The following is a 54,094-nucleotide window of genomic DNA, read 5'->3' as shown; positions in this document are numbered from 1 at the left end:
TGGCGGAGATCAAGGCCAAGGTGCCCGGCGCGGACGCCCTGGTGGTGGACGACGGCTCCACCGACACCACCGCCAAAGTCGCCGCCGAGGCGGGGGTCACCGTCGCCCGGCTGCCCTACAACCTGGGCGTCGGCGGCGCCATGCGGCTCGGCTACCGCTACGCCTACGAGCACGACTACGACGTGGCGATCCAGATCGACGCCGACGGCCAGCACGACCCCGGCTACGTCTCGGCCCTGCTGCAGGGCCTGGAGACCGCGGACCTGGTCATCGGCGCCCGGTTCGCCGGCGAGGGCAACTACACCGTCCGCGGTCCGCGCAAGTGGGCGATGAGCCTGCTCTCCGGCATCCTGTCCCGGATGGCGAAGACCAGGCTCACCGACACCACCTCGGGCTTCAAGGCCTGCAACAAGCAGCTGATCGCCTTCTTCGCGCACTGGTACCCGGTGGAGTACCTGGGCGACACCATCGAGAGCATGGTCGGCGCGATGCGCCTCGGCTTCGTGGTCCGGCAGGTCCCGGTCGACATGCGCGAGCGCACCACCGGTACCCCGAGCGCCTCCCCCTGGAAGGCGATGGTCTACCTCGGCCGGGCCGGCTTCGTGCTGATGCTGGCGATGATCCGGCGGATGCCGGAGGGCGCGGTCGCCATAGCCGCCGAGCCCCGCCCGGTGGGGGCCGTCGCCCGGTGACCCGCTTCGACATCATGCTGCCGTACTACGGCGACGTGGCGCAGATGCAGGACGCGGTGCGCAGCGTGCTCGCCCAGGACGGCGACGACTGGCGGCTCACCGTCGTGGACGACGGTGCCGAGCCCGACGTCCCCGGCTGGTTCGAGGCGCTGGCCGACCCCCGGGTGCGCTACTTCCGCAACCCGGAGAACCTCGGCGTCACCGGCAACTTCAACCGCTGCCTGGAGCTGGCCGAGTACGACCGGGTCGTGCTGATGGGCTGCGACGACCTGCTGCACTCCAACTACCTCAGGGTGGTCAGGGCCGCGCTGGCCGAGCACCCGGGCGCGGCGATGGTGCAGCCCGGCGTGGTGGTCATCGACGGCGAGGGCCGGCCCACCGACACCCTGGGCGACGTGGTCAAGCGCCGGCTGTACGCCCCCAAGGAGCGCGGTTCCGCGCTGCTCGGCGGCGAGGAGCTGGCCGGCAGCCTGCTCCGGGGCAACTGGCTCTACTTCCCGTCGATCTGCTGGCGCACCGACGCGGTCGCCCCGGTCGGCTTCCGCGCGGACCTGGGCGTGATCCAGGACCTGGCGCTGGTGATGGACCTGCTGGTGGCGGGGGAGCAGTTGGCGCTGGCCCCGGAGCTCTGCTTCAGCTACCGGCGGCACGCGGTCAGCGAGTCCTCGGCCAAGGCGTTCACCGGCGACCGCTTCACCGAGGCCCGCCGCTTCTTCCTGGAGACCGCGGACCGGCTGGACGCGCTGGGCTGGCGCCGGGCCGCGCTGGCCGCCCGGCGGCACCGCTCCACCCGGCTGCACGCGCTGACGCTGCTGCCCGGCGCGCTGCGCAGCGGCCAGACCGCGGGCGCCCGGAGCCTGACCCGGTTCGCGCTCTCACCCGTCCGTAGCAGCGGCGGCGACCGCCAGGTTTGACAGTCCAGCCGCCTTGGGTACCCTCATCGGCCCCGATTGGCGTGCGCTGTGTCCGGTATGGCACACTGGCCAGGTTGCTCGGTTGAGCGTTGATGCTGCGCGCCTCCCCTCGGGAGGACCGGAAGCAAGTCCCACGGTACTCGTCGTACCCGTGATGGCCGTTGCCTAGTTGAAGTCTGACGAAGCGCGGCAGCTGCGGCACGGACGTACGGGAATCTTCCGGGAAGTGCAGACAGGCGCTCGATCCGGCGTTTCGCCCCGGTGTGAACCTCACGGTTCCGCCACCGCGGGCCGAAGGTTCGACCAAGGCTTTCTTATGGCGGGCAGCGCGACACGCCCGACCGCGTGGGTCGAACGGAACGCCACTGGGGCCTCCACCCGGAGGGCCCGGCCGTAGAAGCAGCAAGACGACACGAAGGACTACAGGAAGCCATGGCGGGACAGAAGATCCGCATCCGGCTCAAGGCCTACGACCACGAGGTCATCGACTCCTCGGCGAAGAAGATCGTCGAGACGGTGACGCGTACTGGTGCGCAGGTCGCGGGCCCGGTGCCGCTGCCCACTGAGAAGAACGTCTACTGCGTCATCCGCTCGCCGCACAAGTACAAGGACTCGCGCGAGCACTTCGAGATGCGCACGCACAAGCGTCTGATCGACATCCTCGACCCGACCCCCAAGACCGTTGACTCTCTGATGCGACTCGACCTCCCGGCCGGCGTCGACATCGAGATCAAGCTCTGAAGGGGCTGAACGAAGATGGCTAAGCAGATGAAGGGGATCCTGGGCGAGAAGCTCGGCATGACCCAGGTCTGGGACGAGAACAACCGGATCGTTCCGGTGACCGTCGTCAAGGCCGGGCCGAATGTCGTGACCCAGGTCCACACCGCTGACGGCACCGGCTACGACGCCGTGCAGATCGGCTTCGGCGAGATCGACCCGCGCAAGGTGAACAAGCCCCTCGCGGGCCACTTCGCCAAGGCTGGCGTGACCCCGCGTCGCCACCTCGTCGAGCTGCGCACCAGCGACGCCGGCGAGTACACCCTGGGCCAGGAGATCACCGCTGAGGTGTTCGAGGCCGGTATCAAGGTCGACGTGACCGGTACCAGCAAGGGCAAGGGCTTCGCCGGTGTCATGAAGCGCCACAACTTCCACGGTCTGGGCGCCGGCCACGGTGTGCAGCGCAAGCACCGTTCGCCCGGCTCGATCGGTGGCTGCGCCACCCCGGGTCGCGTGTTCAAGGGCATGAAGATGGCCGGTCGCATGGGTCACGAGCGTGTGACCACCCAGAACCTGACCATCCACGCCGTTGACGCGGAGAAGGGCCTGCTCCTGATCAAGGGAGCGATCCCGGGTCCGAACGGCGGCCTCATCCTGGTCCGCACTGCGGCAAAGGGGGTCTGAAGCAATGAGCACCATCAATGTTCTCTCCCCCGCGGGTGAGACTGTCGGCACCGTCGAGCTGCCGGCCGAGATCTTCGACGCGAAGGTCAGCATTCCGCTGATCCACCAGGTCGTCGTCGCCCAGCTGGCTGCGGCCCGCCAGGGCACGCACAAGACCAAGACCCGCGCCGAGGTCCGCGGTGGCGGGCGCAAGCCCTACCGCCAGAAGGGCACCGGCCGCGCCCGTCAGGGTTCGACCCGCGCTCCGCAGTTCGCCGGCGGTGGCGTCGTGCACGGCCCCGTGCCGCGCGACTACTCGCAGCGGACGCCCAAGAAGATGAAGGCCGCCGCGCTCCGCGGCGCCCTGACCGACCGGGCCCGCAACTCCCGCATCCACGTCGTCACCGGCGTGACCGCGAGCGACGCGCCGTCCACCAAGACCGCACGCACCCTGATCGGCAAGATCAGCGAGCGCAAGAACGTCCTCCTCGTGGTCGAGCGCGACGACGAGCTGGCGATCCTGAGCGCCCGCAACCTGCCCGAGGTGCACATCTTGGACGCCGGTCAGCTGAACACCTACGACGTGCTCGTCTCCGACGATGTGGTCTTCACCCAGGCCGCCTTCGAGCGCTTTGTGGCCGGCCCTGCCGCGTCCGCGAAGGCCGTTGCCTCTTCGAGCGAGCTCGAAGGGAGCGACGCCTGATGAGCGACGCGACGATCACCAGCAAGACGTTCACGGACCCCCGTGACGTGCTGCTCAAGCCGGTCATCTCGGAGAAGAGCTACGCGCTCCTCGACGAGGGCAAGTACACGTTCATCGTGGCGCCTGGCTCCAACAAGACCCAGATCAAGCAGGCCGTCGAGACGGTCTTCGCGGTCAAGGTCGCCAACGTCAACACGATCAACCGGGTCGGCAAGCGCAAGCGCTCCAAGACCGGGTTCGGCAAGCGCAAGGACACCAAGCGCGCCATCGTGACGCTGGCAGAGGGCAGCAAGCCCATCGACATCTTCGGGGCTCCGACCTCCGCCTGACGGCGAGTCGGATAACCGAAACGGACGAGGACAGAAGAAGCCATGGGCATCCGCAAGTACAAGCCGACAACGCCGGGCCGTCGTGGCTCCAGCGTTGCCGACTTCGTCGAGATCACGCGGTCCGAGCCGGAGAAGTCGCTGGTCCGCCCCCTGCACAGCAAGGGCGGTCGTAACAACACCGGTCGCGTCACCGTCCGCCACCAGGGTGGCGGTCACAAGCGCGCGTACCGCGTCATCGACTTCCGTCGTCACGACAAGGACGGCGTTCCGGCCAAGGTCGCTCACATCGAGTACGACCCCAACCGCACCGCACGCATCGCGCTGCTGCACTACGCAGACGGCGAGAAGCGCTACATCATCGCCCCGGCCAAGCTGGGCCAGGGCGACCGGGTGGAGAACGGCCCCCAGGCCGACATCAAGCCCGGCAACAACCTGCCGCTGCGCAACATCCCGGTCGGTACGGTCATCCACGCCATCGAGCTCCGGCCCGGTGGCGGCGCGAAGATCGCCCGTTCCGCGGGTTCCTCCGTGCAGCTGCTCGCGAAGGAGGGCGTCTACGCCCACCTCCGCATGCCCTCCGGCGAGGTCCGCCTGGTCGACGCCCGCTGCCGCGCCACGATTGGCGAGGTCGGCAACGCCGAGCAGTCGAACATCAACTGGGGCAAGGCCGGCCGTATGCGCTGGAAGGGCGTTCGCCCGACCGTGCGTGGTGTCGCCATGAACCCGATCGACCACCCGCACGGTGGTGGTGAGGGTAAGACCTCCGGTGGTCGCCACCCGGTTTCGCCGTGGGGTCAGAAGGAGGGTCGTACTCGTTCGCCGAAGAAGGCGTCCAACAAGTACATCGTCCGCCGCCGCAAGACGAACAAGAAGCGCTAGGAGCAGTCTCGATGCCGCGCAGTCTCAAGAAGGGGCCCTTCGTCGACGATCACCTTCTCAAGAAGGTCGATGTCCAGAACGAGGCCGGTACCCAGAACGTCATCAAGACCTGGTCCCGCCGCTCCATGATCGTGCCGGCGATGCTGGGCCACACCCTCGCGGTGCACGACGGTCGGAAGCACGTCCCGGTGTTCGTCACCGAGTCGATGGTCGGCCACAAGCTCGGCGAGTTCGCGCCGACCCGCACCTTCCGCGGCCATGAGAAGGACGACCGCAAGTCGCGTCGTCGCTGATCTGCGGAAAGCGAAGACCATGACAGACACCAACAAGGGGACAACCATGGAAGCCAGGGCAGCGGCGCGGTACATCCGCGTAACGCCCATGAAGGCCCGCCGCGTGGTGGACCTCATCCGTGGCATGAATGCCACGGAGGCCCAGGCGGTCCTGCGTTTCGCTCCGCAGGCCGCAAGCGTGCCGGTCGGCAAGGTGCTCGACAGCGCCATCGCCAACGCCGTGCACAACTACAACCACAACAACGTGGAGTCGCTGTACGTCGCTGAGGCGTACGTCGACGAGGGCCCGACTCTGAAGCGTTTCCGTCCGCGGGCCCAGGGCCGCGCGTACCGGATCCGCAAGCGGACGAGCCACATCACTGTGGTTCTCGCGTCGAAGGAAGGGACCCGGTAATGGGCCAGAAGGTTAACCCGCATGGGTTCCGCCTCGGCATCACCACGGACTTCAAGTCCCGCTGGTACGCCGACAAGCTGTACAAGGACTACGTCAAGGAAGACGTCGCCATCCGTCGGATGATGACGTCCGGCATGGAGCGCGCCGGCATCTCGAAGGTGGAGATCGAGCGCACCCGTGACCGCGTGCGGGTGGACATCCACACCGCGCGTCCCGGCATCGTCATCGGCCGTCGCGGCACCGAGGCCGACCGCATCCGCGGCGACCTCGAGAAGCTGACCGGCAAGCAGGTCCAGCTGAACATCCTCGAGGTCAAGAACCCCGAGCTGGACGCCCAGCTCGTGGCTCAGGGCGTCGCGGAGCAGCTGTCCTCCCGCGTCTCCTTCCGTCGTGCCATGCGCAAGAGCATGCAGGGCACGATGAAGTCCGGCGCCAAGGGCATCAAGATCCAGTGCTCCGGTCGTCTCGGCGGCGCTGAGATGTCCCGCTCCGAGTTCTACCGCGAGGGCCGCGTGCCCCTGCACACCCTGCGCGCCAACGTGGACTACGGCTTCTTCGAGGCCAAGACCACCTTCGGCCGCATCGGCGTCAAGGTGTGGATCTACAAGGGCGATGTCAAGAACATCGCCGAGGTCCGCGCCGACAACGCCGCCGCCAAGGCCGGCAACCGTCCGCCCCGCGCGGGTGGCCCGGCCGAGCGTCCCCGTCGCGGTGGCGAGCGCCCCGCCGGTGGCGAGCGCGGTGGCCGCGGCCGTCGTCCGGGCACCGAGGCTCCGGCCGCGGTGACCGAGGCTCCGGCTGACGCCGCTCCCTCGAACAACACTGGAACGGAGGCCTGACCCAATGCTGATCCCTCGCAGGGTCAAGCACCGCAAGCAGCACCACCCCAAGCGGCGTGGCATGGCTAAGGGCGGTACCGAGCTGGCGTTCGGCGAGTACGGCCTGCAGGCCGTCTCCCCGGCGTATGTGACGAACCGGCAGATCGAGTCCGCTCGTATCTCCATCACCCGTCACATCAAGCGCGGTGGCAAGGTCTGGATCAACATCTACCCGGACCGTCCCCTCACCAAGAAGCCCGCCGAGACCCGCATGGGTTCCGGCAAGGGCTCGCCGGAGTGGTGGATTGCGAACGTGCACCCCGGACGCGTGATGTTCGAGTTGTCGTACCCGAACGAGAAGATTGCTCGCGAGGCGCTCACCCGCGCCGCGCACAAGCTTCCGATGAAGTGCCGGATTGTCCGGCGCGAGGCAGGTGAGAGCTGATGTCGGCCACCACCAAGGCTGCAGAGCTTCGTGAGCTGGACGGCGAGGCCCTCGTCGCCAAGCTCCGCGAGGCCAAGGAGGAGCTGTTCAACCTCCGCTTCCAGGCGGCGACCGGACAGCTCGACAACCACGGACGGCTCAAGCTCGTCCGCAAGGACATCGCGCGGATCTACACCCTGATGCGTGAGCGCGAGCTGGGCATCGAGACGGTGGAGAGCGCCTGATGACTGAGAACACGACTGAAGCACGCGGCTTCCGCAAGACCCGTGAGGGTCTCGTCGTCAGCGACAAGATGGACAAGACCGTCGTCGTCGCTGTCGAGGACCGCGTCAAGCACGCGCTGTACGGCAAGGTCATCCGCCGTACGAACAAGCTGAAGGCGCACGACGAGGCCAATGCCGCGGGCATCGGCGACCGTGTCCTCCTCATGGAGACCCGGCCGCTGTCCGCGACGAAGCGCTGGCGCGTCGTCGAGATCCTCGAGAAGGCCAAGTAGTAACGAACGCGATTGGGCGCGGCTCGTATGTGCCCGAGGCTTCCCTCCGGGGGAGCGCTCGGGTGAGCAGCGGGCCGGCCCGGTCCCGATCGTTGACGATCAGGAGAAAGCTGTGATCCAGCAGGAGTCGCGACTGCGTGTCGCCGACAACACTGGTGCGAAGGAGATCCTTTGCATCCGTGTTCTCGGTGGCTCCGGCCGACGCTACGCGGGTATCGGTGACGTCATCGTCGCCACCGTCAAGGACGCGATCCCCGGTGGCAACGTGAAGAAGGGCGATGTGGTCAAGGCCGTCATCGTCCGCACCGTGAAGGAGCGCCGTCGTCCGGACGGTTCCTACATCCGTTTCGACGAGAACGCCGCGGTCATCCTCAAGAACACCGATGGTGACCCGCGCGGCACGCGCATCTTCGGCCCGGTGGGCCGCGAGCTGCGCGACAAGAAGTTCATGAAGATCATCTCGCTTGCGCCGGAGGTGCTCTAGCCATGACGAATCGCGCTGCGAAGTACACCACCAAGAACGCGATGAAGATCAAGAAGGGTGACCTGGTCCAGGTCATCACCGGTAAGGACAAGGGCAAGCAGGGCAAGGTCATCCAGGCCATCCCCGCTGAGGGCCGCGTCCTGGTCGAGGGTGTCAACCGGGTCAAGAAGCACACCAAGGTCGGCCAGACCGCCCGCGGTGCGCAGACCGGCGGCATCGTGACCACCGAGGCCCCGATCCACGTGAGCAACGTTCAGCTCGTGGTGGAGAAGGACGGCAAGAAGGTCGTCACCCGGATCGGTTACCGCTTCGACGAAGAGGGCAACAAGATCCGCGTTGCCAAGCGAACCGGTGAGGACATCTGATGACCGACACCTCTGTTGAGAAGGTGAGCCCCCGGCTCAAGGAGCGCTACCGCTCCGAGATCAAGGGCCAGCTCCAGGAGCAGTTCTCCTACGAGAACGTCATGCTGATCCCCGGCCTGGTCAAGGTCGTGGTCAACATGGGTGTGGGCGACGCCGCCCGCGACTCCAAGCTGATCGACGGTGCGGTCCGCGACCTCACCGCGATCACCGGTCAGAAGCCGACCGTGACCAAGGCCCGCAAGTCCATCGCGCAGTTCAAGCTGCGTGAGGGCCAGCCCATCGGCACCCACGTCACGCTGCGTGGCGACCGCATGTGGGAGTTCCTGGACCGTCTGGTGTCGCTGGCGCTCCCGCGCATCCGCGACTTCCGCGGCCTGTCGCCGAAGCAGTTCGACGGCAAGGGCAACTACACCTTCGGTCTGACCGAGCAGGTCATGTTCCACGAGATCGACCAGGACAAGGTCGACCGCGTGCGCGGTATGGACATCACCGTGGTCACGACTGCCCAGACCGACGACGAGGGCCGGGCGCTGCTGCGTGCCCTTGGCTTCCCGTTCAAGGAGAACTGAGCACATGGCTAAGAAGTCCCTCATCGCGAAGGCGGAGCGCAAGCCGAAGTTCGGCGTCCGGGGTTACACCCGCTGCCAGCGCTGCGGCCGTCCGCACTCCGTGTACCGCAAGTTCGGCCTGTGCCGTGTGTGCCTTCGCGAGATGGCCCACCGCGGCGAGCTGCCGGGCGTCACCAAGAGCTCCTGGTAATCCAGTAGTTCCGGGCAGGTAGTGTCCCTGGCCTGGCCACCGTTTTGGAACTCCGTTCGGAGTCCCGTAAGGTGGCTAGGTCGGGGCCCTGCTGCCCCGAAAAAGTCTTACTACACCGAAGGTCCCCGCGCCGCGCCCGCTCTGGCTCATCCCCGGGCTGCGCGCTTCGGGAAACCGCGGTGAGAGAGGCCACAGGCCATCATGACCATGACCGACCCGATCGCAGACATGCTGACGCGTCTGCGAAACGCGAACTCGGCCTACCACGACACTGTCGTGATGCCCCACAGCAAGATCAAGACTCACATCGCCGAGATCCTCCAGCAGGAGGGCTACATCACGGGATGGAAGGTCGAGGACCCGAAGGAGGGCGAGGTCGGCAAGAAGCTGACGCTCGACCTCAAGTTCGGCCCGAACCGTGAGCGCTCGATCGCGGGCATCAAGCGGATCTCCAAGCCGGGTCTGCGGGTCTACACCAAGTCCACCGCCATGCCGAAGGTGCTCGGCGGCCTCGGAGTGGCGATCGTGTCCACGTCCGCCGGCCTGCTCACCGGCCAGCAGGCAGCCAAGAAGGGCGTGGGTGGGGAAGTCCTCGCCTACGTCTGGTAACTCAGGGAAACGGAGGTACAGCAATGTCTCGCATTGGACGGCTGCCCATCCCGGTTCCCGCCGGCGTGGACGTCACCATCGATGGCCGCACGGTCTCGGTCAAGGGCCCCAAGGGAACCCTTGCCCACACCGTCGCTGCGCCGATCGACATCGCCAAGGGTGAGGACGGCACTCTGCTCGTCACCCGCCCCAACGACGAGCGCGTGTCCAAGGCCCTGCACGGCCTGAGCCGCACGCTGGTGGCGAACATGATCACCGGCGTGACCGCGGGATACCGCAAGTCGCTCGAGATCAGCGGCGTCGGCTACCGCGTCCAGGCGAAGGGCTCCTCGATGGAGTTCGCCCTGGGCTACAGCCACCCCATCCTGATCGAGGCCCCCGAAGGCATCGCCTTCGTGGTCGAGTCGCCCACCAAGTTCCACGTGGACGGCATCGACAAGCAGCAGGTCGGTGAGGTCGCGGCCAAGATCCGCAAGCTGCGCAAGCCCGACCCGTACAAGGCCAAGGGTGTCAAGTACGCCGGCGAGGTCATCCGCCGCAAGGTCGGAAAGAGTGGTAAGTAGCTCATGAGCCTCAGTGTGAAGATCGGCAAGGGCAACGCCTACAAGGCTGCCGCCCGCAAGCGCCGCGCCATCCGCGTCCGCAAGCGCGTCTCCGGTACGCCGGTGCGTCCGCGCCTGGTCGTGACTCGTTCCAACCGCCACATCGTGGCGCAGGTGATCGACGACCTCGCGGGCCACACGCTGGCTTCGGCGTCCACCCTCGACGTTTCCATCAAGGGCGTCGACGGTGACAAGACCGAGCAGGCCAAGAAGGTCGGAGCCCTGGTCGCCGAGCGCGCCAAGGCTGCCGGCATCGAGTCGGTCGTCTTTGACCGCGCGGGCAACCAGTACGCCGGGCGCATCGCCGCTCTGGCGGACGCTGCCCGTGAGTCCGGGCTCGACTTCTGACCCGCTCGCCAAGCTGGCGGACGTAAACGAGAGAGGTAAATCCAATGGCTGGACCCCAGCGCCGCGGTAGCGGCGCCGGCGGCGGCACAGGCGGCGGCACCGGCGGTGGCGAGCGGCGTGACCGCAAGCGTGATGGTCGTGACGGCGCTCCCGTCGTCGAGAAGACCGCGTACGTCGAGCGCGTTGTCGCGATCAACCGTGTTGCCAAGGTAGTGAAGGGTGGTCGTCGCTTCAGCTTCACCGCCCTGGTCGTGGTCGGTGACGGCGACGGCACCGTAGGTGTCGGTTACGGCAAGGCCAAGGAAGTTCCCGCGGCCATCGCCAAGGGTGTCGAGGAAGCGAAGAAGAACTTCTTCAAGGTTCCCCGCATCCAGGGCACCATCCCCCACCCGATCACGGGTGAGAAGGCGGCGGGCGTCGTCCTGCTCAAGCCGGCTTCGCCGGGTACCGGCGTCATCGCCGGTGGTCCCGTGCGCGCCGTGCTGGAGTGCGCCGGCGTCCACGACATCCTGTCGAAGTCCATGGGCTCCGACAACGCCATCAACGTGGTGCACGCCACGGTCGCCGCGCTCCAGGGGCTCTCCCGCCCCGAGGAGATCGCCGCCCGTCGCGGTCTGCCGCTTGAGGACGTCGCTCCCGCGGCTCTGCTGCGTGCGCGTGCTGCCGGGCAGGGGGCTGCGTAATGGCTCGCCTGAAGATCACGCAGACCAAGTCCTACATCGGCAGCAAGCAGAACCACCGTGACACCCTGCGTTCGCTTGGCCTCAAGCGCATGCACGACGTGGTCGTGAAGGAGGACCGTCCCGAGATCCGCGGGATGGCCCAGACCGTCCGCCACCTCGTCACGGTCGAGGAGGTGGACTAAATGGCGGAGCAGAACCCGCTGAAGATCCACAACCTGCGGCCCGCCCCGGGCGCCAAGACCGCCAAGACCCGTGTCGGTCGTGGTGAGGCGTCCAAGGGTAAGACCGCTGGTCGTGGTACCAAGGGCACCAAGGCCCGCTACCAGGTGCCGGCGCGTTTCGAGGGTGGCCAGATGCCCCTTCACATGCGCCTGCCGAAGCTGAAGGGCTTCAAGAACCCCTTCCGCGTCGAGTTCCAGGTGGTGAACCTGGACAAGCTCGGTGCGCTCTACCCCGAGGGTGGCGAGGTCACCGTCGAGGACCTGGTCGCCAAGGGCGCGGTTCGCAAGAACTCGCTCGTCAAGGTGCTCGGCTCCGGTGAGATCACGGTCGCGCTGCAGGTTTCGGTTGACGCCGTCTCCGGTTCCGCCGCCGAGAAGATCGCCGCTGCCGGCGGCACCGTCACCGAACTGATCTGAGGGTCACTCCCACAGTTCGGCTGACCGGCCTTCGAGGCCCGGTTCCCCTCTTTACGGGGGGAACCGGGCCTTTCGGCGTGCCGACGCAGGTTGAGTTGAACCTGTGGGGGCCACGCGCTTCATTCGCGTGGCCACGGACTGTTAGAGTCCGTGGAGTCCACTTGTAGGCTGGCCGCAGGATGTGTCTGTGAGCCGTTCGCCGGCCGGTGGCAGCAACCAAACCCTTCGGCCCCGTTTCGATTTGAGCTGGGCCCAGATCCACCGTCCCTCCCGCCGCTCTCGGCAGGGAGCTGCAGGAGGCACCGTGCTCACCGCGTTCGCCCGGGCGTTCAAGACGCCCGACCTGCGCAAGAAGCTGCTGTTCACGCTGGGCATCGTGGTCGTCTTCCGGATGGGCGCCCATATCCCCGTCCCCGGAGTGAACTTCTCCGCGGTCCAGGCGTGTGTCAGCGCTTCGCAGAAGAGCAGCTCCAACCTGCTCGGTCTGGTCAACCTGTTCAGCGGCGGCGCGCTGCTGCAGATCACGATCTTCGCGCTGGGCATCATGCCCTACATCACCTCCAGCATCATCCTTCAGTTGCTGACGGTGGTGATCCCGCGCCTGGACGCCCTCAAGAAGGAGGGCCAGGCCGGTCAGACGAAGATCACCCAGTACACCCGCTACCTGACCATCGCGCTGGCGATCCTGCAGGCGACCGGCATCGTGGCGACCGCGTCCAGCGGTGCCCTGTTCAGCGGCGTCAGCTGCGACACCAGCCAGATCGTCCCGCGTCAGGGCATCTTCGACATCGCCGTCATGGTCATCACGATGACCGCGGGCACCGTCGTCATCATGTGGCTCGGTGAGCTGATCACCGACCGCGGCATCGGCAACGGCATGTCGATCCTCATCTTCACCTCGGTCGCGGCGCAGTTCCCGTCCTCGCTGTGGGGCATCCGCACCACCAAGGGCTGGGCCACCTTCGCCTTCGTCATCATCATGGGCCTGGCCATGGTCGCCCTGGTGGTCTTCGTCGAGCAGGCGCAGCGCCGGATCCCGGTGCAGTACGCGAAGCGGATGATCGGCCGGCGTGCCTACGGCGGCACCTCGACCTACATCCCGCTCAAGGTGAACCAGGCCGGTGTGATCCCGGTCATCTTCGCCAGCTCGCTGCTGTACATCCCCGGACTGGTCGTCACCCTCAGCGGGAGCACCGCCCCGTGGGCCGTGTGGATCACCACGAACCTGACCAAGAGCGACAAACCGCTCTATGCGCTGCTGTACTTCGTGCTGATCGTCTTCTTCGCCTTCTTCTACGTCGCCATCTCCTTCAACCCCGAAGAAGTCGCCGACAACATGAAGAAGTATGGTGGCTTCATCCCGGGTATCCGGGCGGGCCGCCCGACGGCCGAATACCTGAACTACGTGTTGACCAGGATCACCTGGCCGGGCTCGCTGTACCTGGGTCTGATCGCCATGGTTCCGCTGGTTGCGCTCGGGCTGTTCGGTGCGTCGCAGAACTTCCCGTTCGGCGGTACGAGCATTCTGATCGTTGTCGGTGTCGGCCTTGAAACTGTCAAGCAGATCGAGAGCCAGCTCCAGCAGCGCAACTACGAAGGGTTCCTCCGCTGATGCGTATCGTCCTCGTCGGGCCGCCCGGGGCCGGGAAGGGTACTCAGGCGACGCTGCTCGCCAAGACCCTGTCCATCCCCCACGTGTCCACCGGTGACCTGTTCCGCGAGAACATCAAGCAGCGCACTGAACTTGGTATCGCGGCCAAGAGCATCATGGACTCGGGCAAGCTGGTACCCGACGAGGTGACCATCGGCATGGCGAAGGACCGGCTCGCCGAGTCCGACGCCGCCGGTGGCTTCCTGCTCGACGGTTTCCCGCGCAACGTGGCCCAGGCGGTCGCGCTGGACGGGATCCTGGCCGAGTGGGGGATCGAGCTGGACGGGGTGCTCGACCTGGAGGTGCCGGAGGACGAGGTCGTCCGTCGCATCGCCGGCCGGCGGATCTGCCGCAACGACAGCGCGCACATCTTCCACGCCGAGTACAACCGCCCGGCCGTGGAGGGCGTCTGCGACATCTGCGGCGGCGAGCTGTACCAGCGCGGCGACGACGCCGAGGACAAGGTGCGGGTCCGGCTGGAGGTCTACCACACCGAGACCGAGCCGATCATCGCGTACTACCAGAAGCAGGGCCTGGTCACCACCATCCCGGCTCTGGGCAAGGTGGACGAGGTCACCCAGCGCGCCATCGCGGCGCTGCGGGAGAACAAGGCCACTGTCGATTCCGAGTGAGTCGTCCGACGCAGCGCAACCGGCCGCGGCGCCCGCAAGGGGCGTCGCGGCCGGAGCACGTTCCGGTGGATCCCGCCGTACCGTGGAACGGTCGGCAGCAGGCATCAGACCGCGGGTAGCGGCAGGGAAGGCGAGAGAGCACATGGTGGAGATCAAGACTCCCGAGCAGATCAAGAAGATGCGGGAGGCCGGGCTTGTCGTGGCCGAGGCGCTGAAGGCGTGCGAGGCGGCGGTCGCCCCGGGGATCAGCACCGGTGAGCTCAACGCCATCGCCGCCAAGGTGATCGCCGACCACGGCGCCACCTCCAACTTCCTCGGCTACCACGGCTTCACCGGGGTGATCTGCGCCTCGGTGAACGACGAGGTGGTGCACGGCATCCCCGGCGACCGGACGCTGGCGGACGGGGACATGATCTCCATCGACTGCGGCGCGATCGTCGACGGCTGGCACGGCGACTCCGCGATCACCGTCCTGGTCGGCGGCGGCCATGCCCCGGAGCTGCTGCAGCTGAGCCGGGTCACCGAGGACTCGATGTGGGCCGGCATCGCGGCGATGAAGAAGAACAACCGGCTGGTGGACGTCAGCCGGGCGATCGAGACCTACATCCGCCGCCAGCCGCTGCCCGCCAAGGGCAAGTACGGGATCATCCAGGACTTCGGCGGCCACGGCATCGGCACCGAGATGCACATGGACCCGCACCTGCTGAACTACGTGGACCGCGGTCGCGGTCGCGGGCCCAAGCTGGTGCCCGGCTTCTGCCTGGCGATCGAGCCGATGGTCAGCCTGGGCACCCCGAAGACGCACACCCTTGAGGACGAGTGGACCGTGAAGACCAACGACGGCACCTGGGCCTCGCACTGGGAGCACTCCATCGCGGTGACCGAGGAGGGCCCGCTGGTGCTGACCGCCTTCGACGGCGGCCGGGCCAAGCTGGCCGAGCTGGGCGTCACCGCGGCGCCGGACCCGCTGGGCTGAGACCGGCGTGTGGCGGCCGGCCCGTGGCGACCGGCCGGTGAGCGCGCCGGAGGCGATTTCGCGATCGCTTGTCCGCTGACGTAGACTGCTGTGTCGGCTCACTCGTAGCTTGCCCCTGCATGCCTCCGCCCGGATACGGCGGGGTGGACTTAGCGGTCCTGCGTGAGGTGCCGACTACGGTAGTCGAACCCCGGAAGGCGATACCCGCAGGACATGGCCAAAAAGCAAGGCGCCATCGAGATCGAGGGCACCGTCATCGAGTCTCTGCCGAACGCCATGTTCAAGGTAGAGCTGCAGAACGGGCACAAAGTCCTCGCGCACATCAGCGGCAAGATGCGTATGCACTACATCCGCATCCTCCCGGATGACCGGGTCGTCGTCGAGCTGAGCCCGTACGACCTGACCCGTGGACGCATCGTCTACCGGTACAAGTAAGCAGCAGATCCCGCACCGCGCTGACCCGCGGTGCGCTGACCCGGAGAACCTGAATCCCATGAAGGTCAACCCGAGCGTCAAGAAGATCTGCGACAAGTGCAAGGTGATCCGCCGTCACGGCCGGGTCATGGTGATCTGCGAGAACCTGCGCCACAAGCAGCGCCAGGGCTGATCACTTCCCTTCACGGGTCGTAACTCTTCGCACGACGCGAAAAACAACATGAAGCGGGATGCCCGATCCGCTCGTTCCCCTCAGTGAGGAGGACGGGTGGACTGCCACCCTCGGTCCGGAGGCCGGGGCTCCATCGACGAGAGTCGTAGGAGAGGCGTCGCGTCAGACCTCCGAAGCAACCCAGGAGCCACATTCATGGCACGCCTCGCCGGCGTTGATCTTCCCCGCGAAAAGCGGATCGAGATCGCCCTCACCTACGTGTACGGCATCGGCCGTACCCGCTCGCAGAAGGCTCTGGCCGAGACCGGGGTGAACCCGAACATCCGTGTTCGCGACATCACCGAGGACGACCTCGTCAAGCTGCGTGAGTTCATCGACGCCAACTACAAGGTCGAGGGCGACCTCCGCCGCGAGGTGGCCGCCGACATCCGCCGCAAGGTCGAGATCGGCTGCTACCAGGGCCTGCGCCACCGCCGCGGCCTGCCGGTGCACGGTCAGCGCACCCACACCAACGCGCGTACCCGCAAGGGCCCGCGTCGCGCGATCGCCGGCAAGAAGAAGCCCGGCAAGAAGTAGTCCGCCCCACACACCGGACTTGAATCCGGCCCGCTGGGCTAGCGGACCGACCACCTCAGTAGGAGAAACAGACTTATGCCCCCCAAGGGTCGTCAGGCTGCAGGCGCGAAGAAGATCCGCCGCAAGGAAAAGAAGAACGTCGCTCACGGCCACGCGCACATCAAGAGCACGTTCAACAACACCATCGTCTCGATCACGGACCCCTCGGGCAACGTGATCGCGTGGGCGTCCTCGGGCCACGTCGGCTTCAAGGGCTCCCGCAAGTCGACTCCGTTCGCCGCGCAGATGGCCGCCGAGGCCGCCGCGCGCCGCGCCCAGGAGCACGGCATGCGCAAGGTCGACGTCTTCGTGAAGGGTCCGGGCTCCGGCCGCGAGACCGCGATCCGCTCCATCCAGGCCACCGGCCTGGAGGTCGGCTCGATCCAGGACGTCACCCCCACCCCGCACAACGGCTGCCGCCCGCCGAAGCGCCGTCGCGTCTGACGCACGGCCGCTGCTGAAGCGGTAGGAACACGTGGGATACGGCCCCTGTCACGGCAGGGGCCGTATCCTTGCTTTCGTCGGCATCAAATAGTGGGTGCCGAAGATCTATGGAGGACATCGCATGCTTATCGCTCAGCGTCCGTCGCTGACCGAAGAGGTCGTCGACGAGTTCCGCTCCCGGTTCGTGATCGAGCCGCTGGAGCCGGGCTTCGGCTACACCCTCGGCAACTCGCTCCGCCGCACCCTGCTCTCCTCGATCCCCGGCGCCGCTGTCACCAGCATCCGGGTCGACGGCGTCCTGCACGAGTTCACCACCGTGCCCGGCGTCAAGGAGGACATGACCGACCTGATCCTCAACATCAAGCAGCTGGTCGTCTCCTCGGAGCACGACGAGCCGGTCGTGATGTACCTGCGCAAGCAGGGCCCGGGTCTGGTCACCGCCGCCGACATCGCCCCCCCGGCCGGTGTCGAGGTGCACAACCCCGAGCTGGTCCTGGCCACGCTCAACGGCAAGGGCAAGCTGGAGATGGAGCTGACCGTCGAGCGCGGTCGCGGCTACGTCTCCGCCGTCCAGAACAAGCAGTCGGGCCAGGAGATCGGCCGGATCCCGGTCGACTCGATCTACTCGCCCGTGCTGAAGGTCACCTACAAGGTCGAGGCGACCCGAGTCGAGCAGCGTACCGACTTCGACAAGCTCATCGTCGACGTCGAGACCAAGCCCGCCATGCGTCCCCGTGACGCCATGGCCTCGGCCGGCAAGACCCTGGTGGAGCTGTTCGGCCTCGCCCGCGAGCTGAACATCGACGCCGAGGGCATCGACATGGGCCCGTCCCCGACGGACGCCGCCCTGGCCGCCGACCTGGCGCTGCCGATCGAGGAGCTGGAGCTCACCGTTCGGTCGTACAACTGCCTCAAGCGCGAGGGCATCCACACCGTGGGCGAGCTCGTCGCCCGCTCCGAGGCCGACCTGCTCGACATCCGCAACTTCGGTGCGAAGTCGATCGACGAGGTCAAGGCGAAGCTGGCCGGCATGGGCCTGGCCCTCAAGGACAGCCCGCCCGGATTCGACCCGACCGCCGCGGCCGACGCCTTCGGCGCCGACGACGACGACCCGGGCTTCGCGGAGACCGAGCAGTACTGACGCCCACCGCGTACGGGACCGCACCCGCGGTCCCGTACGCTTGGGTGCTGCACCACCCCAAGCCGTGCGCGCAACCGTGCGCGTACGCCCGCCCCGGTACCTGACACGGCCGGGATCCGGAGATCCAAGGAGACACCATGCCTCGCCCCGCAAAGGGTGCCCGCCTCGGTGGCGGCCCGGCCCACGAGCGTCTGCTGCTCGCCGGTCTGTGCCGTGAGCTGTTCCAGTACGGCCGCATCACCACGACCGAGGCCAAGGCCCGTCGGATGCGTCCGCTCGCGGAGAAGCTGATCACCAAGGGCAAGAAGGGTGACATCCACAGCCGCCGTGAGGCCCGCAAGGTCATCACCGACGTCGCCGTGCTGCACACCCTGTTCACCGAGATCGCGCCTCGCTACGAGAACCGTCCCGGTGGCTACACCCGCATCACCAAGATCGGCCCCCGTCGTGGCGACAACGCCCCGATGGCCGTCATCGAGCTGGTCGAGGCCCTGACGGTGGCCCAGACCGCCGTCGGTGAGGCCGAGGCCGCCACCAAGCGCTCCGTCAAGGAGACCGAGGCCGCCGCTCCGGCTGCCGCCGAGGTCGTCGAGGACGCCGCTGTGGAGCCCGAGGACGCCTGATCGTCCCTGTGTCACAGGCCCGCTTCCCTTTCCCGGGGAGCGGGCCTGTTTCCGTTTCTGTGAGGAGTGTGCGGTGAGCGAGTGCGTGGAGGAGCAGCAGCTGCCCCGGCGGGACGGGCCCGCCGACGGCTTCGTCCGGGTGCGTCTTGACCTGTCCTACGACGGGACCGGCTTCTCCGGCTGGGCCAAGCAGAAGAGCGGACGGCGGACGGTCCAGGGCGAGCTGGAGGACGCGGTCCGGATCGTGCTGCGGCAGCCCGAGGTGTTCCCGCTGACCGTCGCGGGCCGCACCGACGCCGGGGTGCACGCCCGCGGCCAGGTCGCCCATGTCGACCTGCCGGGGGAGGTCTGGGCCGCCGAGGGCGACAAGCTGCGCCGCCGACTGGCCGGGCGGCTGCCGGGGGACGTCCGGGTGTGGCAGGTCGCCGAGGCCCCGGCGGGCTTCGACGCCCGCTTCTCGGCGGTCTGGCGCCGCTACGCCTACCGGGTCTGCGACCACCCGGCCGGGGTCGACCCGCTGCGCCGGGCCCATGTGCTGTGGCACGACCGGCGGTTGGACCTGGACGCGATGAACGAGGCGGCCCGGCTGCTGGTCGGCGAGCACGACTTCGCCGCCTACTGCAAGAAGCGCGAGGGCGCCACCACGATCCGGGAGCTGCTGGACTTCCACTGGGAGCGGCACCCGGGCGACGTGCTGCTCGGCCCCGAGCTGCCCGGCCTGGTGGTCGGCACGGTCCGGGCCGACGCTTTCTGCCACAACATGGTGCGGGCGCTGGTCGGTTCGATGCTGCTGGTCGGCGGCGGGCAGCGGCCGGTGGGGTTCCCGGCCGCGGTGCTGGCCGGGGGAGTGCGCGACTCGGCGGTGAACGTGGTCCGGCCGTGGGGGCTGACCCTGGAGGAGGTCGGCTATCCGGCCGACGCCGACTTGGCGGCCCGCAGCCGGGAGGCCCGGAATCTGCGGGTGCTGACGGCCCGGCCGGGCTGACCGGGTCGGCCCGGCCGGTGACGTGGGCTCAGGGCGCGGCGGTGGCGGCCTCGTTGCGGGCCCGGGTGGCCAGGTTCTGGAAGGCCATCGCGCCGATGTCGCTGCCGGCCGCCAGCGCGGAGGTGTCGTTCGTCGGGACCGGCTTGCCGGTGGTGTAGCCGGCCACGGTGAAGTAGGCGTAGCGGCCGAAGGCGTTCACCGAGAGCCGGCAGGGGACGGCGTGGCAGAAGGCCGGGACGGCGGCGCCCGCCAGCGGGGCCAGGTTGCCGGTCGCCTGCTGCTTGACCGCCGCCGCCTGGGCCGCGGTGCCGAACACCGCGACGCCCACGGTCACCGCGGTGGTCCCGGCGGCGTAGGTGGCCCGGAACACCTGCAGGCAGCCGTTCTTGGCGAGGACGGCGGCGAGCGGCGGGGTGGCCGCGGCGGCGCAGCCGGAGGCCGTTGTCAGTGCCTGGGTATAGGAATGTCCGTGGACGGTGACGCTCTTGCCGGGGAAGAGCGTCACCGTGCTCAGCGGAGCCGTGTCCGTGCCCGCGAGGGAGATCAGGGTGACCGGGTCGGGCGTCGCCGCGGTCGGGGCGGCGGCGCTGGGGGAGGGCGCCGCGGTGGCGGGTTCGGTGATCGGCGGCAGCGGCTGCGCCGGGGCTGTCGACCCGGTCGGCCGCGCCGCGCCGGCACTGTGCTTGACGGAGTGTGAGGAGGCCAGCGCGACGCTCGCGCCGACCAGGCCGATCAGGGCGACCAGCGCGGTGCCGAGCCAGAAGCCGCGGCGTCCGCGCCCGCGTCCCGCGGTCGGCTGCTGCGGCGCGGTCGAGGCGGTGTCCTCCGGGGTGCCGGGGCGGACCGCGTAGGCCGTCAGCGGCTTCTCGGACGGGGTGCCCTGCTGCGGCTCCGGTATCGGCAGGTTGGGGGCGCCCGGTCTGACCCGGAACTGATGCCGCTTCAGCCGGTCGGAGACGGGGTTGCCGGGGCCGTATCGGGTGGGGATGCGGCCGGTTCCCCTGGCGCTGCGGCGCGGGAGTGCCTCGGCGGCGCTGTCCGGCGCGGCGCTGTCCCGCGTGGCGTCGTCCCGCGTGGCGCTGTCCCGCGCTGACCCGTTGCTCATGGCGACGCATCCTAGACCCGTCGCCTTGCCGCGCGGCAAAAACCGGTTTGGGCCCCGGCGTCGGGCAGCGGAGAATTACGGCCATGGGACATGTCGAGATTTCGCACCTGGAGTACTACCTGCCGGACGGGCGGGTGCTGTTCGACGACGCGTCCTTCCGGGTGGGGGAGGGCGCCTCGGTCGCCCTGGTCGGCGCCAACGGCGCGGGCAAGACCACGCTGCTGAAACTGGTCGCCGGGGACCTGCAGCCGCACGGCGGGACGGTGACGATCAGCGGCGGCCTGGGCGTGATGCGGCAGTTCGTCGGCACCACGGGGCGTGGCGCCGAGGCCGACGAGGGCAGTGAGCACGTGCTGCCCGCCGACGCCTCGGTGCGGGACCTGCTGGTCTCGGTCGCCCCGCCGCGGATCCGCACCGCGGCCCGCGCGGTGGACGCCGCCGAGCTGGAGATGATGGCCGAGGACGACGAGAAGTCGCAGATGGCGTACGCCCAGGCGCTGGCAGACTGGGCCGACGTCGGCGGCTACGAGTACGAGACCACCTGGGACGTCTGCACCACCGCCGCGCTGGGGATGCCGTACGAGCGGGCCCAGTGGCGCGGTCTGAACACCCTCTCCGGCGGCGAACAGAAGCGGCTGGTGCTGGAGGCGCTGCTGCGCGGCCCGGACGAGGTGCTGCTGCTGGACGAGCCGGACAACTACCTGGACGTCCCCGGCAAGCGCTGGCTGGAGGAGCAGATCCGCTCCACCGGCAAGACCGTGCTGTTCGTCTCGCACGACCGCGAGCTGCTGGCGAACAGCGCCGGGAAGATCGTCAGCGTGGAGGCCGGGGCGGCCGGCAGCGAGGTGTGGGTGCACGGCAGCGGCTTCGGCACCTTCCACGCCGCCCGTGAGGAGCGCTTCGCCCGCTACGACGAGCTGCGCCGCCGCTGGGACGAGAAGCACGCCCAGCTGAAGAAGCTGGTGCTGGACATGCGCGACTACGCGGCCCGCAGCCACGACATGGCCTCCCGCTACGCGGCGGCGACCACCCGGCTGCGGAAGTTCGAGGAGATCGGCCCGCCGCCGGAGCCGCCGCGCAAGCAGAACATCACCATGCGGCTCAAGGGCGGCCGGACCGGGGTCCGCGCGCTGACCTGCGAGAAGCTCGAACTCACCGGTCTGATGCAGCCGTTCGACCTGGAGGTGTTCTACGGCGAGCGGATCGCCGTGCTCGGCTCCAACGGCTCGGGGAAGTCGCACTTCCTGCGGCTGCTCGCGGGCGAGGCGGTGCCGCACACCGGCGGCTTCCGGCTCGGCGCCCGGGTCGTCCCCGGGCACTTCGCGCAGACGCACGCCCATCCGGAGCTGTTCGGCCGGACCACCCGGGACATCCTGGAGACCGAGCACGCGCTGGACCGCAAGGCGGCGATGGCGGTGCTGCGCCGCTATGAGCTGCATCACCAGGAGGAGCAGCGGTTCCAGGACCTCTCCGGCGGCCAGCAGGCCCGGTTGATGATCCTGCGCCTGGAGCTCTCCGGGGCCACCGCGCTGCTGCTGGACGAGCCGACCGACAACCTGGACCTGGACAGCGCCGAGGCCCTGCAGGAGGGCCTGGAGAGCTTCGACGGCACGGTGGTCGCGGTCACCCACGACCGCTGGTTCGCCCGGACCTTCGACCGCTTCGTCGTCTTCGGCGCGGACGGCCGGGTGTACGAGGCGCCGGAGCCGGTCTGGGACGAGGCCCGGGTGACCCGGGAGAGGTGACGCGGAACAGGGGTGGCGGGGGGCAGGCGGGCGGGCACGTAGACTGGACGACGGCTTGCGGGATGCCGCGGGGTCCGAACGGGCGATTTTGACCCGTACGGCTCCGTCCCGGTATCCTGCGAGTTCGTTGTGCGTATTGGCTCGCTCCATCTCACGTGAGAGGTCGGTACGCCGGTCCAACCGGCCGATAAGCAGCGACGCGCCCATCCGATTGCGTCCGGGGAAGTGCGTCTCGGCTGCTTCCGATCGTCCGGGTGGTCCTGTCAGGACACACTCACTGAAAAGCGAAGGCTACGACCGTGCGTACGTACAGCCCCAAGCCCGGCGACGTCCAGCGTCAGTGGCTCATCATCGACGCCCAGGACGTTGTCCTCGGCCGCCTGGCCTCTCAGGCTGCGAACCTCCTCCGGGGCAAGCACAAGCCGGTGTACGCGCCGCATCTTGACATGGGTGACTTCGTCATCATCATCAACGCGGACAAGGTGCACCTCTCCGGGAACAAGAAGACCCAGAAGCTGGCCTACCGCCACTCCGGCTACCCGGGCGGTCTGCGCTCCGTGCGCTACGAGGACCTCCTGGACAAGAACCCGGAGAAGGCCGTCGAGAAGGCCATCAAGGGCATGATCCCGAAGAACTCCCTGGGCCGTCAGATGCTCTCGAAGCTGAAGGTCTACTCGGGCGACCAGCACCCGCACGCTGCCCAGCGTCCGGTGCCGTTCGAGATCACCCAGGTCGCGCAGTAATACCGGCCACACCCCGAATCTAGAAGAACGTAGCTGAGGAGAACCGTGGCCGAGACCACTGCCGAGACCCCGCTCGAGGTCGAGGAGACCTTCGACGTCGAGGTCGAGGAGACCGAGTACACCAGCGAGTCCCTCGCTGGCCGTTTCGCCGAGGCCGTTCCGGCCGCCGGCCTGGGCCGCCGCAAGGAGGCGATCGCCCGCGTGCGCATCGTCCCCGGCACCGGCGTCTGGAAGATCAACGGCCGCACCCTGGAGGAGTACCTCCCCAACAAGGTGCACCAGCAGATCGTCAACGAGCCGTTCAAGCTCCTCGAGCTCGACGGCCGCTACGACGTCATCGCCCGCATCAACGGCGGCGGCATCTCCGGCCAGGCCTACGCCCTGCGCCTCGGTGTCGCCCGCGCCCTGAACGAGGCCGACGTCGACGCGAACCGTCCTTCCCTCAAGAAGGCCGGCTTCCTCACCCGTGACCCGCGCGCCGTCGAGCGCAAGAAGGCCGGTCTGAAGAAGGCTCGCAAGGCACCGCAGTACAGCAAGCGCTAAGCCTCCCCGCTTGCGCGCCACCGGGCGCGAAGCTGGACTGTCACGCCCCGGGAGCACACCATGTGCTCCCGGGGCGTGCTGCGTTCTATGGACTTGACTGGCGAATGAGCCGCGGAGGAACAGCAGTGGGACGACTCTTTGGCACGGACGGCGTACGGGGACTGGCGAACGCCGACCTCACAGCGGAACTGGCGCTGGGACTGTCGGTCGCGGCCGCACACGTCCTGGGGGACGCGGGCGCCTTCGAGGGGCACCGCCCGGTCGCGGTGGTCGGCCGCGACCCCCGGGCCTCGGGCGAGTTCCTGGAGGCGGCGGTCATCGCCGGCCTCGCCAGCTCGGGTGTGGACGTGCTGAAGGTCGGCGTGCTGCCGACCCCCGCCGTGGCGTACCTCACCGACGTGCTCGGCGCCGACCTCGGCGTGATGCTGTCGGCCAGCCACAACGCGATGCCCGACAACGGCATCAAGTTCCTCGCCCGCGGCGGCCAGAAGCTCGACGACGAGATCGAGGACGCCATAGAGGCGGAGTACGAGCGCTTCGAGGGCCACGACTGGAAGCGCCCCACCGGCGCGGCGGTCGGCCGGGTGCGGGACCACGCGGAGGGCTTCGAGCAGTACCTGGCCCACCTGCTGTCGGTGCTGCCGAACCGTCTGGACGGCCTCAGGGTCGTCATCGACGGTGCGCACGGCGCCGCGGCGATGGTCTCCCCCGAGGTGTTCCGGCGGGCCGGGGCCGAGGTGGTGCACACCATCGGCGACGACCCGACCGGGCTGAACATCAACGACGGCATCGGCTCCACCCACCTGGAGCCGCTGCGTGCGGCCGTGGTCGAGCACGGCGCGGACCTGGGCATCGCCCACGACGGCGACGCCGACCGCTGCCTCGCGGTGGACGCCGACGGCAACGAGGTCGACGGCGACCAGATCCTCGCCGTCCTCGCCTGCGCGATGCGCGAGGCCGGGACGCTCGGCAAGAACACCGTGGTCGGCACGGTGATGTCGAACCTGGGCTTCAAGCTGGCGATGGAGCGGGAGGGCATCGACCTGGTGCAGACCGCGGTCGGCGACCGCTATGTGCTGGAGTCGATGAAGCAGCACGGCTACAACCTCGGCGGCGAGCAGTCCGGGCACGTGATCTTCCTGGACCACGCGACCACCGGGGACGGCACCCTGACCGGGCTGATGCTGGCCGCGCGGCTGGCGGCGACCAAGCAGTCGGTGGCGGACCTGGCCGGGGTGATGACGCGGCTGCCGCAGGTGCTGATCAACGTCAAGGGCGTGGACAAGACGCGTACCGCGACCGACGAGGGGCTGCTGCTCGCGGTCGCCGGGGCGGAGGCGGAGCTGGGGTCGACCGGGCGGGTGCTGCTGCGGTCCTCGGGGACCGAACCGCTGGTGCGGGTGATGGTCGAGGCGGCCGACCCGGGGGTTGCGCAGACGGTGGCCGAGCGGTTGGCGGGGGTCGTGCGGGAACGGCTGGGCTAGTCGCGGGTTTCTGTTTGCGCAGTTCCCCGCGCCCCTGACGTCTGCAGCTACAGGTAGTTGCAACCGCTGGGGGCGCGGGGAACTGCGCGAACAGGTACCACCCGCGACGGTCAGAGTTTGCGCAACCTGATCCGCTGCACCTTGTGGTCGGCGCCCTTGCGCAGGATCAGGCTCGCCCGCCCCCGGGTGGGGGCCACGTTCTCCAGCAGGTTCGGCCGATTGATGCTGCGCCAGACCTGGCGGCCGTAGTCCATCGCCTCCTCCTCCGGCACTTCGGTGAAGCGCCGGAAGTACGAGGACGGGTCCTGGAACGCGGTCTCCCGCAGCTTCCGGAACCGCTCCAGGTACCACCGCTCGATGTCGTCCGAGCGGGCGTCCACGTAGATCGAGAAGTCGAAGAAGTCGGCCACCGCAACCCGGGTCCGGCCGTCCAGGCCTGGCAGCGCCGGCTGCAGCACATTGAGGCCCTCGACGATCAGGATGTCCGGGCGGTGCACGGTGTTCCGCTCGCCCTCGACGATGTCGTAGACCAGGTGCGAGTAGACCGGCGCGCTGACCTCGGCCTTTCCGGACTTCACATCCGCGACGAAGCGGGTCAGCGCCCTGCGGTCATAGGACTCGGGGAAGCCCTTGCGGGCCATCAGCCCGCGCCGCCGCAGCTCGGCGTTGGGGAACAGGAAGCCGTCGGTGGTGACCAGCTCCACCCGGGGGTGCTCCGGCCAGCGGGCCAGCAGCGCCGCCAGCAGCCGCGCGGTCGTGGACTTGCCGACCGCCACGCTCCCGGCCACCCCGATCACGAACGGGGTGCCCTGCTGGGTGTGGGTGTGCTCATTGCTGTCCAGGAACGCGTTCAGCGACCCGCGCAGCCGCGTGGTCGCGGTGACGTACAGGTTCAGCAGGCGGGACAGCGGCAGGTAGACGTCCTGGACCTCCTGGAGGTCGATGACGTCACCGAGCCCCCGTAGGCGTTCCAGCTCGTCGGCGGTCAGCGGCAGCGGGGTGCGCTGGTGCAGCGCGCTCCACTCCGCCCGGTCGAGGTCGACGAAGGGGGACGCGTCAGCGCGGCGTTGGGCTTCCAGCGTGGTCGGCACCCGTCCATTCTCCGTTCGGACGGCGGATCCGTGCGCGTCAGCGGGCTGTCGGCGACGAGAGATTCATCTCAGCGCCCGGTTCGCGCCGCCGCTGGAAGCCGCCGTTAGAAGTCGTCGTGGGACGGTATCCGCACCGGGACCACGCCGAGCGAGGCGACCGTCTGCTCGCTCGGGGTCGCCCTGCCGCGTTCGTAGGCCGCCGCGAAGGCCTCCGCGCCGAGGGCCTCGGTGGCCGCCTCGGTGACCAGCAGGACGTCGGTGGAGGAGCGGTCCGCCATGCCGCGCAGCCGGTGCGCGGCGCCGAGCAGCTCGGCCGCGCGGGCCGGGTCGCCCTGACGCAGCGCCAGGTCGGCCCAGCCCTGCAGGCAGTTGCCCGCGACCGGGCCGTCGAAGGCGGACAGCGCCGCCTCCAGGGCCTGCCGGTGCAGCTCCGCCGCCCGCTCCAGCCGGCCGTCGGCGGCCTCCAGGTAGCCGCGGGCGCCCAGCAGCAGGGCCTGGATCTGCGGCGCGCCGCTGGGGAGGTTGCTGACGCTGCCGGAGGCGGTGTCCAGCGCCCGGCGGCCGTCGTCCAGGCGGCCGAGGCGGCGGTAGGCCTCGGCCAGGGTGCTGTGAGTGGCGATCACCACGGTCCAGGTGCCCTCGCTGAGCGCGGTCGCCGCCTCCTGCTCCAGCTCGGCGAGGGTCTCGGCGTCGATGGTCGGCCCCATCGTCCTGAGCACCAGCAGCCGGGCCCGGTAGTCGCCGGAGTCGGCGCTGATACCGAGCTCGTTCTCGTACGAGATGGCCAGCTCCCAGAGCCGGACCGCCTCCGGGATGTCGCCGCGCCACTGCGCGTAGTCGGCCAGCCCGGCCGCGCAGAACGAGCGCCCCCACAGGTCGCCGATCACACGGAACCGCTCGCCGGCCTCGACCAGGTAGGCCCCGGACTCCTCCACCCGGCCGCTGTTCTGCAGCGCGTAGCCCATGAACATCCGGGCGATGGCCTGGACCCAGGGGTCGCGATTGTCGAACAGCCGTTCGGCGAGCACGCCGATCCGCCAGTCCTTCTGCTCGAACATCGACGACATGATGTCCAGCATCGGCAGCAGCGGATGCGCGTCCGGGTCGTCCAGCCGGTCGCGCAGCGCCATCGCCGAGCGCATCAGCTCCAGCGTGGAGGTCAGCTCCCAGGTGGTGTCCAGGCCGTAGAGGGCGGTGATGCCGCGGGCCACCGCCTGGGTCCGCAGCGGCACGCCGTCGGCGGGCAGCTCCAGCGCCTGGTGCACCAGCGGCAGGTTCTCGCCGCGCTCGCCTCGCCGCCACAGGTACCAGCCCATGGCCGCGACCAGCCGCTGCGCGGTCTCCGCGTCGCGCTGCTCGACCGACCAGCGCAACGCGGAGACCAGGTTCTCGTGCTCCGCCTTGAACCGGGCCAGCCAGGCGACCTGCCCGAAGGTGTAGAGCCGGGGCTCGCCCTCCTCGGCCAGCGCCAGGAAGTGCGCGGCGTGGGCGTTCCTGGTCGCCGCGGTGGCCCCGGCGTCGTCCAGCTTCTCGGCGGCGTAGACCCGGATCGTCTCCAGCAGCCGGTGCCGGCCCGAGGAGGTGCGCACCACCAGCGACTTGTCGACCAGCGAGGCGAGGGCGTCCATCACCTCGTCGGACGGGAGCTCCTCGGCCGTGCAGACCTCCTCGACGGTCTCCAGTTCGGCGCCGCCCGCGAACACCGACATCCGGGCCAGCAGCGCCCGCTCCGGCTTCTCCAGCAGGTCCCAGCTCCAGTCGACCACCGCGCGCAGGGTCCGCTGCCGCGGCAGCGCGGCGCGGCTGCCGCCGGTCAGCAGGTGGAAGCGGCGGGCCAGCCGCTGGTCGATCTGCTCCGGAGTGAGGCTGCGCATCCTGGCCGCGGCCAGCTCGATCGCCAGCGGCTGCCCGTCCAGGGCGCGGCAGATCCGCAGCACCGCGGGCAGGTCGCGGGCGGTGGGGCGGTAGCCGGGGCGGACGGCGGCGGCCCGGTCCGCGAACAGCCGGACCGCGGGGAAGCCGTCGGCCTGGTCCGGCGTCAGCACCTGATCCGGGGTCAGCGTCCGGTCCAGCCGCGGGTCCTCGGGGAAGCCGAGCGGCGGCACCGGGTGCAGCTGCTCGCCGCTGATGCCGAGCGCCTCACGGCTGGTCGCCAGGATCCGCAGCCCGCGGCAGCCCGCGAGCAGCCGCGCGGAGAGGACGGCGGCGGCCTCGATCAGGTGCTCGCAGTTGTCCAGCACCAGCAGCAGCGGGCGGGCGCCGAGGGCCTCGATGATGCGCTCGGTCGCCTCGGCGACCGGGTGCGGGGCGATGGTCGCGCGCTGGGCCGCGGCGGACTCGCGCAGTTGCAGCGCGGCCAGGACGGTCGCCGGGAGGTCGGCCGGGTCGGTGAGCGGGGCCAGCTCCACCAGCCGGACCTGGATCCCCTCGGCCTGCCCGGCCGCCTCCAGGGCCAGCCGGGTCTTTCCGGCGCCGCCGGGGCCGATCAGGGTGACCAGGCGTCCCGCGGCCAGCGCGGCCCGCACCGCGACCAGGTCGGCCTCCCGCCCGAGGAAGCTGGTGACGGCGGCGGGGGCGGCGGCTGTGCCCGGGGTCGCTGAGGTAGCGGTACCGGGGTGGGTGGCCGGGGCCGGGGTGTCCGGGGGGCCAGGGGCGGCGGGCGTCGGCGGGGTGGGGCGGGCGTCGGCGGTGCCGGGGCGGGTGGCCGACGGTGGGGTGGGGTCGGTGGTGCTGTCGGCGGACGGCGGTGGGGTCAGGCGGAGGCCGGTGGCGCCGGGGGCGGCGGGCGGCGGTGGGGTGGTGAGGACGGACTGGTGGGCGGCGCGGAGGATGGGGGAGGGGTCGGTGCCCAGTTCGTCGGCGAGCAGCTCGCGGCCCTGCTCGTACACGGCCAGGGCCTCCGCCGTGCGCCCGGCCCGGTGCAGCGCGCGCATCAGCAGGGCGCGCGGGCGGTCCCGCAGCGGGGCCTCCGCGCAGAGCGCGTGCAGCTCGCCGAGCAGCTCGGCGCCCTCGCCCGCGGCGATCCGCTGGTCGAGCAGGTCCTCGCGGGCGTTCGCCCGCAGCGCGTCCAGCCGGGCCGCGGCCTCGGGGAAGCCCGGCACATCGGCCAGCGCGGGTCCGCGCCACAGCGCCAGCGCCTCGGTCAGCTGCTCGCGGGTCGGCGGGCCCGAGGCCGGGCCCCGCAGCAGCCGGGTGAAGCGGTGGACGTCCACCTCGTCCGGGGTCAGCGCCAGCCGGTAGCCGGTCGGGGCGGCGGCGACCAGGTCCCGGCCGAGCGCGGCGCGCAGCCGGGAGACCAGGGCCTGCAACGCGTTGGCGGGGTTGCCGGGGCGGTCGCCGTCCGGCCAGAGGGCCGTGGTCAGGCTGCTCGCGGAGACCGGCCGGTCCGCGTCCAGGGCGAGTGCGGCGAGGAGCACGCGCAGCCGTGTCCCGCCGAGGTCGACGGGCGCGCCGTCGGCGTCGGTGACCTGGAGTGGGCCGAGCAGTTGTATCCGCACGGTGCCATTGTCCAGGGAAACCGCGCGGCCGGTGCACGATGATGGGCTGCGGTCGAGCGAGGGAGAACAGGAATGATCATCGGGATCGGGATCGACGTGGCGTCGATCGACCGTTTCGCGGCGTCGCTGCAACGGACCCCCACCCTCGCGGAGCGCTTGTTCACCCCGGCCGAGCTGGTCACCCCCAGCGGCGACCCGCGCGGCCCGGCCTCGCTCGCCGCGCGCTTCGCGGCCAAGGAGGCGCTGGCCAAGGCGCTGGGTGCGCCCGGCGGGCTGCTCTGGACCGACGCCGAGGTGCGGACCGAGCCGTCCGGCCGGCCGGTGCTGGAGATCCGCGGCACGGTGGCCGCGCGGGCGGCCGAACTGGGCGTGCGGACGTGGCATCTCTCGCTGAGCCATGACGCGGGCGTAGCGTCGGCGGTGGTCATCGCCGAGGGTTGAACCGCCGAGGGTTGAGGAGCCGCCATGCGGTACGCGCACACGGTCGAGCAGGTACGGGCGGCGGAGGGTGCGCTGCTCGCGCGGCTGCCGGAGGGAGCGCTGATGCAGCGGGCCGCCGCGGGCCTGGCGGCGACCTGCGCGGGGCTGCTCGCCGAGTCCCACGGCCGGGTCTACGGCAGCCGGGTGGTGCTGCTGGTGGGCAGTGGCGACAACGGGGGTGACGCCCTGTTCGCCGGGGCCCGGCTGGCCGCGCGCGGGGCCAGGGTGTGCGCCGTCCTGCTCGCCCCGGAGCAGGCCCACCGGGCCGGGCTGGCCGCGCTGCGGCAGGCCGGAGGGGTACTGACGGAGGATCAGCGGGACGGCTGCGCCGAGATCGCCCGCGCCGACCTGGTGCTGGATGGCATCGTCGGCATCGGCGGCCGGGGCGGGCTGCGCCCCGGCGCGCTGCCGTACGTCCGGGCGGCGGCGGAGGCGGACGCCGCCGTGGTCGCGGTCGACCTCCCCAGCGGGGTGGACGCGGACACCGGCGAGGTGTCCGGCGAAGCGGTGCGGGCGGCCGTCACCGTCACTTTCGGGACGCACAAGCCCGGCCTGCTGGTGGACCCGGGCGCGGAGCACGCCGGGGTGGTCCGGCTGGTGCCGATCGGGATCGGGGTACCGCCGCCCGCCGCGGAGGCGCTGCAGCACGCCGACGTGGCCGCGCTGCTGCCGCGGCCCACCGGGGAGAGCGACAAGTACCGGCGCGGGGTGGTCGGCGTCGCCGCGGGCTCCGCGCGCTACCCGGGGGCGGCGGTGCTGGCCGTCTCGGCCGCCCTGCACGGCGGCGCGGGGGCGGTGCGCTACGTCGGCGCCGCGGCGGCCGCGGTGGTCGCGGCGCACCCGGAGACACTGGTCTCCGAAGGCTCCGCGCAGGGGCTGAAGCAGGCCGGACGGGTCCAGGCCTGGGTGGTCGGCCCCGGCCTCGCGGACGGCGAGGATGCCGTGCGGACCCTGGACCAGGCGCTGGACGCGGCGCTCGACCCGGACGTCCCGCTACTGCTGGACGCCGACGCGCTGCGGCTGCTGGCCCGGCGCGGCCCCGCTCCCCGGCCCGGCCTGCTGCTGACCCCGCACGCGGGCGAGGCGGTGGCGCTGCTGGCCGGGGCCGGGGTCGAGGCCACCCGGGAGCAGGTCGAGGCGGCCCGGCTGCGGTACGCGCGGCAGTTGGCCGAGCTGTACGGCTGCACCGTGCTGCTGAAGGGCTCGACCACGGTTGTCGCGGGCCCGGACCCTGCCGGGCCGGTCCGGGTGAATCCGACCGGCACACCCTGGCTCGGCACCGCGGGCAGCGGCGACGTGCTGTCAGGGCTGGCCGGATCGCTGCTGGCGGCCGGACTCGCCCCGCTGGACGCGGGCTCGGTCGCGGCGTACCTGCACGGGCTCGCGGGGCGGACGGCGAGCCTGGGCGGGGCCGCGGCGGGCGCGGGCGGCGTTCCGGCGGGGGTGGGCGGTGAGGGGCCGATCAGTGCCTCCGAGGTCGCCGCCGCACTTCCGGCGGCGTGGCGGAGTGTGACCGACCGTGCCTGAAACGTACTGTCCCTTCGGTGCCGGAACCGACAGTCTGAGAATCTCCTGAAAAAGTCTGCAACCGGAGCGGTCGCTCACGCCTCGTATCCGGTGACGCACCAATCCTGTTCGACGCACGAGAGGGTGAGGGCCAGTTGAATCTGACTCGTAAGCGGGCCGGGGTGCTGCTCGCGGCAGCCGGGATCGTCGCGACGACCTGCGCCGGGGTGTCCGACGCGCAGGCGCAGCCGCTGACCGCGCTGGCGGTCACGGCGACCACGACCACGAACAGCGCCGCCACCAGGACCACCACTGCGACCGCGCCCACCGCTGTCCGGATGGTCCGGACGGTGGCCAAGAAGGCCACCGGCCCCAACGCGGCCGGGCTGTGCCCGGTCAACAAGGGCCGGATCGCCTGCGTGGACCTCACCCACCAGCGGATGTGGGTCCAGGTCGGCACCAAGGTGGTCTTCGGCCCGGTGCAGGTCCGCACCGGGCGCCGGGGCTACGTCACCAGGACCGGGCTCTGGCACGTCTACAGCCGCCAGTTGCACCACTGGTCCACGCTCTACAACGTGGCCATGCCCTACAGCGAGTTCTTCTCCGGCGGCGAGGCGTTCCACGGGCTCAACGAGCCGATGTCCACCCCGCCCGGGTCGCACGGCTGCGTCAACATGAACACCTGGGACGCCAAGAAGCTCTGGGGCGTGCTCAAGCTGCACGACCCGGTGCAGGTGTTCGGCCGCAAGCCGGGAACCTGAACCGGGCGCTCCGTCTGGGACAATCAGCGGCAATGGAAACTGCGATGCGTGCCGAAGCCGTGATCGACCTGGCGGCGCTGCGAGGGAACATCCGCGCCCTCCGCGCCCGTACCGGGTCGGCCGCGGTCATGTCCGTGGTCAAGGCCGACGCCTACGGCCACGGCATGGTGCCGTGCGCCCGCGCGGCGGTCGAGGCGGGTTCCGGCTGGCTCGGCACCGCCACCCCCGAGGAGGCGCTGGGCCTGCGGGCCGCCGGGATCACGGCGGAGCAGGCCCGGGTGCTCTGCTGGCTGTGGACCCCGGCCGGGCCGTGGCGGCAGGCCGTCGCCGCCGACATCGACATCTCGGTCAGCGGCGAGTGGGCGCTGCGCCACGTGCTGGACGCGGTCCGGGCGGTGGGCCGTCCGGCCAGGGTCCACCTCAAGGCCGACACCGGGCTCGGCCGCAACGGCGCCCAGCCGCACGACTGGCCCGCCCTGGTCGCCGCCGCGCGCGCGGCCGAGGCCGAGGGGCTGCTCACGGTCGCCGGGGTGTGGTCCCACTTCGCCTGTGCGGACGAGCCGGGCCACCCGGCGAACGCGTCCCAACTCGCGGGCTTCCGCACCGCGCTGGCCGTCGCCGAGGCGGCCGGGCTGCGGCCGGAGGTCCGGCACCTGGCCAACTCCCCGGCCGCGCTGCTGATGCCGGAGGCCCATTTCGACCTGGTCCGGGCCGGGCTCGCGCAGTACGGGCTGTCGCCGGTGCCGGAGATCGCCGGGCCGGAGGAGTTCGGGCTGCGTCCGGTGATGACCTTTCAGGCCGCGCTCGCCCAGGTGAAGCGGGTGCCGGCCGGACACGGCGTCAGTTACGGCCACAGCTACGTCACCGCGGGCGAGACCACGCTCGCGCTGGTCCCGGTCGGCTACGCCGACGGCGTCCCGCGGCACGCGAGCGGCACCGGGCCGCTGTGGATCGGCGGCAAGTGGCGCACGGTCGCCGGGCGGGTCGCGATGGACCAGTTCGTGGTGGACCTGGGCGGCGACCGGGCCGAGGTCGGCGACCTCGCGGTGCTGTTCGGTCCCGGGGACCGGGGCGAGCCCACCGCCGAGGACTGGGCGCGCGCGACGGGGACCATCTCCTACGAGATCGTCACCCGGATCGGGGCGCGGGTCCCGCGGAGGTACGTCGGCGGGGACGGGGGCACCGGCGTGGCGGAGGGCGCGGGCGGATGAGCGGCGAGGAGGGGATCTCGGCTGCCGCGGGGGCGGCGGGCGCCGCCGCGGTGGAGGTCGGACGGCAGGTGGTGGCCGCGGCCGGTTCGGTGGTCGACGACGTCGCGGCCGGACGCTGGCGGCGGGCGGGCCTGGTCGGCCTGACCGTGGGGGTGGTCGCCGCGGGCGCCGCGGCCGGGGTGGCGGTGGAGCGGATGGCGCTGGGCCGCGAGATGCGTCGCCGCGCCAGCATCGAGGTGGACGCCGCCGCGGTCCTCGGCACGCTGCGCGGCACCCCGCGAACCGTCACAGCCCCTGACGGCACCGAGCTCTACGTCGAACTGGACGGCCTGGCCCGAGGCGAGGAGGCCACCGCGCCGGCGCCCCCCGCAGCCTCCACCGGGCCCACCACCCCGTCCCCGCCCACCGGGCGTGTCAACCGCACCGGGCCTGCGGGCTCCGGGGGCCTGCCCGTGACCAACGGGCGTGCTGCGGCTCAGGTCGAGCCCGGTGTCACGCCGACACCCGCTGGGCGCACCGCGGAGCCGGGCACCCCGTCCCCGCCCAACGAGGCTGCCGGGCACGGGCCCGGCGGGGTCGCGGCCTCCGGCGGGTACAGCCCCGCCGGAGGCGCTGGGCGGAAGGGGTGGCTGGGGCGGTTGCGTACGGCCGGGGGCGGGGCGCAGCCGGGGGCGTTGGGCGGGGTGCTGTCGGGGGTCGGCAGCTGGCTCGGGATGGCCCCCACGCCGCCGCTGACCGTGGTGTTCTGCCACGGCTACTGCCTCAACCAGGACTCCTGGCACTTCCAGCGGGCCGCCTTCCGGGAGGGCCTGCGGCTGGTCTTCTGGGACCAGCGCAGCCACGGCCGCTCCGAGCGCAGCCGCAGCCACCTGGCCGGGCAGCCGGCCGCGATCGACCAGCTCGGCGGCGACCTCAAGGCGGTCATCGACGCGGTCGCCCCGACCGGGCCGCTGGTCCTGGTCGGCCACTCCATGGGCGGCATGACCGTGATGGCCCTGGCCGACCAGCACCCCGAGCTGTTCGGCAAGGGGGCGCCCCCGGACGAAGTCTGGGGGCGGGTGGCCGCGGTCGCGCTGCTCGGCACCACGGCCGGGGGCTGGTCCGGGGTCACCCTCGGCCTGCCCTCGTACGGGGCGAAGATGCTGCACCGGATGGCCCCCGGGGTGCTCAAGGCCCTGGGTCGGCAGCGCGACCTGGTGGAGCGCAGCCGCCGCCTGGGCAGCGACCTCACCTCGGCCGTCTACCGCAAGTTCTCCTTCGGCGCCGAGGACGTGGACCCGGCCGTCGAGCGCTTCGCCCAGCGGATGCTGGAGTCCACCCCGATCGACGTGGTCGCTGAGTTCTACCCGGCCTTCGACCTGCACGAGAAGAAGGCCGCGCTGGCGGCGTTCCGGGACGTCCCCGCGCTGGTCCTCTGCGGCACCCGCGACCTGCTCACCCCGCCCGCGCACAGCGAGGCCATCGCCGCGGAGCTGCCGGACGCCGAGCTGGTGATCGTCCCCGACGCCGGGCACCTGGTCATGCTGGAGCGCCCGGACCTGGTGAACACCCAGCTCGCGCTGCTGCTGGAGCAGGCCGCCCGCCGTACCGGCGCCCCGCTGCCGCAGGCCGTCCGCGACCTCGCGGTGCCGAGGCCGACGGAGCTGCCGCACCTGCCGTAACCGCCCTGATCATCCGATGTGAGAGCACTGCTCCGGGAAGAGGGCACTGCTCCGAATGGAGAGCACCGTGCAGAACACCGCCACCGCCACCGTGCCGGACGCCGCGGCCATGCGGGACCTCGGCCGGGCCCTGGCCCCGCTGCTCAGGGCCGGGGACCTGGTGCTGCTCTCCGGGGAGCTGGGGGCGGGGAAGACCACGCTCACCCGCGGCCTCGGCGAAGGCCTCGGCGTACGCGGCGCGGTGACCTCGCCGACCTTTGTGATCGCCCGGGTGCACCCCTCGCTGACCGGCGGCCCGGCCCTGGTCCACGTGGACGCCTACCGGCTCGGCGGCGGCCTGGACCAGATGGAGGACCTGGACCTGGACGTCTCGCTGTCCGACTCGGTGGTGGTGGTGGAGTGGGGCGAGGGGAAGGTCGAGGAGCTGTCCGACTCCCGGCTGGAGGTCCGCATCGCCAGGTCCCTCGGCGGGGACGGCCCGGCCGCGGACCTGGCCGCGGACCCGGCCGCGGACTCGGAGTCAGGCCAGGAGCCGGGCCAGGAGACGGACCCGGTACTGGAGTCGGAGGCGGACCCGCGCCGGGTCACCCTGACCGGCCTCGGCGCGCGCTGGGCCGGGGTCGACTGGTCGCCGTTGGTAGCGGCGGACGCCTGAACCCGTAAGGATCACCCGGGCCGGTTGTTATTCCGACGCGCTGTCGGGAAGATGTGCCTGTACACGCTGTGTACCGCGCGCAACGCGACCACGGGAGGCGGTATGTCCGGTACGACCCCCCGCACCGGGGAACGGCCCGTCAGCATGGCCGAGCTGCTGGCTGCCGCCAGGTCGGCCTCCGCGGTCAGCACCCCGCCCGCGGAGCCCGCGGTCGCGGGCAAGGCCCCGGCCGAGGACGCCCCGGAGACGCCGGAACCGGCCCCCGCCGTCGCCCCCCGCACCGCCGCCTGACCGCGCCCAACGGAACGATCCTGCTCAGCCGACCACGACGACCTTGGTCCCGGTCGGGGCGAAGTCGAACAGGGCCTGGCCGTCGCCCAGGGTCTCCCGGATTCCGCCGGTCTTCTTGGCCGGGTCCGGCTTCGGCAGGGTGCCGTCCGCGGCCGAGCTGAAGCCGATCACCGCGGACCCGCGCTGGGCGAAGATCACGCCGTTCTTGACGGTCACCCCGTCCGACCCGCTGTACGGGCCCGCGTCGGTGCGGTTGACCGTGTAGCTCCCGACCAGTGGGTCCACCGGGCTCGGCTGCACGGTGAAGGTGCGGTCGTCGGACGGCTTGGCCGGGTCGACCAGCCACACCCGCTCGGCGCCCAGCGCGTAGACGATCCGCTTGCCGCTGCCCGAGTGCGCGGGCAGCGCCACCGGCTTGGGCTTGGCGCTCGGCTTCCCCGGGGCCGTCGCCGTGGCGCTGGACGAGGCCCCGGGCGTGCCCGCGGTGCTGGTGGTCTCGTGCGCGGAGCTCCTGGCCTGCAGCGCCAGCAGCGTGACAACCGCGAGCGCCGACGCCGTCAGTCCCGAGACGACGGTGCCGGAACCGATACGTGCTGCCACGGCTGTCCTCCCACGTTCGTTCGTTCGAAGGTGCCTCGTTCGTTGGACCAAGGCCTTGCAAAGTCCCAGCTTCTCATCCCGGGCCCGGTATCCGTCTAACCTGATGGGGTGCTTCTGCTTGCGTTCGACACCGCGACCCCCGCCGTCACCGCCGCCGTCCACGACACGGACAGCGGCGCGACCCTCGCCGCCGCCGACCAGGTCGACGCCCGGCGGCACGGTGAGCTGCTGCTTCCCACCATCGACCAGGTGCTGCGCGCCGCGGGCGTCGGGAAGGGGCAACTGGGCGCACTGGTCGTGGGCACCGGCCCCGGCCCGTACACCGGCCTCCGGGTCGGGCTGGCGACGGCCGCCGCGCTGGGCCACGCGCTCGGCATCCCGGTGCACGGCGTGTGCACCCTCGACGGAATCGCCCACGCGGCCCGCAGCGCCGGTCTGACGGGCGCCTTCACCGCCGCCACCGACGCGCGCCGGAAAGAGGTCTACTGGGCCTCCTACGGCGCTGACGGGGCCCGCACCGAAGGGCCGAACGTCGACCGCCCGGCCGAGGTCGCCGAGCGGCTCGCGGACGTCCCCGCGGTGGGCGCGGGCGCGGCGCTGTACCCGGAGGTCTTCACCCGGCTCGTCCCCGGCATGCCCGCGTACCAGTCCGCCGCCGCGCTGGCGGCGTTCGCCGCCGCCGAACTGGCCGCGGGCCGCGCGCTGTCCGCGCCGACGCCGCTGTACCTGCGCCGTCCCGACGCCGAGGTGCCCAAGAACTACAAGACCGTTCTGCCGGCATGAGCGGGGCCGTGCACCTGCGCGAGATGCGCTGGTGGGACCTCGCGCCGGTGCTGCTGCTGGAACGCGAGCTGTTCCCCGAGGACGCCTGGTCGGCCGGGATGTTCTGGTCCGAGCTGGCCGACACCCGGCACCCCCGGGGCACCCGCTGGTACACCGTGGCCGAGGACGCCGCGGGGGAGGTCGCCGGCTACGCGGGGCTGATGGCGGTGGGCGGCACCGGTGACGTGCAGACCATCGCGGTGGCCGAGCCGCGCTGGGGCACCGGCCTCGGCGCGCGGCTGCTGACCGCGCTGATCGGGCAGGCCGCCGCGGTCGGCTGCACCGAACTGCTGCTGGAGGTACGGGTCGACAACCCGCGCGCGCAGCGGCTCTACGAGCGCTTCGGCTTCCAGCCGCTGGGCGTCCGCCGCAACTACTACCAGCCGTCCGGGGTCGACGCGCTGGTGATGCGCCTGGACGAGCTGACCCCGCCCGCGAAGAAGCCCTCGACGAACGATGTAGGAGAACTGAGCCACGATGGCTGACGAACCGCTGGTCCTCGGTATCGAGACCTCCTGCGACGAGACCGGTGTCGGCATCGTCCGGGGCACCACCCTGCTCGCCGACGCGGTGGCGACCAGCGTCGAGGAGCACGGCCGCTTCGGCGGCGTCGTCCCGGAGATCGCCAGCCGGGCGCACCTGGAGGCGATGGTCCCCACCGTCCAGCGGGCCCTGGACGAGGCCGGGATCAAGGCGAGCGACCTGGACGGCATCGCGGTCACCGCGGGCCCGGGGCTGGCCGGGGCGCTGCTGGTCGGCGTCTCCGCGGCCAAGGCCTACGCCTACGCCCTGGACAAGCCGCTGTACGGGGTGAACCACCTGGCCTCGCACATCTGCGTGGACCAGTTGGAGCACGGGCGGCTGCCCGAGCCGACGATGGCGCTGCTGGTCTCCGGCGGGCACTCCTCGCTGCTGCTCACCAGCGACATCACCAGCGACGTCCGCTCGCTCGGCGCGACCGTCGACGACGCGGCCGGGGAGGCCTTCGACAAGGTCGCCCGGGTGCTCGGACTCGGCTTCCCCGGCGGCCCGGTGATCGACCGTTACGCGACCGAGGGCGACCCGGCGGCGATCCGCTTCCCGCGCGGGCTGAGCGGGCCGAACGACGCCGCGTACGACTTCTCCTTCTCCGGGCTGAAGACGTCGGTGGCCCGCTGGATCGAGGCGAAGCGGCGTGCGGGCGAGGAGGTCCCGGTCCGGGACGTGGCCGCGTCCTTCCAGGAGGCGGTCACCGACGTGCTCACCCGCAAGGCGGTCCGGGCCTGCAAGGACCAGGGCGTGGACCACCTGATGATCGGCGGCGGGGTGGCCGCGAACTCGCGGCTGCGGGCGATGGCGCTGGAGCGCTGCGAGCGGGCCGGGATCGAGCTGCGGGTGCCGCGGATGAAGCTCTGCACCGACAACGGCGCGATGGTGGCGGCGCTGGGCGCGGAGATGGTCCGGCGCGGCCGTACGCCGTCGTCGTTCGACCTCTCCGCCGACTCGTCACTGCCGGTGACCGAAACCCATGTCCCGGGCGCCGCCGGGGCCTCGCACGACGAGCTGCACCGGCTCTCCGAGTAGACCGGGCAGATCCTTACCTGTCTCCCGACTGGGGCATCACTGGGAACCACCTGTGGGGCGATACCGTCCGACAAGGTAGTGAACAGCCATGTCGGCGACGGGGAGCAGTGCACGGTGGAGCGGAACCGCAGGACCTTTGCGACGGCTGCGGGGGCGCTCGCCCTGGCCGCCCTGGCCACCGGCTGCGGCGCCGGGGGCGGTGACTCCGCGTCGTCACCGGCGACCACCGCGGCCCCGCTCGCCTCGGTCGGGGCCACCGCGCCCGCGACCGCGCCCGGCTCGTCGGACGCGGCGGGCTCCGCCGCCACCGCGGCGCTGTGGCGGAAGTGGGGCCTGAAGCCGCTGGCGCCCGCCCCGGCCCCGCCCGCGGTCCCGCCGATCAAGCTCACCAGGACCGGGACGGTGCCGGTGATCGACAGCGTGCCGACGCACCAGAAGATCGTCTTCATCACCCTCGACGACGGCCTGGAGAAGGACCCGAAGTTCGTGGAGATGATGCGGGAGCTGAAGGTCCCCTTCACGATGTTCCTGATGAACGACGCCATCAAGTCGGACTACGGCTACTTCAAGCCGCTGCAGGCGCTCGGGAACAGCATCCAGAACCACACCCTGCACCACCCGGCGATGAACACCGTCTCCGAGGACCGGCAGAAGCAGGAGGTCTGCGGCGACCAGAAGATCCTGACCACCCAGTACGGCACCGCCCCGTTCCTGTTCCGCCCCCCGTACGGCGCGGGCGCGCACACCGCGAGCCTCAACGCCGCGGTCCAGGCCTGCGGCCCGCGCGCCATCGTCTACTGGAAGGAGAGCATGCAGATCACCGGCGTGCAGTACCAGACGTCGGTGCACAAGTTCCAGGACGGGGACATCATCCTGGCCCACTTCCGGGGCCCGGCCGAGCTCAAGGGCGAGACGATGACCAAGATGTTCGCCAACCTGATCAAGCGGATCGAGGAACAGGGCTTCACCGTCGCCCGCCTGGACGACTACATCCAGAAGCCCTAGTACCTGCCGGAGCGTCAGCGGACCGGCTGTCCCAGCAGCATCACCGGGGCGCCGGCGGCGCGGGTGAGGAAGACCGTGCAGGAGTGCGGGCCCTCGGGCTTGAGCCTGCGGCGCAGGGCCTCCGGCTCGATCGCGGAGCCGCGCTTCTTGATGACCACGGTGCCGACGCCGCGTTCGCGGAGCAGCGCCTTGAGCTTCTTCAGGCCGAACGGGAGCGTGTCGGTGATCTCGTAGGCCGTGGCGTAAGGGGTCTGACGGAGCGTCGCCGAGGTGAGGTAGGCGATGGTCGGGTCGATCAGGGTGGCGTCCAGCCGCTCGGCCGCTTCGGCGACCAGGTGGGCCCGGATCACCGCGCCGTCGGGCTCGTAGAGGTAGCGGAGCACCGGTCCCGGCTCCGGGTCGGGCAGCCGGCCGCCGGTGAGGCAGGTGCCGCCGGGGAGCAGCGTGGCGCGGTGCGGCTCGGCCGGGTCCGGGTCGGTGCCGAACCAGAGCACGGCCTCCTTGACGTCGCCGCCGTCGGAGACCCACTCGGCCTCGGTGCCCTCGGGCACGGCCGTGTGCGGGATGCCGGGGGCGACCTTGAGCGCGGCGTACCGGGTCTTCCCGGCGGCGCCGACCGCCCAGCTCAGCGGCGGCGAGTAGGCCTCGGGGTCGAAGATCCGGCCCTTGCCGCCGCCGCCCCGGCCGCCGCGCCGGGCCGGGTCGACGAAGACCGCGTCGAAGCCGGAGAGGCCGATCTCGGCGACGTCGCCGCAGTGCTGCCTGATCAGGCCGTCCAGGCCCAGCGCCGCCGCGTTGGCCTCGGCGACGGCGCAGGTCAGCGGGTCGCGGTCGACGGCAAGGACCTCGATCCCGGCCCGTGCCAGCGCGATCGCGTCACCGCCGACCCCGGAGCAGAGGTCCGCGATCCGGCGTACGCCCAGCGCGCGGAACCGCGCCGCGCGCCACTCGGCGACACTCGTTCGGGTGGCCTGCTCGACGCCGTCCGGGGTGAAGTACATCCGCTGGGCGTCGGCCGGGCCGAACTTCGCCGCGGCCCGCTGCCGCAGCCCGGCCTGCCCGATCGCGGCCGAGACGAGTTCCGCCGGGTGCGAACGCCGCAGCCTGGTGGCCACCGCCAGCTCCTGTCCCGGCGCTAGCCCGCGCAGCTCTGCCAGCAGGGTCTGGCCCTCGTCGGTGAGCAGGGCACGGAACGATTCGATCTCCACCCGGCCATCATCCCGTAAGCAACGCGTTGGCACTCTGGTTGACTGAGTGCTAACGGCGGCCTAGTGTCGTCGTTGGCACTCTCCAGGTGAGAGCGCTAACCCCGCGGAGGGGCGATTCCGGCACCGCGACGACGGTCTCGCACCACACCCTCTGCGACCCAAGACATGAATCACCCCGTGATCTCCGAAGGGGGAGGTCGGAACGTGACGACCACCAGCTCCAAGGTTGCCATCAAGCCGCTCGAGGACCGCATTGTGGTCCAGCCGCTCGAAGCCGAGCAGACCACGGCCTCTGGCCTGGTCATTCCGGACACTGCCAAGGAGAAGCCCCAGGAGGGCGTTGTCCTGGCCGTCGGTCCGGGCCGGTTCGAGGACGGCCAGCGCCTGCCGCTCGACGTCGCCGTCGGCGACATCGTGCTCTACAGCAAGTACGGCGGCACCGAGGTCAAGTACAACGGCGAGGAGTACCTGGTGCTCTCCGCCCGCGACGTCCTCGCGATCGTCCAGAAGTAGCAGCGCGACGTAGTACCCGGCTGCTTCGGCAGCCGCGACGCTGACCGCAGAGTCGTGACCCCGCCCGGGCCCCCAGTCTTCACTGTGTGAGACCGGGTGTCCGGGCTCGGTTGTTTGAGAGGGAAACCCTAAGCATGGCGAAGATCCTGAAGTTCGACGAGGACGCCCGCCGCTCGCTCGAGCGCGGCGTCAACAAGCTGGCCGACACCGTGAAGGTGACGCTCGGCCCCAAGGGCCGCAACGTCGTCATCGACAAGAAGTTCGGCGCTCCGACCATCACCAACGACGGCGTCACCATCGCCCGTGAGGTCGAGCTCGACGACCCGTACGAGAACCTTGGCGCGCAGCTGGTCAAGGAGGTCGCCACCAAGACCAACGACATCGCGGGCGACGGCACCACCACCGCCACCGTGCTGGCCCAGGCCCTGGTCAACGAGGGTCTGCGGAACGTCGCCGCGGGCGCGGGCCCGTCCGGTCTCAAGAAGGGCATCGACGCCGCCGTCAAGGCCGTGTCGGACCACCTGCTCTCGGTCGCCCGGGAGATCGACGGCAAGGAGGACATCGCCGCCGTCGCCGCGCTCTCCGCGCAGGACCAGCAGGTCGGCGACCTGATCGCCGAGGCGATGGACAAGGTCGGCAAGGACGGTGTGATCACCGTCGAGGAGTCGAACACCTTCGGCCTGGAGCTTGAGTTCACCGAGGGCATGCAGTTCGACAAGGGCTACCTGTCGCCCTACATGGTCACCGACCAGGAGCGCATGGAGGCCGTCCTCGACGACCCGTACGTCCTGATCCACCAGGGCAAGATCTCCTCGATCCAGGACCTGCTCCCGCTGCTGGAGAAGATCCTCCAGGGCGGCGCCAGCAAGCCCCTGCTGATCATCGCCGAGGACGTCGACGGCGAGGCGCTGTCGACCCTGGTGGTCAACAAGATCCGCGGCACCTTCAACGCCGTCGCGGTGAAGGCCCCCGGCTTCGGCGACCGCCGCAAGGCCATGCTCGGCGACCTGGCCACCCTCACCGGTGCCACCGTCATCGCCGAGGAGGTCGGCCTCAAGCTCGACCAGGCCGGTCTGGACCTGCTGGGCACCGCCCGCCGGGTCACCGTCTCCAAGGACAACACCACCGTCGTCGACGGCGCCGGTGACTCCTCCGAGGTGGCCGGCCGGGTCGCGCAGATCAAGGCCGAGATCGAGAGCACCGACTCGGACTGGGACCGCGAGAAGCTGCAGGAGCGCCTGGCCAAGCTGGCCGGCGGAGTCTGCGTGATCAAGGTCGGCGCGGCCACCGAGGTCGAGCTCAAGGAGAAGAAGCACCGCCTTGAGGACGCCATCTCGGCGACCCGCGCGGCGGTCGAGGAGGGCATCGTCGCCGGCGGCGGCGCCTCCCTGGTGCACGCCCAGAAGGTGCTCGACGACAAGCTCGGCCTGACCGGCGACGAGGCGACCGGTGTCGCCGTGGTCCGCCGCGCGCTGGTCGAGCCGCTGCGCTGGATCGCCCAGAACGCGGGTCTTGAGGGCTACGTCATCACCAGCAAGGTGGCGGAGCTGGACGAGGGCCAGGGCTACAACGCCGCGACCGGCGAGTACGGCGACCTGGTCAAGGCCGGCGTCATCGACCCGGTCAAGGTCACCCGCTCCGCGCTGCAGAACGCCGCGTCGATCGCCTCGCTGCTGCTCACGACCGAGACCCTGGTCGTCGAGAAGCCGGCCGAGGAAGAGGCCGACGCCGGGCACGCGCACGGCGGGCACGGGCACAGCCACTAGGCGTCCGACCGACGGTCAGCACGGGCGCGGGGAACCGCCCCGCCTGCCTCGCACGAGAGTGCGGGGTCGGCGGGCGCGGCTCCCCGCGCCCGTTCGCGTCCGCCCCAGGGTCAGTACACCTGGCGGACCCGGCGCAGGGCCCGTTCGCGCTGGTGCGGGGCCAGGGCCTCAACGTCGACCAGGAGCGGCAGCAGATCCGGCTCCAGGGTGAGCGCGCGGAAGACCACGCCGCTGGTGACCCCGTGGTCCGGGCGGGAGAGGACGGTGATCGGGTCGCCGGCCCTGATCTCGCCGGGGGTGATCACCCGCAGGTACGCGCCGGGCAGCGCGCGCTGGGTGAAGCGCTTGATCCAGCCGTCCTGGTCCAGCCAGCCGGCGAAGGTGCGGCAGGGGATCCGGGTCGCGCAGACCTCCAGCACCAGTCGGCCGCCGATCCGCCAGCGCTCGCCGATCAGCGCCTCGGTGGTGTCCACCCCGAGCGTGGTCAGATTCTCGCCGAAGACCCCGGCGGCCAGGTCGCGGCCCAGCTCGCCCTCCCAGAGGTCGAGCTCCTCGCGGCTGTAGGCGTACACGGCCTGGTCGTCGCCGCCGTGGTTGCGGTGGTCGCAGACCTGGTCCCCGGCCAGCGCGCTGCCCGAGCCGCCGTTGCCGCGCGGTCCGGGGGCGGTGACCGCGACCGGCCCCGGGACCGGCTGCTTGTCGATGGCAGTGGCGCCGACGTCGGAGTGGCTGGTGGCGCGTTCGCGGCCGACGTTCAGCGAGAGCAGGTTTCCCATGGCGCCCAGCGTAGGGCGATCCGGCGGTGCGCACACATAAGATGACCGGCGAATTGTGGAGCCGGACCCAAGCGAGTCTTATGCTGGGGCGGTGATCGAGGCCCGCCATCTCCGAGTGCTCCGCGCCGTCGCGCGTACCGGTTCCTTCTCCGCCGCGGCCCGGGAGCTGGGCTACACCCAGCCCGCGGTGAGCCAGCAGATGAAGGCGCTGGAGAAGTCCGCGGGGACGACCCTGGTGGTCCGGGTCGGCCGCGGGGTGCGGCTCAGCGAGGCGGGCGAGGCGCTGGTCCGGCACGCGGCCGGAATCCTGGCCGGGCTGACCGCGGCCGAGGAGGAGCTGGCCGCCATCGCCGGGCTGCGGGCCGGGCGGGTACGGCTGGTGTCGTTCCCGACCGCCAGCTCCACCCTGGTCCCGCAGGCCGTGGCCGCGGTGCGGAGGAGCCGTCCCGGCGTCCGGGTGTCGCTGACCGAGGCCGAGCCGCCGGAGTCGCTGGCGATGCTGCGCGGCGGCGACTGCGAGGTCGCGCTGGCCTTCCGCTACCCGGGGCGCGACACGTCGCTGCACTTCCCGGAGGGGGACCTGACCGGGCTGCGGCGGCAGGCGCGGGCCGAGGCGGTGCTGGAGGCGTCCGCCTCGGCCGCCGCCTGCGACTGGTCCGACCTGGTGGTCCAGCCGCTGCTGGAGGACCGGCTGGTGGGCGTGGTCCCGGCGGACCACCCGCTGGCCGGACGCGGCGCGGCGGACCCCGTGGCGCTGTCCGAGCTGGCCGGGGAGCAGTGGATCGCGGGCTGCCCGCAGTGCCGGGGGCACCTGGTGGAGCTGTGCGCCGAGGCCGGTTTCGCGCCCCGGATCGACTTCGCCACCGACGACTACCCGGCGGTGCTGGGCCTGGTCGCGGCCGGGCTCGGGGTGGCCGTGCTGCCGGAGCTGGCGCTGGCCCCGGTGCGGCCGACCGGGGTGTCGGTGGTGCCGCTGGCCTCCGGGGCGTTCCGCGAGGTGGTGGCGCTGACCCTGCCGGACCTGGCCCAGGTCCCGGCGGTGGAACTGATGCTGGACCGGCTGGCCCGGGTCGCGGTCCAGGTCTAGCCGGAGCCCCGGGACGGGGCCGGGTACGGCCTTCGCGGACGGCTCCGGGCCCGGTGCAGAAACGATTCTGCACCGGGCCCGGACCTCCGTACGCCTAGTGGTGGATCAGCGCCTCGTCCTCGTCGTCCGAGGTGTCCCCGCGCGCCTCCAGCGGACGGTGCCGGGCCCGGCCGAGCAGCTCCTCGCGCTCGTCCTCGGTCAGACCGCCCCACACGCCGTAGGGCTCGCGCACCGCCAGCGCGTGGCTGGCGCACTCGGCCCGCACCGGGCAGCGGGTGCAGACCTCCTTGGCGGACTGCTCGCGGGAGCTGCGCGCTGCCCCGCGCTCCCCCTCGGGGTGGAAGAACAGGGAACTGTCGACGCCGCGGCATGCGGCGGAGAGCTGCCAGTCCCAGAGGTCTGCGTTGGGGCCAGGGAGGCGGGAGAAGTCTGCCATTGCTCATTCCCTCGGTGTCGGGTGGTGTCGGTGCAGTCCTAGTAGAAGAAAATATGACTCATAGAGATCTAATCGGACAAGAGGCCATCAGCGTTGCATATGCTCATTAAGATTCTGAAAATCTAACAAGTCGGGCCAAACGGACAGTTAGCGTGTCCTGGGTACGGGGGTACTCGTTGGGTGTGGAGGCAGACCGCGCGCCTGTGCGCCGGAGTGCGCCACACAGGGGATGATCCGTAGTGGATCGACCACATACAGTGGTGGAACGGCTGCCGCCCCGTAACTCATTCGGGTGACGGTCGTTGGGAGTGCGGAGGCGGTGAACGGCACGGGCGTCGGGGAAGACGCCGGTTGCCCGCGGCCGTGTCGGAGACGATTCGTACCTGCTCGTACCAGCCAGGAGGCGCAACGTGACGCGGATCTACGGAGGACGGTCATGACATCCGTTCTCGTCTGTGATGACTCACCGCTTGCTCGGGAGGCGCTCCGCCGTGCGGTCGCGACCGTGCCCGGTGTCGACCGGGTGACCACCGCGACCAACGGTGAGGAGGTGCTCCGCCGCTGGGTGGCCGACCGGTCCGACCTGGTCCTCATGGACGTGCGGATGCCCGGCCTCGGCGGGGTGGAGACCGTGCGGCGGCTGCTGTCCGCCGATCCGGGAGCCCGCATCATCATGCTCACCGTCGCCGAGGACCTGGACGGGGTGGCCCTCGCCGTCGCCGCCGGGGCGCGCGGCTACCTGCACAAGGACGCCTCGCGGGCCGAGCTGCGGGCCACCGTCACCCAGGCGCTGGCCGACCCGACCTGGCGGCTGGCCCCGCGCCGGCTGCGCTGCGCCGAGATGGGCGCGGCGCCCACGCTGACCGCGCGCGAGATCCAGGTGCTCGAAGGCATGAGCCACGGCCGCAGCAACGCCGAGATCGGCCGGGAGTTGTTCCTCTCCGAGGACACCGTGAAGACGCACGCCCGTCGGCTGTTCAAGAAGCTCGGCGCCTCCGACCGCGCGCACGCCGTCGCGCTGGGCTTCCGCTGGGGCCTGGTCCGCTGACGGACCGGGGCCGGTGGAGGACACAGCCCCCGCCCGATGGGCGGGGGTGGCCTGTTTCCGGGTCGAGGACGCACCATGGAAGGCATGGGATCCTCGGGGGAGTGCGGGCAGTCGGCGGGAGGGGGCGATGGTGGCGCATAACGTTCCTGTGCACAAGTCGGGGCGCGGTGCCACGTTTTCCGCGGCGACCAGGCACCATGGACCGGTGCGCGACGACGAGACGACCGCTGCCCCGGGCGGCGTGGCGACCACCGGTGGGCCCTCGGTGCCCATCGGGGCGCTCGTGGTCCGTGCGGTCGGCGGCGAGTCCGAGGCCACCGACGAGCTGCTGGGACGGGTCCATCCGCTGGTGCTGCGCTACTGCAGGGCCCGGCTGGTCCGGCTCCCCGGCGGCGCCAGGCACCACGTGGACGACGTCGCGCAGGAGGTCTGCCTGGCGGTGCTCTGCGCGCTGCCGCGCTACCGCGACGAGGGGCGGCCGTTCGAGGCCTTCGTGTACGGCATCGCCGCCCACAAGATCGCCGACCTGCAGCGCGCCGCGATGAAGGGTCCCGGCCACTCGGTCTTCCTGGCCGAGGAGCTGCCGGAGACCCCCGACGACGCGCTCGGCCCCGAGGAGCGGGCGCTGCTCAGCAGCGACGCGGCCTGGGCCAGGGAACTGCTGGCCTGCCTGCCGGCCCGGCAGCGCGAGCTGGTGCTGCTGCGGGTCGCCGCGGGGCTCACCGCGGAGGAGACCGGCGAGGTGCTCGGCATGTCCGCGGGCGCGGTCCGGGTGGCCCAGCACCGCGCGCTCAGCCGGCTCCGCGCGCTCGCCCTCGGCGGCCCGGAGGGGCTCTCCGCGTAGTCGGCCGAGCGGTGCGGGGTGTGGCGCCAAGCACAGGGGGCCCTTGTGGCGCAAGGGTGCGTTCCGGATGCCGGTAGACTCAAGTATCGGTGCCGAGCTGCCTCTCCAGCGGCCCCCGGTGGCGCCGTATCGGGTCGGTACGGGAAGGTGCCCCATGTCTTTGAATGCCGCAGGTGTCCCCGAGAAGTTCGCGATGCTCGGGCTCACCTACGACGACGTCCTGCTGCTCCCCGGCGCCTCCGAGGTGCTGCCGAACGCGGTGGACACGTCGTCACGGGTCTCCCGGAACGTCCGCGTGAACATCCCGCTGCTGTCCGCCGCCATGGACAAGGTGACCGAGTCGCGGATGGCGATCGCGATGGCCCGTCAGGGCGGCGTCGGCGTCCTGCACCGCAACCTCTCCATCGAGGACCAGGCCAACCAGGTCGACCTGGTCAAGCGCTCCGAGTCGGGCATGGTCACCGACCCGATCACGGTCGGCCCGGACGCCACCCTGGCCGAGGCGGACGCGCTCTGCGCCAAGTTCCGGATCAGCGGCGTGCCGGTCACCGACGCCGCCGGGCGGCTGCTCGGCATCGTCACCAACCGCGACATGGCCTTCGAGTCGGACCGCAGCCGCCAGGTCCGCGAGGTGATGACGCCGATGCCGCTGATCACCGGCGAGGTCGGGATAAGCGGTGAGGACGCCATCGGCCGGCTCCGTCGCCACAAGATCGAGAAGCTGCCGCTGGTCGACGCCGAGGGCCGGCTCAAGGGTCTGATCACGGTCAAGGACTTCGTCAAGGCCGAGCAGTACCCGCTGGCCGCCAAGGACGCCGAGGGGCGGCTGCTGGTCGGCGCGGCGGTCGGCGCCAGCGCCGAGGCGCTGGAGCGGGCCCAGGCGCTGGCCGAGGTCGGCGTGGACTTCCTGATCGTGGACACCTCGCACGGCCACAACAGCAACGCCCTGAGCTGGATGGCGAAGATCAAGTCGGCCGTGGACGTCGACGTGATCGGCGGCAACGTCGCCACCCGCGACGGCGCGCAGGCGCTGATCGACGCGGGCGTGGACGGGGTGAAGGTCGGCGTCGGCCCCGGCTCGATCTGCACCACCCGGGTGGTGGCGGGCATCGGCGTCCCGCAGGTCACCGCGATCTACGAGGCCGCGCTCGCCTGCCGCGAGGCCGGGGTGCCGGTGATCGGCGACGGCGGCCTGCAGTACTCCGGCGACATCGGCAAGGCGCTGGCCGCCGGCGCCGACACGGTGATGCTGGGCAGCCTGCTCGCGGGCTGCGAGGAGTCCCCCGGCGAGCTGCTGTTCATCAACGGCAAGCAGTTCAAGTCCTACCGCGGCATGGGCTCGCTCGGCGCCATGCAGTCGCGCGGCCAGGCGAAGTCCTTCTCCAAGGACCGCTACTTCCAGGGCGACGTCAGCTCCGACGAGAAGCTGATCGCCGAGGGCATCGAGGGCCAGGTGCCCTACCGCGGCCCGCTGTCGGCGGTGCTGTACCAGCTGGTCGGCGGCCTGCGGCAGACCATGGGCTACGTCGGCGCGGCCACCGTCGCCGAGATGGAGTCCAAGGGACGCTTCGTCAGGATCACCTCGGCGGGCCTCAAGGAGAGCCACCCGCACGACATCCAGATGACCGTCGAGGCCCCGAACTACCACGGCCACTAGTACGGGATACTGGCACCTGGCAGTAGCAGGTTGAGCGAAGGGCTGGACGTGACCGAGATCGAGATCGGGCGGGGCAAGCGGGGCCGGCGGGCGTACGCCTTCGACGACATCGCCGTCGTACCGAGCCGGCGGACCCGGGACCCGAAGGAGGTCTCGATCGCCTGGCAGATCGACGCCTACCGCTTCGAGCTGCCGTTCCTGGCGGCGCCGATGGACAGTGTGGTCTCGCCGGAGCAGGCCATCGCCTTCGGGCAGATGGGCGGCCTCGGCGTGCTCAACCTGGAAGGGCTGTGGACCCGCTACGAGGACCCGCGCCCGCTGCTGGCGGAGATCACCGAGGTCAAGGACGAGGCGGTGGCGACCCGCCGGCTCCAGGAGATCTACCGGGAGCCGATCAAGGCCGACCTGATCGGCGCCCGGCTCAAGGAGATCCGCGACTCCGGGGTGGTCACCGCCGCCGCGCTGTCGCCGCAGCGCACCGCCGAGTTCTCCAAGGCCGTGGTGGACGCGGGCGTCGACATCTTCGTCATCCGCGGCACCACCGTCTCCGCCGAGCACGTCTCCGGCGCGGCCGAGCCGCTGAACCTCAAGCAGTTCATCTACGAGCTGGACGTCCCGGTGATCGTCGGCGGCTGCGCCACCTACACCGCGGCGCTGCACCTGATGCGCACCGGCGCGGCCGGGGTGCTGGTCGGCTTCGGCGGCGGCGCGGCGCACACCACCCGTACCGTGCTCGGCATCCAGGTGCCGATGGCGACCGCGGTCGCCGATGTGGCGGCGGCCCGGCGGGACTACATGGACGAGTCCGGCGGCCGCTATGTGCACGTGATCGCGGACGGCGGGGTCGGCTACAGCGGCGACCTGGCCAAGGCCGTGGCCTGCGGCGCGGACGCGGTGATGATCGGCGCGGCGCTGGCCCGTGCCAACGACGCGCCCGGCCGCGGCTTCCACTGGGGCATGGAGGCGGTGCACGAGGAGCTGCCGCGCGGAAAGCGGGTCGACCTCGGCACGGTCGGCAGCACCGCCGAGATCCTGCACGGCCCCTCGCACACCCCGGACGGCACCATGAACCTGTTCGGCGCGCTGCGCCGGGCGATGGCCACCACCGGCTACTCGGAGCTCAAGGAGTTCCAGCGGGTCGAGGTCACCGTGGCGCCCACCGCCGCGCACTGACCGGCTGCACAGACGACCCCAGCAGGCTGCAAGGGCCCCGGCGCACACTCCGTGCGCCGGGGCCCTTGCGCGTGCACCAGCGGGTGATCTTGGAGGGCTCTGCGGTGCCCGTTTCGGCCGGACAGCGGGCAGACTGGGACCTGCACCAGCATTGACAGCGAACCACTGTGCGGAGGCAGCTTTGCGTAGCGCGACACTGGGGCCGGTCCAGCGGGCGGAGTCGCTCGCCCGAATGGCCGAACAGGAACTCGACGTGCTGGTGGTCGGCGGCGGCGTGGTCGGCGCGGGAACGGCCCTGGACGCGGTGACCCGCGGTCTCGCCACCGGTCTGGTCGAGGCCAGGGACTGGGCGTCCGGCACCTCCAGCCGCTCCAGCAAGCTGATCCACGGCGGGCTGCGCTACCTGGAGATGCTGGACTTCGCCCTGGTCAAGGAGGCGCTCAAGGAGCGCGGCCTGCTGCTGCAGACGCTGGCCCCGCACCTGGTGAAGCCGGTCCCGTTCCTCTACCCGCTGCAGCACCGCGGCTGGGAGCGCCCGTACGTGGGCTCGGGCGTGGCGATGTACGACGCGATGTCGGTGGCCGGCGGCCACGGCCGGGGGCTGCCGGTGCACCGGCACCTGTCGCGCCGTCAGGCCCTGCGCCAGGCCCCCTGCCTGCGCAAGGACGCGCTGGTCGGCGCGGTGCAGTACTACGACGCGCAGATGGACGACGCCCGCTTCGTCACCACCCTGGTCCGCACCGCCGCCTCGTACGGGGCGCAGGCCGCGAACCGGGCCCGGGTGGTGGGCTTCCTGCGCGAGGGCGAGCGGGTGGTCGGCGCCCGGGTGCACGACCTGGAGCAGGGCGGCGAGTTCGAGGTGCGGGCCCGTCAGGTGGTGAACGCGACCGGGGTGTGGACCGACGAGACCCAGGCGATGGTGGGCTCGCGCGGGCAGTTCCACGTCCGCGCGTCCAAGGGCATCCACCTGGTGGTGCCGCGGGACCGGATCCACTCCTCGACCGGGCTGATCCTGCGGACCGAGAAGAGCGTGCTGTTCGTCATCCCGTGGGGCCGGCACTGGATCGTCGGCACCACCGACACCGCGTGGACCCTCGGCAAGGACCACCCGGCGGCCAGCAGCGCCGACATCGAGTACCTGCTCGACCATGTGAACTCGGTCCTGGCCGTGCCGCTGACCAGGGAGGACGTCGAGGGCGTGTACGCCGGGCTGCGCCCGCTGCTGGCCGGGGAGTCGGACGCGACCTCCAAGCTCAGCCGCGAGCACGTGGTCCAGCACGCGGTGCCGGGCCTGGTGGTGGTCGCCGGGGGCAAGTACACGACGTACCGGGTGATGGCCGAGGACGCGGTGGACGAGGTGGTGCACGGCCTGGACCAGCGGGTTCCACCGTCCTGCACCGAACGGGTGCCGCTGCTCGGCGCCGAGGGCTACCAGGCGCTGTGGAACGGCCGGGCCGAGCTGGCCCGGCGCAGTGGCCTGCACATCGCCCGGGTCGAGCACCTGCTGAACCGCTACGGCTCGCTGGCCGAGGAGGTGGTCGCGCTGATCGACCGGGACCCGTCCCTGGCCGAGGCGTTGACCGGCGCGGACGACTACCTGCGGGCCGAGGTGGTCTACGGCGCGCGGTACGAGGGCGCCCGGCACCTGGAGGACGTGCTGGCCCGGCGGACCAGGATCTCGATCGAGACCTTCGACCGCGGCACCGCGTCGATGCGCGAGGTGGCCGAGCTGATGGCGGGTGAACTCGGTTGGGACAAGCAGCAGGTGGACCGCGAGGTGGAGCACTACCGCAAGCAGGTGGAGGCGGAACGCGAGTCGCAGCAGCAGCCTGACGACCTGACGGCGGACGCCGCCAGGCTGGGGGCGCAGGAGATCGTGCCGCTCGGATAGGGGACGATGGGGGGTGACGGGCACGACGGAGGGGACCGCAGCCGGATGACCAGCGAGACCAGTGGGCAGACAGACGACGTGACCGGGGACGGGGATGTCGCCGGGAGACTGCTCGCGCGGCGCTACCGGCTGGAGTCCGTGCTCGGCCGGGGCGGGATGGGCACGGTCTGGCGGGCCAAGGACGAGGTGCTCGGCCGCGAGGTGGCGGTGAAGCAGCTGCGCTTCACCGCCGGGGTGGGCGAGGACGAGCGGCACCGGCTGATCGCCCGCGCGCTCACCGAGGCCAAGGCCATCGCCCGGATCCGGCACACCTCCGCGGTCACCGTCTACGACGTGGTCGAGGAGGACGACCGGCCGTGGATCGTGATGGAGCTGGTCGAGTCGCGCTCGCTGAGCGAAGTGATCCGGGAGGACGGCGTGCTGACGCCGCACCGGGCCGCGCGGGTGGGGCTGGAGCTGGTGGGGGTGCTGGCCGAGGCGCACCGCTCCGGCATCGTGCACCGGGACGTCAAGCCGTCCAATGTGCTGATCGGGCACGACAGCAGGGTGGTGCTGACCGACTTCGGGATCGCCCGGGTCGAGGGCGACCCCTCGGTGACCTCGACCGGGATGCTGGTCGGCGCGCCCTCGTACATCTCGCCCGAGCGGGCCCGCGGCGGCATCCCGGGGGCCCCGGCCGACATGTGGTCGCTCGGGGCGACGCTGTACGCGATGGTCGAGGGCTACCCGCCGTACGACAAGGGCTCGGCGCTGTCCACGCTCACCGCGGTGATGACCGAGGAGCTGACCCCGCCGCGGAACGGCGGGCCGCTGACGCCGGTGATCCAGGGCCTGCTGCGGAAGGACCCGGCCGAGCGGCTGGACGAGGCCGCGGCCCGGCGGATGCTGCGGGCGGTGCTGGACCAGCCGGTCCTGCCCGAGCAGCGGGCGGTGGCGCCGGAGCCGGTGGTCGAGCCGACCCGGGTGCAGCCGCTGCCGGCGGAGCCGCGGGCGGCGGGTTCTGCGGGGGCCGCGGGTTCAGCAGGGGCGGCGGGTTCGGCGGCGGGGGCTTCGGCCGGGGCGGGGGCGGCGCCGGGGGCCGGGCCGGAGCCGGTGCCCTCGGCGATGGAGCTGCTCACCTCGGGGCCCGCGCGGCGGGACCGGAAGCCGTTGCTGGCGCTGCTGGTGGCGCTGGTGCTGGTCGCGGTGGCCGGGGTGCTGGTGGCGGTGCTGGCGCAGCACCACGGGAAGCGGGACGGGGAGCAGAGGACCGGCGCGGCGGCGGCGTCCTCCCGGTCGGCGGCGTCGGCTGCCGCTGCGGCGTCGGCGTCCGGGTCGGCTTCGGCGGCATCGGCGTCCGCGGCCGGGGGGCCGTCCGCTTCGCAGAGCGTCAAGGCGACCGGCTCCGGTCCGGCCGATGCCGCCGGGGGGTTCCGTCGGGTGACCGG

Annotated in this window: 64 protein-coding genes (2 of these 64 running past the window's edge); 57 read left to right on the top strand and 7 right to left on the bottom strand. The window is 71.3% G+C overall.

Annotation, left to right across the window (positions count from 1 at the left end; translation table 11 throughout):
• The 33 genes from ACEZDE_RS11050 to truA all read left to right on the top strand — a co-directional run.
• A protein-coding gene (locus ACEZDE_RS11050; RefSeq protein WP_380535031.1) for a glycosyltransferase family 2 protein crosses the window boundary here: on the top strand, positions 1 to 692 show its 3' portion. The gene continues 70 nt to the left of window position 1, outside the view; 692 of the gene's 762 nt are visible here — the last part of the coding sequence; its start codon lies beyond the left edge, outside the window; it ends in the stop codon at positions 690 to 692.
• On the top strand, positions 689 to 1,606 hold the full coding sequence (locus ACEZDE_RS11045; protein WP_380535029.1) for a glycosyltransferase family 2 protein: 918 nt from the start codon (positions 689 to 691) through the stop codon (positions 1,604 to 1,606). The genes ACEZDE_RS11050 and ACEZDE_RS11045 overlap by 4 nt, the downstream gene beginning before the upstream one ends.
• 432 nt (positions 1,607 to 2,038) lie before the next feature.
• Positions 2,039 to 2,347 carry a 30S ribosomal protein S10 gene (gene rpsJ, locus ACEZDE_RS11040; protein ID WP_020549238.1) on the top strand — a complete coding sequence of 103 codons (309 nt, stop codon included), beginning with the start codon at positions 2,039 to 2,041 and terminating at the stop codon, positions 2,345 to 2,347.
• A 15-nt stretch (positions 2,348 to 2,362) separates the two neighbouring features.
• The gene (gene rplC / locus ACEZDE_RS11035) at positions 2,363 to 3,007 is read left to right on the top strand and encodes a 50S ribosomal protein L3 (protein ID WP_380535027.1); all 645 of its coding nucleotides are present in this window, start codon (positions 2,363 to 2,365) and stop codon (positions 3,005 to 3,007) included.
• A gap of 4 nt (positions 3,008 to 3,011) precedes the next feature.
• Positions 3,012 to 3,689, top strand: a complete 678-nt coding sequence (gene rplD, locus ACEZDE_RS11030; protein ID WP_380535025.1) for a 50S ribosomal protein L4 — start codon at positions 3,012 to 3,014, stop codon at positions 3,687 to 3,689.
• Entirely contained in the window at positions 3,689 to 4,018 is a 330-nt protein-coding gene (gene rplW, locus ACEZDE_RS11025) for a 50S ribosomal protein L23 (protein WP_380535023.1), read from the top strand. The genes rplD and rplW overlap by 1 nt, the downstream gene beginning before the upstream one ends.
• Positions 4,019 to 4,060: 42 nt before the next feature.
• Complete coding sequence (gene rplB, locus ACEZDE_RS11020) at positions 4,061 to 4,897, top strand: 50S ribosomal protein L2 (protein ID WP_030251595.1); 837 nt, start codon at positions 4,061 to 4,063, stop codon at positions 4,895 to 4,897.
• Positions 4,898 to 4,908: 11 nt separating this feature from the next.
• On the top strand, positions 4,909 to 5,190 hold the full coding sequence (gene rpsS, locus ACEZDE_RS11015; protein ID WP_380504293.1) for a 30S ribosomal protein S19: 282 nt from the start codon (positions 4,909 to 4,911) through the stop codon (positions 5,188 to 5,190).
• Positions 5,191 to 5,236: 46 nt separating this feature from the next.
• Positions 5,237 to 5,584, top strand: a complete 348-nt coding sequence (gene rplV, locus ACEZDE_RS11010; protein ID WP_380535158.1) for a 50S ribosomal protein L22 — start codon at positions 5,237 to 5,239, stop codon at positions 5,582 to 5,584.
• Positions 5,584 to 6,423, top strand: coding sequence for a 30S ribosomal protein S3 (rpsC, locus tag ACEZDE_RS11005; protein WP_380535022.1), 840 nt, complete (start codon positions 5,584 to 5,586; stop codon positions 6,421 to 6,423). The genes rplV and rpsC overlap by 1 nt, the downstream gene beginning before the upstream one ends.
• Before the next feature lie 4 nt (positions 6,424 to 6,427).
• Positions 6,428 to 6,847, top strand: a complete 420-nt coding sequence (gene rplP, locus ACEZDE_RS11000) for a 50S ribosomal protein L16 (protein ID WP_030251586.1) — start codon at positions 6,428 to 6,430, stop codon at positions 6,845 to 6,847.
• The gene (rpmC, locus tag ACEZDE_RS10995; protein ID WP_380535020.1) at positions 6,847 to 7,071 is read left to right on the top strand and encodes a 50S ribosomal protein L29; all 225 of its coding nucleotides are present in this window, start codon (positions 6,847 to 6,849) and stop codon (positions 7,069 to 7,071) included. Before rplP ends, rpmC begins: the two co-directional genes overlap by 1 nt.
• Positions 7,071 to 7,343, top strand: coding sequence for a 30S ribosomal protein S17 (rpsQ, locus tag ACEZDE_RS10990; RefSeq protein WP_380535018.1), 273 nt, complete (start codon positions 7,071 to 7,073; stop codon positions 7,341 to 7,343). Before rpmC ends, rpsQ begins: the two co-directional genes overlap by 1 nt.
• 112 nt (positions 7,344 to 7,455) lie before the next feature.
• The gene (rplN, locus tag ACEZDE_RS10985) at positions 7,456 to 7,827 is read left to right on the top strand and encodes a 50S ribosomal protein L14 (protein WP_030251577.1); all 372 of its coding nucleotides are present in this window, start codon (positions 7,456 to 7,458) and stop codon (positions 7,825 to 7,827) included.
• Between the two features lie 41 nt (positions 7,828 to 7,868).
• Positions 7,869 to 8,192: a 50S ribosomal protein L24 gene (rplX, locus tag ACEZDE_RS10980; protein ID WP_380535155.1), complete on the top strand. Its 324-nt coding sequence runs from the start codon at positions 7,869 to 7,871 to the stop codon at positions 8,190 to 8,192.
• Entirely contained in the window at positions 8,192 to 8,761 is a 570-nt protein-coding gene (gene rplE / locus ACEZDE_RS10975; protein ID WP_380535017.1) for a 50S ribosomal protein L5, read from the top strand. Before rplX ends, rplE begins: the two co-directional genes overlap by 1 nt.
• Before the next feature lie 4 nt (positions 8,762 to 8,765).
• Complete coding sequence (locus tag ACEZDE_RS10970) at positions 8,766 to 8,951, top strand: type Z 30S ribosomal protein S14 (RefSeq protein ID WP_030251570.1); 186 nt, start codon at positions 8,766 to 8,768, stop codon at positions 8,949 to 8,951.
• A gap of 201 nt (positions 8,952 to 9,152) precedes the next feature.
• Complete coding sequence (gene rpsH / locus ACEZDE_RS10965; protein WP_380535014.1) at positions 9,153 to 9,560, top strand: 30S ribosomal protein S8; 408 nt, start codon at positions 9,153 to 9,155, stop codon at positions 9,558 to 9,560.
• A gap of 23 nt (positions 9,561 to 9,583) precedes the next feature.
• Positions 9,584 to 10,123 (top strand): 50S ribosomal protein L6, encoded by a 540-nt coding sequence (rplF, locus tag ACEZDE_RS10960; protein ID WP_380535013.1) that lies wholly within the window; start codon positions 9,584 to 9,586, stop codon positions 10,121 to 10,123.
• A gap of 3 nt (positions 10,124 to 10,126) precedes the next feature.
• Positions 10,127 to 10,510 carry a 50S ribosomal protein L18 gene (rplR, locus tag ACEZDE_RS10955; protein WP_380535011.1) on the top strand — a complete coding sequence of 128 codons (384 nt, stop codon included), beginning with the start codon at positions 10,127 to 10,129 and terminating at the stop codon, positions 10,508 to 10,510.
• A gap of 44 nt (positions 10,511 to 10,554) precedes the next feature.
• Positions 10,555 to 11,193: a 30S ribosomal protein S5 gene (gene rpsE / locus ACEZDE_RS10950; protein WP_380535009.1), complete on the top strand. Its 639-nt coding sequence runs from the start codon at positions 10,555 to 10,557 to the stop codon at positions 11,191 to 11,193.
• On the top strand, positions 11,193 to 11,375 hold the full coding sequence (gene rpmD / locus ACEZDE_RS10945) for a 50S ribosomal protein L30 (protein ID WP_030251557.1): 183 nt from the start codon (positions 11,193 to 11,195) through the stop codon (positions 11,373 to 11,375). Before rpsE ends, rpmD begins: the two co-directional genes overlap by 1 nt.
• Entirely contained in the window at positions 11,376 to 11,831 is a 456-nt protein-coding gene (gene rplO / locus ACEZDE_RS10940) for a 50S ribosomal protein L15 (protein WP_380535007.1), read from the top strand.
• 304 nt (positions 11,832 to 12,135) lie between these two features.
• Complete coding sequence (secY, locus tag ACEZDE_RS10935; protein ID WP_380535005.1) at positions 12,136 to 13,443, top strand: preprotein translocase subunit SecY; 1,308 nt, start codon at positions 12,136 to 12,138, stop codon at positions 13,441 to 13,443.
• Positions 13,443 to 14,114, top strand: a complete 672-nt coding sequence (locus tag ACEZDE_RS10930) for an adenylate kinase (RefSeq protein ID WP_380535003.1) — start codon at positions 13,443 to 13,445, stop codon at positions 14,112 to 14,114. The genes secY and ACEZDE_RS10930 overlap by 1 nt, the downstream gene beginning before the upstream one ends.
• A 142-nt stretch (positions 14,115 to 14,256) precedes the next feature.
• Positions 14,257 to 15,090 (top strand): type I methionyl aminopeptidase, encoded by an 834-nt coding sequence (gene map, locus ACEZDE_RS10925; RefSeq protein WP_380535001.1) that lies wholly within the window; start codon positions 14,257 to 14,259, stop codon positions 15,088 to 15,090.
• Between the two features lie 213 nt (positions 15,091 to 15,303).
• Positions 15,304 to 15,525: a translation initiation factor IF-1 gene (gene infA, locus ACEZDE_RS10920; protein WP_003956442.1), complete on the top strand. Its 222-nt coding sequence runs from the start codon at positions 15,304 to 15,306 to the stop codon at positions 15,523 to 15,525.
• A gap of 58 nt (positions 15,526 to 15,583) precedes the next feature.
• The gene (gene rpmJ, locus ACEZDE_RS10915; RefSeq protein WP_018682809.1) at positions 15,584 to 15,697 is read left to right on the top strand and encodes a 50S ribosomal protein L36; all 114 of its coding nucleotides are present in this window, start codon (positions 15,584 to 15,586) and stop codon (positions 15,695 to 15,697) included.
• Between the two features lie 195 nt (positions 15,698 to 15,892).
• Entirely contained in the window at positions 15,893 to 16,273 is a 381-nt protein-coding gene (gene rpsM, locus ACEZDE_RS10910) for a 30S ribosomal protein S13 (RefSeq protein ID WP_380534998.1), read from the top strand.
• Between the two features lie 75 nt (positions 16,274 to 16,348).
• Positions 16,349 to 16,756, top strand: coding sequence for a 30S ribosomal protein S11 (rpsK, locus tag ACEZDE_RS10905; protein WP_030251538.1), 408 nt, complete (start codon positions 16,349 to 16,351; stop codon positions 16,754 to 16,756).
• 121 nt (positions 16,757 to 16,877) lie between these two features.
• Positions 16,878 to 17,897 (top strand): DNA-directed RNA polymerase subunit alpha, encoded by a 1,020-nt coding sequence (locus ACEZDE_RS10900; RefSeq protein ID WP_123497011.1) that lies wholly within the window; start codon positions 16,878 to 16,880, stop codon positions 17,895 to 17,897.
• A 137-nt stretch (positions 17,898 to 18,034) separates the two neighbouring features.
• The gene (gene rplQ / locus ACEZDE_RS10895; protein ID WP_380534996.1) at positions 18,035 to 18,520 is read left to right on the top strand and encodes a 50S ribosomal protein L17; all 486 of its coding nucleotides are present in this window, start codon (positions 18,035 to 18,037) and stop codon (positions 18,518 to 18,520) included.
• A gap of 73 nt (positions 18,521 to 18,593) precedes the next feature.
• Positions 18,594 to 19,505 (top strand): tRNA pseudouridine(38-40) synthase TruA, encoded by a 912-nt coding sequence (gene truA / locus ACEZDE_RS10890; RefSeq protein WP_380534994.1) that lies wholly within the window; start codon positions 18,594 to 18,596, stop codon positions 19,503 to 19,505.
• Between the two features lie 28 nt (positions 19,506 to 19,533).
• Here truA and ACEZDE_RS10885 read toward each other — a convergent pair whose 3' ends face one another.
• Positions 19,534 to 20,610: a hypothetical protein gene (locus tag ACEZDE_RS10885; protein WP_380534991.1), complete on the bottom strand. Its 1,077-nt coding sequence runs from the start codon at positions 20,608 to 20,610 to the stop codon at positions 19,534 to 19,536.
• An 83-nt stretch (positions 20,611 to 20,693) separates the two neighbouring features.
• Here ACEZDE_RS10885 and ACEZDE_RS10880 point away from each other — a divergent pair, with 83 nt between their 5' ends.
• From ACEZDE_RS10880 to glmM, 4 genes are all read left to right on the top strand, one after another.
• Complete coding sequence (locus ACEZDE_RS10880) at positions 20,694 to 22,355, top strand: ABC-F family ATP-binding cassette domain-containing protein (RefSeq protein WP_380534989.1); 1,662 nt, start codon at positions 20,694 to 20,696, stop codon at positions 22,353 to 22,355.
• 299 nt (positions 22,356 to 22,654) lie between these two features.
• Positions 22,655 to 23,098, top strand: a complete 444-nt coding sequence (gene rplM, locus ACEZDE_RS10875; RefSeq protein WP_380534988.1) for a 50S ribosomal protein L13 — start codon at positions 22,655 to 22,657, stop codon at positions 23,096 to 23,098.
• Positions 23,099 to 23,143: 45 nt separating this feature from the next.
• Positions 23,144 to 23,641, top strand: coding sequence for a 30S ribosomal protein S9 (gene rpsI / locus ACEZDE_RS10870; RefSeq protein ID WP_380534987.1), 498 nt, complete (start codon positions 23,144 to 23,146; stop codon positions 23,639 to 23,641).
• A 125-nt stretch (positions 23,642 to 23,766) separates the two neighbouring features.
• Complete coding sequence (gene glmM / locus ACEZDE_RS10865) at positions 23,767 to 25,125, top strand: phosphoglucosamine mutase (protein ID WP_380534985.1); 1,359 nt, start codon at positions 23,767 to 23,769, stop codon at positions 25,123 to 25,125.
• Between the two features lie 110 nt (positions 25,126 to 25,235).
• On the opposite strand, the gene coaA is transcribed toward glmM, so the two are convergent.
• Positions 25,236 to 26,216, bottom strand: a complete 981-nt coding sequence (gene coaA / locus ACEZDE_RS10860) for a type I pantothenate kinase (protein ID WP_380534982.1) — start codon at positions 26,214 to 26,216, stop codon at positions 25,236 to 25,238.
• A 104-nt stretch (positions 26,217 to 26,320) separates the two neighbouring features.
• Positions 26,321 to 29,713 (bottom strand): AfsR/SARP family transcriptional regulator, encoded by a 3,393-nt coding sequence (locus ACEZDE_RS10855; RefSeq protein WP_380534980.1) that lies wholly within the window; start codon positions 29,711 to 29,713, stop codon positions 26,321 to 26,323.
• A 72-nt stretch (positions 29,714 to 29,785) separates the two neighbouring features.
• On the opposite strand from ACEZDE_RS10855, the gene ACEZDE_RS10850 reads away from it, so the two are divergent.
• From ACEZDE_RS10850 to ACEZDE_RS10820, 7 genes are all read left to right on the top strand, one after another.
• Positions 29,786 to 30,154, top strand: a complete 369-nt coding sequence (locus tag ACEZDE_RS10850; protein ID WP_380534978.1) for a holo-ACP synthase — start codon at positions 29,786 to 29,788, stop codon at positions 30,152 to 30,154.
• A 24-nt stretch (positions 30,155 to 30,178) separates the two neighbouring features.
• Positions 30,179 to 31,720, top strand: a complete 1,542-nt coding sequence (locus tag ACEZDE_RS10845; protein WP_380534976.1) for an NAD(P)H-hydrate dehydratase — start codon at positions 30,179 to 30,181, stop codon at positions 31,718 to 31,720.
• Positions 31,721 to 31,854: 134 nt separating this feature from the next.
• Complete coding sequence (locus ACEZDE_RS10840) at positions 31,855 to 32,460, top strand: L,D-transpeptidase (protein WP_380534974.1); 606 nt, start codon at positions 31,855 to 31,857, stop codon at positions 32,458 to 32,460.
• A 44-nt stretch (positions 32,461 to 32,504) separates the two neighbouring features.
• The gene (alr, locus tag ACEZDE_RS10835) at positions 32,505 to 33,671 is read left to right on the top strand and encodes an alanine racemase (protein ID WP_380534972.1); all 1,167 of its coding nucleotides are present in this window, start codon (positions 32,505 to 32,507) and stop codon (positions 33,669 to 33,671) included.
• A 329-nt stretch (positions 33,672 to 34,000) separates the two neighbouring features.
• Positions 34,001 to 35,332, top strand: a complete 1,332-nt coding sequence (locus ACEZDE_RS10830; protein ID WP_380535152.1) for an alpha/beta fold hydrolase — start codon at positions 34,001 to 34,003, stop codon at positions 35,330 to 35,332.
• Positions 35,333 to 35,441: 109 nt separating this feature from the next.
• Positions 35,442 to 35,987 (top strand): tRNA (adenosine(37)-N6)-threonylcarbamoyltransferase complex ATPase subunit type 1 TsaE, encoded by a 546-nt coding sequence (tsaE, locus tag ACEZDE_RS10825; protein ID WP_380535150.1) that lies wholly within the window; start codon positions 35,442 to 35,444, stop codon positions 35,985 to 35,987.
• A gap of 102 nt (positions 35,988 to 36,089) precedes the next feature.
• Complete coding sequence (locus tag ACEZDE_RS10820; protein WP_380534970.1) at positions 36,090 to 36,278, top strand: hypothetical protein; 189 nt, start codon at positions 36,090 to 36,092, stop codon at positions 36,276 to 36,278.
• A 24-nt stretch (positions 36,279 to 36,302) separates the two neighbouring features.
• Here the strand turns inward: ACEZDE_RS10820 and ACEZDE_RS10815 are convergent, their stop codons facing one another.
• Positions 36,303 to 36,878 carry a hypothetical protein gene (locus ACEZDE_RS10815; protein WP_380534968.1) on the bottom strand — a complete coding sequence of 192 codons (576 nt, stop codon included), beginning with the start codon at positions 36,876 to 36,878 and terminating at the stop codon, positions 36,303 to 36,305.
• A 108-nt stretch (positions 36,879 to 36,986) separates the two neighbouring features.
• Between ACEZDE_RS10815 and tsaB the strand changes: the two genes are divergently transcribed.
• The 4 genes from tsaB to ACEZDE_RS10795 all read left to right on the top strand — a co-directional run bounded on the left by tsaB (position 36,987) and on the right by ACEZDE_RS10795 (position 40,268).
• Entirely contained in the window at positions 36,987 to 37,661 is a 675-nt protein-coding gene (gene tsaB, locus ACEZDE_RS10810; protein ID WP_380534966.1) for a tRNA (adenosine(37)-N6)-threonylcarbamoyltransferase complex dimerization subunit type 1 TsaB, read from the top strand.
• Positions 37,658 to 38,185, top strand: coding sequence for a ribosomal protein S18-alanine N-acetyltransferase (rimI, locus tag ACEZDE_RS10805; protein WP_380534964.1), 528 nt, complete (start codon positions 37,658 to 37,660; stop codon positions 38,183 to 38,185). Before tsaB ends, rimI begins: the two co-directional genes overlap by 4 nt.
• Entirely contained in the window at positions 38,178 to 39,263 is a 1,086-nt protein-coding gene (tsaD, locus tag ACEZDE_RS10800) for a tRNA (adenosine(37)-N6)-threonylcarbamoyltransferase complex transferase subunit TsaD (RefSeq protein WP_380534962.1), read from the top strand. The genes rimI and tsaD overlap by 8 nt, the downstream gene beginning before the upstream one ends.
• Before the next feature lie 78 nt (positions 39,264 to 39,341).
• Positions 39,342 to 40,268 carry a polysaccharide deacetylase family protein gene (locus tag ACEZDE_RS10795; RefSeq protein WP_380534957.1) on the top strand — a complete coding sequence of 309 codons (927 nt, stop codon included), beginning with the start codon at positions 39,342 to 39,344 and terminating at the stop codon, positions 40,266 to 40,268.
• Between the two features lie 14 nt (positions 40,269 to 40,282).
• Here the strand turns inward: ACEZDE_RS10795 and ACEZDE_RS10790 are convergent, their stop codons facing one another.
• Positions 40,283 to 41,476 (bottom strand): THUMP-like domain-containing protein, encoded by a 1,194-nt coding sequence (locus ACEZDE_RS10790; protein WP_380534955.1) that lies wholly within the window; start codon positions 41,474 to 41,476, stop codon positions 40,283 to 40,285.
• A 204-nt stretch (positions 41,477 to 41,680) separates the two neighbouring features.
• On the opposite strand from ACEZDE_RS10790, the gene groES reads away from it, so the two are divergent.
• Both groES and groL read left to right on the top strand, forming a co-directional pair.
• Entirely contained in the window at positions 41,681 to 41,989 is a 309-nt protein-coding gene (groES, locus tag ACEZDE_RS10785) for a co-chaperone GroES (protein ID WP_380534953.1), read from the top strand.
• Between the two features lie 134 nt (positions 41,990 to 42,123).
• Positions 42,124 to 43,755, top strand: coding sequence for a chaperonin GroEL (groL, locus tag ACEZDE_RS10780; RefSeq protein WP_380534951.1), 1,632 nt, complete (start codon positions 42,124 to 42,126; stop codon positions 43,753 to 43,755).
• A gap of 110 nt (positions 43,756 to 43,865) precedes the next feature.
• Here groL and ACEZDE_RS10775 read toward each other — a convergent pair whose 3' ends face one another.
• Positions 43,866 to 44,531: an MOSC domain-containing protein gene (locus tag ACEZDE_RS10775; protein WP_380534949.1), complete on the bottom strand. Its 666-nt coding sequence runs from the start codon at positions 44,529 to 44,531 to the stop codon at positions 43,866 to 43,868.
• Positions 44,532 to 44,622: 91 nt separating this feature from the next.
• On the opposite strand from ACEZDE_RS10775, the gene ACEZDE_RS10770 reads away from it, so the two are divergent.
• The gene (locus ACEZDE_RS10770; protein WP_380534947.1) at positions 44,623 to 45,618 is read left to right on the top strand and encodes a LysR family transcriptional regulator; all 996 of its coding nucleotides are present in this window, start codon (positions 44,623 to 44,625) and stop codon (positions 45,616 to 45,618) included.
• Between the two features lie 94 nt (positions 45,619 to 45,712).
• On the opposite strand, the gene ACEZDE_RS10765 is transcribed toward ACEZDE_RS10770, so the two are convergent.
• Entirely contained in the window at positions 45,713 to 46,054 is a 342-nt protein-coding gene (locus ACEZDE_RS10765) for a WhiB family transcriptional regulator (RefSeq protein WP_380534945.1), read from the bottom strand.
• A 436-nt stretch (positions 46,055 to 46,490) separates the two neighbouring features.
• Between ACEZDE_RS10765 and ACEZDE_RS10760 the strand changes: the two genes are divergently transcribed.
• From ACEZDE_RS10760 to ACEZDE_RS10735, 6 genes are all read left to right on the top strand, one after another.
• Entirely contained in the window at positions 46,491 to 47,102 is a 612-nt protein-coding gene (locus ACEZDE_RS10760; protein WP_030251459.1) for a response regulator transcription factor, read from the top strand.
• A 205-nt stretch (positions 47,103 to 47,307) separates the two neighbouring features.
• Positions 47,308 to 47,946 (top strand): RNA polymerase sigma factor ShbA, encoded by a 639-nt coding sequence (shbA, locus tag ACEZDE_RS10755; RefSeq protein ID WP_380534943.1) that lies wholly within the window; start codon positions 47,308 to 47,310, stop codon positions 47,944 to 47,946.
• A 154-nt stretch (positions 47,947 to 48,100) separates the two neighbouring features.
• A complete protein-coding gene (guaB, locus tag ACEZDE_RS10750) occupies positions 48,101 to 49,603 on the top strand; it encodes an IMP dehydrogenase (protein ID WP_380534942.1) in 1,503 nt (500 codons plus the stop codon).
• 48 nt (positions 49,604 to 49,651) lie between these two features.
• Entirely contained in the window at positions 49,652 to 50,776 is a 1,125-nt protein-coding gene (locus ACEZDE_RS10745; RefSeq protein ID WP_380534940.1) for a GuaB3 family IMP dehydrogenase-related protein, read from the top strand.
• A gap of 181 nt (positions 50,777 to 50,957) precedes the next feature.
• Positions 50,958 to 52,667, top strand: coding sequence for a glycerol-3-phosphate dehydrogenase/oxidase (locus ACEZDE_RS10740; RefSeq protein ID WP_380534939.1), 1,710 nt, complete (start codon positions 50,958 to 50,960; stop codon positions 52,665 to 52,667).
• 45 nt (positions 52,668 to 52,712) lie between these two features.
• A protein-coding gene (locus ACEZDE_RS10735) for a serine/threonine-protein kinase (protein WP_380534937.1) crosses the window boundary here: on the top strand, positions 52,713 to 54,094 show its 5' portion. It continues 415 nt past the right edge of the window; 1,382 of the gene's 1,797 nt are visible here — the first part of the coding sequence; it begins with the start codon at positions 52,713 to 52,715; its stop codon lies beyond the right edge, outside the window.

This window comes from Streptacidiphilus cavernicola, assembly GCF_042510955.1.
In the GTDB taxonomy this organism is placed as follows: Bacteria; Actinomycetota; Actinomycetes; order Streptomycetales; family Streptomycetaceae; genus Streptacidiphilus; species Streptacidiphilus cavernicola.
The sequence above is the reverse complement of the archived record's forward strand: the minus strand, read 5'-3'. Positions and strand labels throughout refer to the sequence as shown.

Coding starts and splice junctions, on each gene's coding strand:
- groL (WP_380534951.1), top strand. CDS start 42,124: ATGGCGAAGATCCTGAAGTTCGACGAGGACGCCCGCCGCTCGCTCGAG.
- rpsK (WP_030251538.1), top strand. CDS start 16,349: ATGCCCCCCAAGGGTCGTCAGGCTGCAGGCGCGAAGAAGATCCGCCGC.
- ACEZDE_RS10930 (WP_380535003.1), top strand. CDS start 13,443: ATGCGTATCGTCCTCGTCGGGCCGCCCGGGGCCGGGAAGGGTACTCAG.
- rpsJ (WP_020549238.1), top strand. CDS start 2,039: ATGGCGGGACAGAAGATCCGCATCCGGCTCAAGGCCTACGACCACGAG.
- rpmC (WP_380535020.1), top strand. CDS start 6,847: ATGTCGGCCACCACCAAGGCTGCAGAGCTTCGTGAGCTGGACGGCGAG.
- rpsH (WP_380535014.1), top strand. CDS start 9,153: ATGACCATGACCGACCCGATCGCAGACATGCTGACGCGTCTGCGAAAC.
- rplV (WP_380535158.1), top strand. CDS start 5,237: ATGGAAGCCAGGGCAGCGGCGCGGTACATCCGCGTAACGCCCATGAAG.
- tsaD (WP_380534962.1), top strand. CDS start 38,178: ATGGCTGACGAACCGCTGGTCCTCGGTATCGAGACCTCCTGCGACGAG.
- rpsS (WP_380504293.1), top strand. CDS start 4,909: ATGCCGCGCAGTCTCAAGAAGGGGCCCTTCGTCGACGATCACCTTCTC.
- rpmJ (WP_018682809.1), top strand. CDS start 15,584: ATGAAGGTCAACCCGAGCGTCAAGAAGATCTGCGACAAGTGCAAGGTG.
- rplP (WP_030251586.1), top strand. CDS start 6,428: ATGCTGATCCCTCGCAGGGTCAAGCACCGCAAGCAGCACCACCCCAAG.
- map (WP_380535001.1), top strand. CDS start 14,257: ATGGTGGAGATCAAGACTCCCGAGCAGATCAAGAAGATGCGGGAGGCC.
- ACEZDE_RS10760 (WP_030251459.1), top strand. CDS start 46,491: ATGACATCCGTTCTCGTCTGTGATGACTCACCGCTTGCTCGGGAGGCG.
- rplF (WP_380535013.1), top strand. CDS start 9,584: ATGTCTCGCATTGGACGGCTGCCCATCCCGGTTCCCGCCGGCGTGGAC.
- rplB (WP_030251595.1), top strand. CDS start 4,061: ATGGGCATCCGCAAGTACAAGCCGACAACGCCGGGCCGTCGTGGCTCC.
- rpsC (WP_380535022.1), top strand. CDS start 5,584: ATGGGCCAGAAGGTTAACCCGCATGGGTTCCGCCTCGGCATCACCACG.
- rplQ (WP_380534996.1), top strand. CDS start 18,035: ATGCCTCGCCCCGCAAAGGGTGCCCGCCTCGGTGGCGGCCCGGCCCAC.
- rpsM (WP_380534998.1), top strand. CDS start 15,893: ATGGCACGCCTCGCCGGCGTTGATCTTCCCCGCGAAAAGCGGATCGAG.
- rplW (WP_380535023.1), top strand. CDS start 3,689: ATGAGCGACGCGACGATCACCAGCAAGACGTTCACGGACCCCCGTGAC.
- rplX (WP_380535155.1), top strand. CDS start 7,869: ATGAAGATCAAGAAGGGTGACCTGGTCCAGGTCATCACCGGTAAGGAC.
- alr (WP_380534972.1), top strand. CDS start 32,505: ATGCGTGCCGAAGCCGTGATCGACCTGGCGGCGCTGCGAGGGAACATC.
- rpmD (WP_030251557.1), top strand. CDS start 11,193: ATGGCTCGCCTGAAGATCACGCAGACCAAGTCCTACATCGGCAGCAAG.
- ACEZDE_RS10775 (WP_380534949.1), bottom strand. CDS start 44,531: ATGGGAAACCTGCTCTCGCTGAACGTCGGCCGCGAACGCGCCACCAGC.
- ACEZDE_RS10850 (WP_380534978.1), top strand. CDS start 29,786: ATGATCATCGGGATCGGGATCGACGTGGCGTCGATCGACCGTTTCGCG.
- ACEZDE_RS10820 (WP_380534970.1), top strand. CDS start 36,090: ATGTCCGGTACGACCCCCCGCACCGGGGAACGGCCCGTCAGCATGGCC.
- rpsE (WP_380535009.1), top strand. CDS start 10,555: ATGGCTGGACCCCAGCGCCGCGGTAGCGGCGCCGGCGGCGGCACAGGC.
- rpsQ (WP_380535018.1), top strand. CDS start 7,071: ATGACTGAGAACACGACTGAAGCACGCGGCTTCCGCAAGACCCGTGAG.
- ACEZDE_RS10845 (WP_380534976.1), top strand. CDS start 30,179: ATGCGGTACGCGCACACGGTCGAGCAGGTACGGGCGGCGGAGGGTGCG.
- rplC (WP_380535027.1), top strand. CDS start 2,363: ATGGCTAAGCAGATGAAGGGGATCCTGGGCGAGAAGCTCGGCATGACC.
- tsaE (WP_380535150.1), top strand. CDS start 35,442: ATGCGGGACCTCGGCCGGGCCCTGGCCCCGCTGCTCAGGGCCGGGGAC.
- ACEZDE_RS10900 (WP_123497011.1), top strand. CDS start 16,878: ATGCTTATCGCTCAGCGTCCGTCGCTGACCGAAGAGGTCGTCGACGAG.
- guaB (WP_380534942.1), top strand. CDS start 48,101: ATGTCTTTGAATGCCGCAGGTGTCCCCGAGAAGTTCGCGATGCTCGGG.
- rimI (WP_380534964.1), top strand. CDS start 37,658: ATGAGCGGGGCCGTGCACCTGCGCGAGATGCGCTGGTGGGACCTCGCG.
- ACEZDE_RS10765 (WP_380534945.1), bottom strand. CDS start 46,054: ATGGCAGACTTCTCCCGCCTCCCTGGCCCCAACGCAGACCTCTGGGAC.
- rplE (WP_380535017.1), top strand. CDS start 8,192: ATGACCGACACCTCTGTTGAGAAGGTGAGCCCCCGGCTCAAGGAGCGC.
- rplR (WP_380535011.1), top strand. CDS start 10,127: ATGAGCCTCAGTGTGAAGATCGGCAAGGGCAACGCCTACAAGGCTGCC.
- infA (WP_003956442.1), top strand. CDS start 15,304: ATGGCCAAAAAGCAAGGCGCCATCGAGATCGAGGGCACCGTCATCGAG.
- ACEZDE_RS10970 (WP_030251570.1), top strand. CDS start 8,766: ATGGCTAAGAAGTCCCTCATCGCGAAGGCGGAGCGCAAGCCGAAGTTC.
- rplO (WP_380535007.1), top strand. CDS start 11,376: ATGGCGGAGCAGAACCCGCTGAAGATCCACAACCTGCGGCCCGCCCCG.
- ACEZDE_RS10885 (WP_380534991.1), bottom strand. CDS start 20,610: ATGAGCAACGGGTCAGCGCGGGACAGCGCCACGCGGGACGACGCCACG.
- ACEZDE_RS10880 (WP_380534989.1), top strand. CDS start 20,694: ATGGGACATGTCGAGATTTCGCACCTGGAGTACTACCTGCCGGACGGG.
- rplD (WP_380535025.1), top strand. CDS start 3,012: ATGAGCACCATCAATGTTCTCTCCCCCGCGGGTGAGACTGTCGGCACC.